Below are 56673 nucleotides of genomic sequence, written 5' to 3' on the forward strand. Positions count from 1 at the left end.
GGCCGATCACGGGATCGAGCTTGCCTTCTCTAGCGCCCTGGGTCAGGTTCCGGCCGAACTGGTCGAGCACAAGCGAGGTGGAGGGCGCCGTCCCGGACGGCGCGACCGCAGCGGCCGGCTCCTTGCCCTGGTCGCCGTGCAGCAGCTGGATCACCTGCTGGCGGACCCGGTTCAGGTCGGCGCCCAGCCTGACGAGCACCTGCGCGGCGATGCCCTCGCCCTCGCGGATCAGGCCGAGCAGGATGTGCTCGGTCCCGATGTAGTTGTGGCCAAGCTGCAGCGCCTCGCGCAGTGCGAGCTCGAGGACCTTCTTGGCGCGTGGAGTGAAGGGGATGTGGCCTGAGGGTGCCTGCTGGCCCTGGCCGATGATCTCCTCGACCTGCTGCCGAACTGCCTCAAGGGAGATGTTCAGCGATTCGAGGGCCTTGGCGGCTACGCCTTCGCCCTCGTGAATGAGGCCGAGCAGGATGTGCTCGGTGCCGATGTAGTTGTGGTTGAGCATCCTGGCCTCTTCTTGAGCCAGGACGACAACCCGCCTTGCGCGGTCGGTGAACCTCTCGAACATCTCTTCTCGCTCCCCGGAGTGGTCGGGAAGTACCGGGCCGACCCGGAACCACAACCCCGGCCTGTCCTACCGATGCTAGTCGCCAGGTCTCGACCCTAAGGGACAGTGCCCTCCGCTCGCTGGCGGATCACCCGCCCGAGCGGCTGCCCGGGCCCGTTACAGAGGGTCTTCCCGCAGATCAAGCCGGTACTCGTGCAGTGTGTACGCCTGAAGCGAACGAGGGTGCGAGAGGTGCCGGTGCACCCGCCCGGGGCAATACTTCGGCGTCTTGCCGCCACGTGCCACGAAGCTGCCCTAGATTGTCGCCATGCACGGCCCCACCCCCGCCGCGGACACCGCACGGCTGCCGCAGTGCGGCGTGGATTTCGATGTGCTGCGGGTGCCTGAACCGGCGGGCCGCTGGGCGCTGCGGCGGTTGATCGGCTACGACCAGCCCGCGCTGCGTCCCGGGCCGGTGGCGCTCGACGGCGACGCGGCCTGCCTGTTCTTCGTCGCGCCGGGGGCGAAGGAGGACCTGCCCGAGCTGCTGGAGTGGCTGGACTGGGGCGGCATCGATCTGGGCCTGCGCGCGTACGGCGCGGGTGAGTCCGTCCCCGAGCCGACCGACTGGCTGCACGACCCGAAGGCCCCCGCGCCCGAGGTGATCGCGCTGCTCGCCACGATCGCCGAATGCTGTTCCCGGCGACTGCTGCGCCGGCCGCCGCAGCAGAAGCGGACAAGCTGACTGAATGGCGATGGCGGCACCCTAAAGGGCACCGCCGTTTCCGCCGCCGTTTGCATCCGACTTCGCGCAAGCTCGCCGTCAGTGAGCCGTACGGCCAGTGCGTCGATGACTCCGACGAACGCCGCTCACTAGTGTGCGGTGAGGCCCACTGTGCGTCGATGACTTCGACGAACGCCGCTCGCTAGTGTGCGGCGAGGTACGCGTCGATGACTTCCTGCTGCAGCCGGCCGCGGTCGCTGACCTCGTGGCCGTTCTTCTTCGCCCACTCGCGCATTTCCGCGGTGCTCGGACCCTCGGCCGCGGCGCGGCGGCGGGCCGACGGGCGCTGCGGGGTGGCCCGGTACACCTTGCCCAGCGGCGTCGCGACCTCGATGTACTTCGCGAGCACGGCCTTGAGCGCCTCGAAGTTCTTGTCGTTCAGGTCGACGACGTACTCGTAGTTGTCGAGCATGAAATGGACCTCGCGCGCTCCCGGGGTCTGATCGAGGTCATCGATGGTCACTGTCTGCTTTGCCATTGTTTTTCCTTTCGCACACGGCGACGAAGACCCTTTTGCGCGTGCCTGTCACGGCCCAGGCTTCGCGTACAGTCTAAGAAAACCGTAGTTTAGCGATTCTTTCAACTCTCCCGCCCCACTTTCCCGGGTCCGGGCCGCAGGAGTCTCAAAGAAGCTTAAGCATCCGGGTGTTGCCCAGCGTATTCGGCTTGACGCGCTCCAGATCCAAGAACTCGGCGATACCCTCGTCCGCTGATCGCAACAGCTCCGCCTCCACCGTCGGATCCACGGCGGCCTCGACGAGCTCCGTGAAACCGTGCGCCGCGAAGAACGGCGTCTCAAAGGTCAGACAGAAGACCCGCCGGATGCCGAGCCAGCCCGCGGTCGCCAATAGTTTTTCCAGAATGGCGTGGCCGACGCCCCGGCCGCGAAACTCCGGGCCCACCGCGATGGTCCTGACCTCGGCGAGGTCGCGCCAGATCACGTGCAGCGCGCCGCAGCCGGCCAAACTCCCGTCGACGTCCCGCTCGGCCACCCAGAATTCCTGAATGTCCTCAAAGAGCGTTACCGTGGGTTTGTCGAGAAGAATCCGTTCGGCGGCGTAGTGGTCGATCAGCCGCCGGATGCCGGGCACGTCGCCCGTCCTGGCCCGTCGTACCGTCAGGTCGTTCACGGAAGCAGGGTATCCTCGGCCGCCGCGCAGGCCGCCACGCGGGCGGCGATCCTGGCCATCCGGCGCTCCAGCGGCGGGTGCGTCGGACGCGGCACCCGGACCGCCGCGTGCCTGGCCCGGCGCGGTCCCGGCACCAGCGGCTGCGCCGCGGCGGGCGGGGCGCAGGCCTCGAACCAACGCAGCGCGCTGAGCAGTTCCGCACCGAAGCCCAGGTCCACCGCGTAGGCGTCGACCTGGTACTCGGCCCGGCGGCTCGCGGCGTTCTTGACGGCGAAGGCGAGCATCCCTGGTGCCGCGAAACCGGCCCGCACCGCGGTCTCCAGCCGGCTGAGCGCCAGCAGCGCCGCCCGTTTGATCCCGGGCGCGAATTCGAACCCGGACAGCCAGCCGGCGAACGCGGCGAGCGGCACCCCGAATCCGGTGCCGATCAACGCGACGGCCTGCAGCGGCAGCAGCACCCAGACGAGGAACGCGGCGGCCGCGGTGTGCATCCGCAGGTGGTGGCCGAGTTCGTGGGCGAGCACCCCGGCCAGTTCCCGGTCGCCGAGCTCGGCCAGCGCGCCGGTGGTCACGCAGATCAGGTCGCGGCCGACGCAGTGCGCGTTGACGTCGGCGAGGTCCACCACCCAGATCCGGAAGCGGCGCTCGGAGACCGCGGCGCGGCCGAGCACCTCGGCCCAGACCACGTCGAGCCGCTGCTGCTCGGCGGGGAAGGGGTGGCGCACCGGCCAGAGCAGCCGGGCCAGCGCGAGCTGCACGGGTCGAAGGCCGTAGAGGCAGGCGCTCAGGGCCCAGACGCCGTAGCCCAGCCAGAGCGGTACGCCGGTGCAGGACAGCAGCAGCAGCACGGGGAGCAGGCAGAGCGCGGCCAGCGGCGAGAAGAGCAGCACCATGCCGAGGCAGAGCAGCGCCGTCTTGTCCGGCCGCGGCCCATGACCGCTGCCAGTACTTTCACGCTGCGCCACAAGCGGCACTCTGGCAGCTGGGCGGCACGGTGCCCATCCACCACGCGGGTGAACAGACGCAGATTCAGCCGAACCAGGGGAAACCGGACGGACCCGGCGGCGGCAGCTGCGGGAGCCGTATCGGCGCCGGCAGCGCCAGCGGTCGGCGCGCGGCGAACCAGGGGCTTGCCACGGGTACCAGGCGGGACGCCATCGGCCGCGGGAAGTAGCGCTCGATGAGTTCGTCGAACCACTCGAGCTCCGCGACGGTCGGGGCGGTGCGGCCCGGCCCGTGCCCGCGGGCCCGGCGGTGCCTTCAATCGAACTGATCGGTGGCGATCGCCTCGGCGGGCGTGCCCGCGGCCAGCAGCTCGGCCCGGCAGTGGTCGATCAGCACGCTCGGGCCGACCAGCACCGCCCCCTGCCACGGCCGTTCCGGGGCCAGCACGGCTCGCGCCGTCCGCGCGAGCGAGCTCTCGCCGACGACCAGGACCTCCAGCGCGCCGTGCCGGGCCGCCTGCTCCTCGAAGTGCTTCGCCAGGTAGTGCTCGGCGGCCGATCCCGGGCCGTGGTCCGGCGTGACCAGGAGCACGGTCAGCGGACGCCGGTCGCCGCCCGCGATCAGCGCCTCGACCAGCCCGGAGACGGGGGCCGCGCCGGTGCCGTGCGCCACCGCGACCAGGGTGTCCGCCGTACCGGCGAAGCCGAGCTCGCCCTCGGCTCCGGCGATGCGCAGCCGGTCGCCCTCGGCCGTCTCGCGCACCAGCAGGTCGCTCACGCCGCCGGAGCGTCCGGCCTGGATGTGCAGGACGATCCGGTTCTCGCCGGTGTCCATGCTGGCGAAGGAGAAATCGCGCCAGACCCGCGGCTGGTTGGCCGCCTCGAGCGACGCGTACTGCCCGGCGTGGTAGCGGTACGGTCCGGGCCGATCCGGGTCCTGCAGCACCCGGACCTCGATCCGCGCGACGTCCTCGGCGAGCAGTTCGTGCGCGACGACCTCGGCCTCCCAGTACGGCGGCGCCTGCGCCTCCGCCTCGGCCGCTGCCTCCTGCATCACACTGGCGACGAGCCCGTAGCCCGCCTCCCAGGCCTGTCGGGTCAGATCGGTCCAGGCCGGTCCGGTGAAGCGGCTGATGGTGGCGAGCATCGACTCGCCGAAGGCCTGGTAGTGAGCCGGTCGCAGGCCGAACTTGCGGTGCCGCAGCGCGAGCCGGCGCAGGTAGGGCAGGAAGTCGTCGAGGTCGTCGAAATCGGCGATGATCCGGGACACGGCCTGGAAGAGCCGGCGTTGCTGGGCGGCCGGGTCGCCGGTGAACAGCTTGCGGTAGCGCGGGTTCTGCGTGAAGAAGTGCTCGTAGAAGTACGCGCTGGCCTCGGGGGCCCGCGGTTCGATCAGCGCCCAGCTTGACCGGATCTCGTTCAGCAGCTCGGGCTGTCCGTACTCTGGCGCGCCGTCCGGGCCGCCTACTGCCGTCTTCTGTGCATCCATCGCAACCGCGTCACTCACCCGGGTGAGCTTACCGGTATTCAAAATGCGGCCGGACGGGGGTCTCAATGGTCCTCTTCAGTCTTCAGTGCTCCTCGATGACCGGAGCCGTGAACACCTTCAGCAGATAGAGGAACGACGGGACCACGACGAGCATTCCGATGAACATGGCGACCAGCATCGTGTCCAGGCTGGACGGCGCCGCCGCGGCCTGCCGGGCGGTGTAGACGCCGACGAGCAGGTCCGGGTACTGCGCGGCCGCCCAGCCGCCGAGCACGCCGATGATCGCGGTCGCCGCCGTGACCCGGGCCAGCAGGTACTTCTCCTTCCACAGCACCCACAGGCTGCCGAAGCCGCACAGCGCGGAGACCGCGGCGAACGGGATCGAGCGGTCGGTGAAGCGCGCGGCGACCACCGGCGCGTCCCGGTAGAAGAAGGGCAGCATGACCAGCACGATGACGCCGGAGGCCACGGCCGCGTAGATCGCCTTGCGCCGGAACACCGCGACCAGGCGGGCGGTATCAGGGTGCAGCGACGCGTCGAAGCACAGGTAGACCGCGGCCAGGAACGCCGTGACCACGACCGCGAGCAGGCCGGCCAGGATGGTGAACGGCGCCTCGAAGGGGGCGGCCGGCGAACTTCCCGGGCGCAGCTTCCCGGTGGCGAGCGCGGCGCCGCTGACGCCGAGCATGAACGGCGTGAGCACCGAGGCGCAGGCGAAGATGCGGCTCCACCAGCGGTCCGGCAGCGAAGCGCCCTCGCCGTACGCGCGGTACACGTACGCCGCGCCGCGCAGCACGATGCCGACGAGCGCCAGGGCGAGCGGCAATTCGAGCGAGGTGGCGATGTCGCCGAAGGCGGAGGGGAAGCCGGAGAACGTGCAGACGATCACGAAGATCAGCCACACGTGGTTGGCCTCCCAGACCGGGCCCAGCGAGGCGGAGATCAGCTTGCGCTGGTCCTCGGCGCTGGACCGGTCGCGTCCGAGGCCGGCCAGCATGTCCCAGCCGCCCCCGCCGAAGTCGGCGCCCGCCAGCAGCGCGTAGGCCAGCAGCGAGAGCACGATGATGACCAGCATCAGGTTCACGGCGGTCATGCGATCGCCTCCTCGGCGGCCGACGGGCTCGGGCTCGGGACATCGGGGTCTGATTCAGCGTCGAGTCCGGGCGGCGCGCCGGTGGCCAGCTTGCGCAGGATGAGCAGCAGCGCCGCGGCCAGGCCGACGTAGATCACGATCGTGGCGACGACGCTCCAGCCGAGGCCGCCGGTCTTGGTCGCCGCGTTGGTCACGGTCATCAGGTTGTAGACGATCCACGGCTGCCGCCCGCCCTCGGTGACCTCCCAGCCGCCGAGCATCGCGATCACCGATGCCGGACCGGTCGCGATCGCGGCCCACAGCCACAGCTTCGTGTGCGGAATCCGCGGCGTCAGGCCCTTGCGACGACGCAGGAGCCAGGTCAGGACGGCGAGTCCGGCGACGGCGAACACCAGCACGCCGCAGCCGACCATGGAGTCGAATGCGAGATGGATCACGGCGGAGTTCGGGGTGTCGGCCGGCGTCGTGGTATCCATACCCCGGATCACCGTGCTGGCCTTGAAGCCCATCAGCAGGGACAGGCCGTCGGGAATCGGAATTCCGCCGATGATCTTGTGGGTGTTCTGGTCGTAGTAGCCGAGTATGGTCAGCGGCACGTGCGAGCCGGTCGTGTACACGCCCTCCATCGCCGCCAGCTTCAGCGGCTGGGTCGCGCCGACCACGCGCGCCGACCAGTCGCCGAGGAACATCTGGATCGGCACCATCCCGAGCACCGTCCACAGCCCCACGTTCAGGCCCAGCCTGTGGTATCGGTCACGTCGGCCGCGCAGCATGCCCCACGCGTAGACCGCGGCGACCGCGCCGCCGGTGCACATCATCGCGGCGACGAACATGTGCGTCACCTCGGACCAGCCCACCGAACTGCCGAAGACGGCCCACGGATCCGCGGTGACCTTCCCGTCCGTCATGCCGATGCCGACCGGGTCGTTCATCCAGGCGTTGGCGAAGACGATGAACAGCGTGGAGAGCGTGCCGGATATGGCGATCGGCCACAGCGTCAACCAGTGGACGCGCGGGGTCAGCCGCTTCCAGCCGTAGAGGTAGAGGCCCATGAAGATCGCCTCGAGGAAGAAGGCGAAGGCCTCCAGCGTGAACAGCAGGCCGATGGCGCCGCCGTACGTGGCCATGAACGTGGGCCACAGCAGGCCGAACTCGAAGGAGAGCACGGTGCCGGAGACCGCGCCGATGGCGAAGAGCACCGCTGTGACCCGCGCCCACTTGCGGGTGAGGGCGTACCAGTTCTGATCTCCAGTCTTCAGCCAACGACCCTCGGTGTAGAGCAGCACCCAGGGCATTCCGACGCCGAAGACGGCGAACAGGATGTGGAAGGAGAGCGAAAAAGCGGTCTCGATGCGCGCCGCGTCCACTCCGGACATGCAGGCCTCACTCCCGTCGACCAACTTCTACTTACCGTAGAAACTCTTTCATCGGTAGAGTAGACCTCATGGCACGGCTTGGCGAACTTGAACGCGCGGTCATGGACGTGCTCTGGAACACACCGGAGCCGGTACCCGCGACCCATATCGTCGACGTCCTGCCGCGCGAGCACGCGCCGGCGGTGACGACGATCCTGACTGTCCTGGACCGGCTCGGCGCGAAGGGCTTCGTGACCCGGGTGCGGCACGGCCGCGCCTACCGGTACTCGGCGACCACGACGAAGGCGGAGCTCATCGCGAACACGATGCTCGAGGCCCTCGGCACCACCTCGGACCGGCGTTCCGCCCTGGTGCACTTCGCCGGCGCGGTCTCCGAGGAGGAGAAGGCCGTGCTACGCGAACTTCTCGCCAGCGGCTGAGACCGCGGACGATGATGTCCCTTCTCGCGGCGCTCTGCGCGCTGCTCGCCGTCGTTCTGGCCTGGCCGGTGCCGACCCGGCTGGCCGTGGCGGCCTGGCCGAGTCGCAATCCGCGCCGCGGGATCGCGCTGTGGCAGGTGATCGGCCTGTCCGGCGGCATCTCGGCGGTCGGCTCGCTGCTGCTGCTCGGCTTCGACCCGCTCGGTCCGCGCTGGACGCTGCTGAACCTGGCCGCGCTCGCGGGCGCGGCGATCCTGCTGACCTGGCTGCTCGGCGTGCTGGCGACGAACACGATCCGGATCGAGCGGCAACTGGCCAAGCAGCGGGACGCGGTGGACCTGCTGGCGTGGATCGACCTGAACGGTGTCCGGGTGCTGGATCACCCCGAGCCCGCCGCGTACTGCCTGCCGGGACCGCGTCCGCGGATCGTGGTGACGCACGGCGCGATCGCGTCGCTGGGCCCTGAGGAACTGGCGGCTGTCCTCGCGCACGAGCGGGCGCACGCCGTCGGCCGGCACGAACTGATCATCCAGCCCTTCGTGGCCTGGGAATCCGCGCTGCCCTTCCTGCCCCCGGCACGCCGCGCGACGGCGGCCGTGGCCGAACTCGTGGAGATGCTGGCGGACGATCACGCCGCCCGGGAGACCAGCCCGCGCGCGCTCGCCCGCGCGCTCGCCCAGGTCGGCTCGGATCGCCTGCCGTCCACGAACGGCGACGCGGCCTCGGCCTCCGTGCTGCCGCGCGTCCGCCGCCTCGTTCAGTAGGTCTTGGCAGCGCTACCGATCCGCCGTCTTCCTGGCCTTCTTCGGACGCAGCTCGGACGGCGTCCGCTGCTCCTGCATGATCCGTGGATCGGACGCCTCGGCCGCCGCCTCGCGCGCCTTCGCCGCGGCCCGGCGCTGCGGGTTCTGCTGCTTGAGGATCGTCTTGACCAGCAGCACGAACCCGACCGCCAGGCACACGGACGGAATAAGCGATTCCAGGTCAGCCAGCATGGCTGCCACTGTACGCCGGGCGCTCCGGGCGCTCGGCGTCAGCTCCCCGTGTTCGGCTTGACCAGCGGGAACAGGATCGTCTCCCGGATGTTCTTGCCGGTGAGCAGCATGATCAGCCGGTCCATGCCCATGCCGAGGCCACCGGTCGGCGGCATCGCGTACTCGAGCGCGGTGAGGAAGTCCTCGTCGACCTCCATCGCCTCCTCGTCCCCGCCCGCCGCGAGCCGCGACTGTTCGGTCAGCCGCTCGCGCTGGTCGATCGGGTCGATCAGCTCGGAGAACGCGGTGCCGATCTCGCGGCCGAGGATGACCAGGTCCCACTTCTCGGCCACGCCCTCGATCGAGCGGTGCTTGCGGGAGAGCGGGGAGACCTCGGTCGGGTAGTCCATGATGAAGGTCGGGGCGACGATGTTCTCCTCGAGCAGCCGCTCGATCATCTCCAGCACGATCTGGCCGTGGCCCCACTTCTTCTCGTAGGGCACGCCCGCCGCGTCGGCCAGCTTGCGCAGCTCCTCGACGGAGGTCCGCGGCGTGATCTCGCTGCCCAGCTTCTCCGAGACGCCCTCGTAGACCGAGACCTCGGCCCACGGCTCGGCGAGGTCGATCTCGTGCTCCACGCCGTGCGCGTCGGGGCCGGTGACCTTCGTGTGCCCGTTGACCGCCAGCGCGGCGGCGAGGACCACCTTGCGCGCGAGTTCGGCCTCGGTGCGGTAGTCGCCGTACGCGCGGTACCACTCGATGGTGGTGAACTCCGGGTTGTGCGTGGCGTCCGCGCCCTCGTTGCGGAACAGCCGGCCGATCTCGAAGACCCGCTCGGCGCCGCCGACGATCAGCTTCTTGAGCGGCAGCTCGGTCGCGATGCGCAGCAGCAGCCGCATGTTGTACGCGTTGATATGCGTCTCGAACGGACGCGCGTTGGCGCCGCCGTTCGTCTTCTGCAGCACCGGCGTCTCGACCTCGATGAAGCCCTCGCCGTGCATGGTGTCGCGGATCGAGCGGATCATCGCGGAGCGCTTGCGCATCATCTCGCGCGCGTCGGCGTTGACGATCAGGTCCACGTAACGCTGCCGCACCCGCGCCTCCGGGTCCGACAGGCCCTTGTGCTTGTCCGGCAGCGGCCGCAGGCACTTCGAGGTCAGCGCCCAGGAATCGGCGAGGATGGACAGCTCGCCGCGCCGCGAGGTGATCACCTCTCCGGTGACGCCGACCTGGTCGCCGAGGTCGAGGTCGGCCTTCCAGTCGGCCAGCGACTGCTCGCCGAGCTTGTCCAGCGAGGCCATCACCTGCACCTCGGCCTCGCCCTCGCGAATCGTCGCGAAGCAGAGCTTCCCGCCGGTGCGGGACAACAGGATGCGGCCGGTGACCGACGCCCGCTCCCCGGTCGCCGCGTCCGCGGGAAGGTCCGCGTACTTCTCCCGCAGTTCGGCGATGGTCGTCGTGCGCGGGTACCCCACCGGGTAGGGCTCGACGCCCTTCGCCTTGAGCCGGTCCAGCTTCTCTTTGCGAACCCGGATCTGCTCGGGTTCGTCGGAGATCGCGCTGCTGGGGGCATTCGGCTCGGAAGTCATGGACCAAGGATAAGGGGCGCGGCCGACCGTCCCCGAACCCTTTGTCCGCCCCGTCGGGCTCACCCCGAGGCGACCCCCATGTTGCGCTCGTAGACCAGGCGAAGGCCGATGAGGGTGAGCCAGGGCTCGTGCTCGTCGATGACCTCGGCCTCCTCGAGGACGAGGGGGGCGAGGCCGCCGGTGGCGACGACGGTGACGTCGTTGGGGTCGTCCGCGAGCTCGTCGGCCATCCGATTGACCACGCCGTCGATCTGGCCGGCGAAGCCGTAGAGGATGCCGGCCTGCATGCATTCGACGGTGTTCTTGCCGATGATGGAGCGCGGGCGGGCGAGCTCGATCTTGCGCAGCTGCGCGCCGCGCGCGCCGAGGGCCTCGACGGAGATCTCGATGCCCGGGGCGATGGCGCCGCCGATCCATTCGCCCTTGCGGGAGACGGCGTCGAAGGACGTGGCGGTGCCGAGGTCGACGACGATGCAGGGGGCGCCGTAGAGGTGCACGGCCGCCAGCGCGTTGATGATCCGGTCGGTGCCCACCTCCTTCGGGTTGTCCACCAGCACCGGCATGCCGGTCTTCACGCCGGGCTCGACGACGAGGGCCGGGATGTCGCCGTAGTACCTGCGGATCATGTCGCGCATCTCGTGCAGCACGGAGGGGACCGTGGAGCAGATCGCGATCCCGTCCACGCCCGTGTCGCCGACCAGCGGGTGATTGTTCATCAGGCCCTGGAACAGCACGGCGTGCTCGTCGGCGGTGCGCCGCGGGTCGGTGGAGATCCGCCAGTGCTCGACGATCTCGGCGCCCTCGAACAGTCCGAGCACCGTATGGGTGTTGCCGATGTCGATGGTCAACAGCATGGTCAGGAGTCTTCTCTGCAGCGGGTGGGGTCGGGGCGGTGCGGGCTCAGCGGAAGTCGCAGCCGACGTCGAGGATCGCGGCGGAGTGCGTCAGGCCGCCGACCGAGATGTAGTCCACGCCGGTCTCGGCCACGGCCCTGGCCTGATCCAGCGTCAGGCCGCCGCTGGCCTCCAGCCTGGTCCGGCCGTAGGGCTCGTTGCGGCCGACGAGCATCACGGCGGCGCGCATCCGCTCCGGCGTGAAGTTGTCCAGCAGGATGAGCTCGGCGCCGGCCTCGACCACCGGCAGCAGCTGGTCGAGCGTGTCCACCTCGACCTCGACCGGCAGGTCCGGGTACTTCGCGCGGACGGACTCGAAGGCCTCGACGACGCCGCCGGCCGCCAGGACGTGGTTGTCCTTGACCAGCCCGGCGTCCGAAAGGAACATCCGGTGATTGACACCGCCGCCGCAGCGCACGGCGTACTTCTCGATCAGCCGCAGGCCCGGCGTGGTCTTGCGGGTGTCCCGGATCTTGGCGCCGGTGCCCTCGACCGCGTCCACCCACTGCCGCGTGATGCCGGCGATGCCGGACATGTGGCACAGCAGGTTCAGCGCGGAGCGCTCGGCGGTGAGCAGGTCCCGGGTGTGCGCGCTCGCGGTGAACAGCACGGTGCCCGGCTCGACCCGCGCGCCGTCCTCGAGCGGGAACTCGAACTCGGCGTCGCCGCCGGACACCAGGTCGATGACGGCCGCGGCGACGTAGATGCCCGCGGCCACACCGGGCTTGCGCGCCACGTAGTCGGCCACCGCGCGCGCGTCCGCCGAGACCGTCGCCTCGCTGGTCACGTCCACGCCGCCGCCGAGGTCCTCCTCGACGGTGGCCCTGGCCAGCCGCGCGACGTGGTCCGGGTCGAGCCCGGCGGCACGCAGCTCGTCGGCGATGCGCTCGTCGTGCAGCTTTTCCGCGAAGGTGGTCATCGGGCGATCCGCTCGTCGCGCAACCGCCGCGCCTTCTTTTCCGCAAGCGTGACCATCAGGACACCGCCTCCTCTGTGACCGTGCATCCGTTCGCATCCACCGACAGCACCTGACGCACCCGCCAGCGGGTGTCGTCCTGTTTCGGGTAGTCCTCGCGCCAGTGCGAGCCGCGGGTCTCCTCGCGGCGCGCGGCGACCGCGGCCATCGCCGAGGCGATCTGGTGCAGGTTCGTCGCCTCCCACGCCTCGGTGCGCGGCTGCTCGTCGGTGTGCTCGCCAAGCTCCTCGAGCACACGCGCCGTGCTGGTCAACGACGTGGCGCTGCGCAGCACTCCGGCGCCCGCGCTCATCGCCTGCTGGGTCGCGCTGCGCACGGTCGGGGCCAGCAGCACCGGATCCCGCTCGTCCGCGACCGGCTCTCCGGTGACCGGCTCGCCGGGGGCGAAGCAGCGGGCCAGGTCGCGGCCGATCCGCTCGGCGAAGACCAGGCCCTCCAGCAGCGAGTTCGAGGCCAGCCGGTTCGCGCCGTGCACCCCGGTGCAGGCCGTCTCGCCGCACGCGTACAGCCCGGGGATGGAGGTGTGCCCCCAGCGGTCCGTCAGCACGCCGCCCGAGGAGTAGTGCGCGGCCGGGGCGACCGGGATCAGGTCGCGGACCGGGTCGATGGCGTGCTCGTGCAGCGACTCCCAGATGGTCGGGAAGCGCCCGCGCCACTTGTCCTCGCCGAAGTGCCGCGCGTCCAGCCAGAGGTGGTCGAGCCCGGACTCCATGGCGCGCCGCATGATGCCCTTGGCCACGATGTCGCGCGGTGCCAGGTCGCCCATCGGGTGCATCGCGGGCATGAAGCGCTCGCCCTTGGCGTCCACCAGGAACGCGCCCTCGCCGCGCACCGCCTCGGAGATCAGCGGCTGCTGTCCGCGCGCGCCGTCGCCGAGCCAGAGCACCGTCGGGTGGAACTGGACGAACTCGAGGTCGGCGACGCGGGCTCCGGCGCGCAGGGCCAGGGCCACCCCGTCCCCGGTGGCCACGGAGGGGTTCGTGGTGGCGCGGAAGACCTGGCCGAGGCCGCCGGTCGCGAGCACGACGGCCCGGGAGCGGATCGCGCCCACGCCGTCGCGCGCGCCCTCGCCCATCACGTGCAGGGTGATCCCGGCGGCGCGGCCCTCGGCGTCGCGCAGCAGGTCGAGCACCAGCGCGCGCTCGATGACCTCGATCTTGTCGAGCAGCTGGTCGAGGCGGGCGAGCAGCGCGCGGGAGACCTCGGCGCCGGTCGCGTCGCCGCCCGCGTGCAGGATCCGGTCGGCATGGTGGCCGCCCTCGCGGGTCAGCGCGATCGCTCCGTCCTCCGCGGTGTCGAACTGGAAGCCGCGGTCGATCAGCCGGCGGACGGCGGCCGGACCGCCGTTCACCAGCGTGCGCACGGCCTCGGTGTCGCACAGCCCGGCGCCCGCGGTGAGCGTGTCGGCCAGGTGCGCCTCGGGGGTGTCGCCGACACCGAGCGCCGCGGCGATGCCGCCCTGGGCCCAGCGGGTGGAGCCGTCGGCGAGCTGGGCCTTCGTCACCAGCAGGACGGAACCGGCGTGCCGGGCGGCGAGCGCGGCGGTCAGCCCGGCTATGCCGGAGCCGACCACGACCGTGTCCGCGTACGCGGTCCAGCCGGGCTCGGGGGCGAGCAGCCGGGAGCGGCGGGCGGGTATCGCCGAGCGAGCAGCCATCGTTCAGCCCTCGATTCCGAGCGGGAGATTGTCGATCAGCCGGGTTCCGCCGACGTTCGCGGCCAGGGCGAGGACGGCCGGACCACGATAGGCCTCGTCGATTTCGGCGAAGGTGGCGGGATCGAACAGCGCCAGATAATCGAGCTCGACCGGCGGCTCGGCCCGCGCGGCGCGGTCGAGCACGGCCCGTGCGGCGGCCCGGATCGCCCCCGGCGTACGCTGCTCGGCCCCGGCGAACAGCGCCCGGCTCAGGTTCACGGCGCTGACCCGCGCCTGCGGGCCGAGGTAGCGGTTCCGGCTGGCGCGCGCGAGGCCGTCCGGCTCGCGGACGGTGGGCACCGGGACGATCTCCACCGGCAGGTTCAGATCCAGCGCCATCCGCCGGATCAGGGCCAGCTGCTGCGCGTCCTTCTCGCCGAAGAAGGCGTAGTCGGGCTCGGTCAGGTTGATCAGCTTGTTGACGACGGTGAGCATCCCGGAGAAGTGTCCAGGCCGGTGCGCGCCCTCCAGCACGTCGCCCATCGGTCCCGGCGTGATGCGCACCATCGGCTCGCCGCCCGGGTAGACGTCCTCCACCGCGGGAGCGAACACGATGTCCACCTCGGCCTGCTCGCACAGCTTCAGGTCCGCGTCGATGGTCCGCGGGTAGCGGGCGAAGTCCTCGCTCGGACCGAACTGCAGCGGGTTGACGAAGACGGTGACGACGACGGTCTTCGCCCGGCGCCGCGCGGCCCGGATCAGGGCGAGGTGCCCCTCGTGCAGCGCGCCCATCGTCATCACGACGGCCACGTCGCCGACGCGGCCCGCGCGTGCGGCCTCGAGCTCCGCGCGAGTGTGCACCAGCAGCGTCTCGCCGGGGTTCGCCAACGTCATCGTCCACCGTCCTCGTTGAGCACCTCGAGCAGTTCGCCGGCGCGTTCCGGCGCGAGCAGACCGGACTCCAGCGCGCGGTCCGCGGTCAGCCGGGCCAGCGCGAGGTACGCGTTGACCAGCGGGTCCGTCGCGCTCGGACCGTGCGCGAGCTTCGCCAGCCGGCTCAGGTGCGCGGCCACCGTGCCCGCGTCGCCGCGCGCCACCGGCCCGGTCAACGCGGCGTCACCCGATCGCAGGGAATTGTCGAGAGTGGCGCCGAGCAGCGGCCCGAGCATCCGGCCGGGCTCACTCACCCCGGCCCGCGCGAGCAGATCGGCCGACTGCGCGACGAGCGTGGTCAGGTAGTTGGCGCCGAAGGCGAGGGCCGCGTGGTAGAGCGGGCGGTCCCCCTCGGCGATCCACTCCGGCTCCCCGCCCATCTCCACGACCAGGGCCTCGGCCATCGGCCGGAAGGCCTCGGGGGCGGTCACGCCGAAGCTGCAGCCGGTCAGCCTGGCCAGGTCTACGTCCGTGCCGGTGAAGCTCATCACCGGGTGCAGCGCCAGCGGCAGCACGCCGCGGATCCTGGCCGACTCCAGCACGCCGATCCCGTGCCGTCCCGAGGGGTGCAGCACGGTCTGCCCGGCCCGGAAGAGCCCGGCCTCGGCGAGCCCGACCACCAGCTCGGCCAGCACGTCGTCCGGCACCGCGAGAACCAGCAGCTCGGCCTGCTGCGCGACCTCGGGCGGCGGCAGCAACGGGGTGTCCGGCAGCAGCTCGGCCGCCCGGCGGCGGGAGCGGTCGGAGACGGCGCTCGCCGCGACCACCCGGTGCCCGGCCCTGGCCAGCGCCGCGCCGAGCACCGAGCCCACCCGGCCGGTGCCGATCACGCCCACGGCGAAGCGGCCCGGCCGGTCCCGCACAGCGGGTACGTCCATCTGCGGTGCGCCGCTCACCGGGCGCCACCTCACCTTCACAGCTTGACTTTCCGTTCCAGTCCCCGCAGTAAGAGGTACCGTTCGGATCTCGGACCCAAGCGTACGCGCTGGCTGAAACTTCCGCTGCGCTGATCACCGTCAATGTGCGCGGGATAACCTTAGACTTCGGCCATGAGTTCGGAGGACCGGGGAGAGGGCCGTTACGTAGAGGCGCTCCTCGACCGGTTCCGGCTGGGCGAGGCGGGCGAGGGCGGGGCGCTCGCGCAGGCGCGGCGCTCGATCCACCTGCACGGCTTCCGGCACTGGTTCGTGCGGGAGCGCGACGCGTTCGTGCAGACGGCGAAGGCCGCGGTGGCCTCGGCCGCCGCGTGGGCCATCGCCGCCGGGGTCTTCCACGTGGACAAGCCGGTGCTCGCCTCGGTCGCGGCGCTGATCACGGTGCAGGTGACGGTCTACCAGTCGATCTGGCGCGCGGTGCAGTACTCGGCGGGGATCGTGGCGGGCATGGTCGGCGCGATCGCGATCGGCGCTGGCCTGGGCATCAACATCCTCACCATCTCGCTGATCGTGGTCCTAGGCCTGGTACTCGGCCGCACGCTGCGACTCGGCACGCAGGTCAACCAGGTGGCGATCACCGGCCTGCTGGTGCTCAGCTTCGGCAACAGCTACGGCTTCATCCGGGTGTTCGACAGCGTGATCGGCGCGGTGGTCGGCGTGACCGTCAACGCCGTGATCGCCCCGCCCGCGTTCTCCCGTACCGCGGCGAAGGAGCTCGCGGACCTCGCCGACGACCTGGCCACGCACACCGCCCGCGTGGCCAAGGGCGTACGCGGCGAGTGGACGCACGCTCAGGCCCAGTCCTGGCTCAAGCGCTCGCGAGAGCTGTCGACCAACGCGCGGGCCGCCCGGAAGATCGCCCAACAGGCCGAGGAAGCGGTGAAGTTCCACCCGCGCCGCAACGTGCACATGACTGAGGTGCACCGCGTCGACGAGGCCGCGATCGCGCTCGACCACGTCGCCACACAGCTCAATAGCCTGATGCGGGGCCTAGCCGACATGAGCGCGGAGTTCTCGCCGGTGCCCGAGAAGCTGCGCGAGATGCCCGAGGAAATGGCGCTGCTGCTCGACGACACGTCAAAGGCGCTGTCGGCCTTCGGCCGATTGCAGGTCCCTGACAAGGCGAGCACGCGCGTATACGACGAGCTCAGCGGCCTGATCAAGCGCTCCAAGCCGCACGCCCGCGAGGCCGCGCAAGCGATGTACCCCGACGACGACGCCCCCACCCTGGTCTGGTCCGTCTACGGCGCCCTCCTCGACGACGCCCGCCGAATGCTGCGCGAACTCGACCCCGACGACGGCCCCCACCGCGAAGGCATCCCCGCCATGCTCCGCGCCTACTCGGTGCATCCGGCGAGGTGAGGCGCGGCAGGCGGGCCGACCGAAGCCGAGCCCGTCACCTCGCGGGCCTGACCAGCCCTGTCTCGTAGGCCAGGACGACGGCCTGGACTCGGTCGCGGAGCTCCAGTTTCATCAGGATTCTGCCGACGTGCGTCTTGACGGTCGCTTCGGAGAGCACGAGGCGGCCGGCGATCTCCGCGTTGGACAGGCCTTGGGCGATCAGGATCAGCACCTCGCGCTCGCGGTCCGTGAGGCCGGCCAGGCTCGGCGGGGGCGGCGCGTCGGAGGCGGGCAGCATCGGGGCGAAGCGGTCGAGCAGGCGGCGGGTGGTGGAGGGCGCTACGACCGCGTCGCCCGAGTGCACGGCGCGGATCGCGGTGAGCAGTTCGGCGGGCGGGACGTCCTTGAGCAGGAAGCCGCTGGCGCCCGCCTTGATCGCGGCGAAGGCGTATTCGTCGAGGTCGAACGTGGTCAGTATCAGCACCCGAGGCCCCCCGTCCCCGCCGGCCCCGCCGCCGCCCCCGCTCCTACCCCTGCCCTCGCCGCCGCTGAGCAGCCGGCGGGTCGCCTCGACACCGTCCAGCTTGGGCATGCGCACGTCCATCAGCACGACGTCGGCCACGCACTTGTCCAGCAGTTCGAGCGCGGCGAGGCCGTCGGCCGCCTCCCCGACGACGGTCATGTCCTGCTGCGCGTCGAGGATCATCCGGAATCCGGTGCGCAACAGCTCCTGATCGTCCACCAGCACGATGCGTATCACTGGAGCACCCTAGCCGACTCGTACGGCAATACGGCCTCGACCTGGAAACCGCCCTCGACGAGCGGACCGGCGTTGAGTTGGCCGCCGAACAGCGCGACGCGCTCGCGCATCCCGGCCAGGCCGTTGCCCTGGCCGTCGGTCGGCGCCTTCGCTCCACGGCCGTTGTCCTGCACCCGCAACCGCAGCTCCTGGTCGTTGTAGTGCATGCCGACGCACGCGCTGACCGACGGGCCGCCGTGCTTGCGCGCGTTCGTCAGCGACTCCTGCACGATCCGGTACGCCGCCAGCGCGACGCCCTGCGGCAGCTCCACCGGCACGCCCTCGATCTTGAACTCCACGGTCACGCCCGTCGTGCGCACCTGCTCCAGCAGGTCCTCGAGCTGGTCGATGCCGGGCTGCGGCGCGCGTTCGGCCTCGACGTCCTGGGCGCGCAGCACGCCGAGCAGCCGCCGCATCTCGACCAGCGCGGAACGGCCGGTGTCCGCGATCGCGCCGAGCGCCTTGCGCGTGTTCTCCGGGGCGGAGTCCATGGCGTACGCCGCGCCCTCCGCCTGAACGACCATCACCGAGACGTTGTGCGCCACGACGTCATGCAGCTCACGCGCGATCCGCGCCCGCTCGGTGGCCGCCGCGATCTGCGCCTGCTGGTCGCGCTCCCGCTCGAGACGCAGTGCCTTCTCCTCGAGCTCCACGTAGTACGACCTCCGGTACTGCATGGAGTCTCCGGCGACCCACGCGATGACCATCGGCGAGGCCAGCACCGCGTAGGCGAAGCCCCAGAGCGCGATGCTGGCACTGGCGTGCTCTCCGGTCGGGTGGATCCGGGCGATCGCCACTCCGGCACCGAACAGGCAGACCGTCAGGCCGATGAGTGAATGCTTGCGCGGCCGGTAGGCGGCCAGACTGTACAGGGCGACCGGAACCGCGAAGTCCGAGATGCTGATGTAGGCCGGGCTGAGCACCTGGAACGCGCCGATGGCGATGATCGTCCAGAACACCGCGACCGGGTACTTGCGGCGGACCACGATCGGCGCGGCGATCAGCAGCGGGGCGAAGGACCACCAGCCGGGGGCGTGCCCGATCATGAGCAGGCCGAACAGCACGAACGCCCCCGCCACCACGCCGTCCACGTGGGTGGGGTGCCGCTGCAGCCAGACATAGATCCGGGTCACGCTTCGAGAGTACGGAACGGTGGCCCGGCCTGGCCATACGCCGCGAGGCGGTACCGTCTCATCCCGTGGAACGACCTGTGGACCATACCGACGCCGACCCGGACGGCGGCTTCCTGCCGTGGGCGGCCGCGATGGATCGCGCGCTGTACGGCCCGGAGGGCTTCTTCCGGCGGCCGACGGGCCCGGGCGCGCACTTCCGCACGTCGGTGCACGCCTCGCCGTTGTTCGGTACCGCGGTACTACGACTGCTCCGTGAGGTGGACGCGGCGCTCGGGCATCCGGACCGGCTGAGCCTGGTGGACATCGGCGCCGGACACGCGGAACTGCTGACCGGAGTGCTCGGACAGCTCGGCGACGACCCGCTCAGCCGGCGGCTGCGGCCGATCGCCGTCGAACTCGCGGACCGGCCGGCCGGGCTGCCGGACGCGATCGAGTGGCTGCCGCGGCCGCCGAAGGGCGTGAGCGGGCTGATCATCGCGAACGAGTGGCTGGACAACGTGCCGTGCGACGTCGTCGAGCTCGGCCGGAACGGTCCGCGGCTGGTCGAGGTGGCGCCGGACGGCTCCGAGCGGCTCGCCGACGAGCCGAACGACTCGCAGCAGGCCTGGTTGGAGCACTGGTGGCCGACGTGGCGGATGGGAAGGATCGGCGATCGCGCGGAGATCGGCCTGCTGCGGGACGCGGCGTGGGCCCGAGCCGTGGAGGCGCTGGACGAGGGCGTGGCCGTCGCCATCGACTACGCACACGCTGTGGACAGCCGCCCGCCCCTCGGCTCGCTCACCGGCTACGCCGAGGGCCGCCAGGTGCCGCCGATCCCGGACGGCCGCCGCGACCTGACCGCGCACGTGGCGCTCGACGCCTGCGCGGCCGCCGCCGAGCACGTGGCCGACTGGTCCAGGCGGCTCGACCAGCGCACGGCCCTGCGCCGGCTGGGGATCACCGGCGCGCGGCCCGACCTCGCGACGGCCGCCGCCGACCCGATCGGCTACGTCCGCGCCCTGTCCCGCGCGTCCGCGGCCGCCGAGCTCACCGACCCGGCCGGCCTCGGGCGCTTCACGTGGCTGGTCCAGGGGGTGGCTGTGCCCACCGTCTCCAGTCTGGAAGACTGAACAGTTATGGGACAGGGACTCGTCGAGCGGACCGCGGGAGTCGGCACCGGCCTCGCCACCGAGGACATGGTGCTCAACGTCGGCCCGCAGCATCCGGCCACGCACGGCGTGCTGCGGCTGCGCCTCGTGCTGGACGGCGAGAAGATCGTCAAGGCCGAGCCGATCATCGGCTACATGCACCGGGGCGCGGAGAAGCTCTTCGAGGTGCGCGACTACCGGCAGATCATCATGCTGGCGAACCGGCACGACTGGCTCTCCGCCTTCGCCAACGAACTCGGCGTCGTGCTGGCCGCGGAGCGGATGCTCGGCATGGAGGTGCCGGTGCGCGCGGTCTGGGCGCGCACCCTGCTGGCCGAGCTCAACCGCGTGCTGAACCACCTGATGTTCCTCGGGTCCTATCCGCTGGAACTCGGCGCGATCACCCCGATCTTCTACGCGTTCCGCGAGCGCGAGGAGATCCAGAAGGTGATGGAGGAGATCTCCGGCGGCCGGATGCACTTCATGTTCAACCGGGTCGGCGGCCTGAAGGAGGACCTGCCCGCGGGCTGGCTGGACCGGGCTCGGGCCGCGATCCACGCCGTGCGCGGCCGGATGAGCGACATCGACTCGATCATCCACGGCAACGAGATCTTCCACGCGCGCACCAAGGGCGTCGGCGTGCTGACGGCCGAGCAGATCAGCGCGTACGGCGTGTCCGGGCCCATCGCGCGCGCCTCCGGAGTCGACTTCGACCTGCGCCGGGACGATCCGTACCTGGCGTACGGCGAACTCGGCGACGTGCTCAAGGTCGTCACCCGCACCGGCGGCGACTGCTTCTCGCGCTTCGAGTGCCTGCTGGAGCAGACGTACGCCGCGCTCGACCTGGCCGAGGCCTGCGCGGACCGGCTGGCCGCGCTGCCGGCCGGGCCGATCAACCTGCGGCTGCCGAAGGTGCTCAAGGTGCCCGAGGGCGAGACGTACGCCTGGACCGAGAACCCGCTCGGCATCAACGGCTACTACCTGGTCTCGCGCGGCGACAAGACGCCCTGGCGGCTCAAGCTGCGCTCTGCCTCGTTCAACAACATCCAGGTGCTCGAGGAAGTGCTGCCGGGCAACCTCGTGGCCGACATGGTCGCGATCCTCGGCTCGATGTTCTTCGTCGTCGGGGACATCGACAAGTAGGCGGGTAGCGCGGCGGGTGACGCGGCGTCAGGCGCGCGGCGTGGCCAGCTTGTTGTCGCCGGAGGTCGGCGGCGAGCTCGGCTGCTCCGGCGGGACGCGCAGCACCCGTTCGAGGAACAGCGCCGCCGCCATCAGGGCGATTCCGGCGAGCAGCGCGAAGAGGCAGCGCAGCGCCTCGTCCCGGTACGTCTCGATGTTCAGGTGTCCGAGCAGGGTCAGGCCGTAGCCGCCGTAGATGCCGCCGAAGATCGCGCCGACCAGCCCGCAGGCCTTGCCGAGCACCAGCGCGCGGGCGGCCTGCAGCGGGTCGAGCGGCTTGGGCTCGCGGCCGTGCTTGTCCACCCGGGGCTCGCCGCGCATGGCGCGCAGCCGGGCCTCGCGGTAGGCGTTCAGCCGCGCGCGCAGCCCGAGGGCCACGCCGAATACCGCGGCTGCGAGCACCGCGAGGGTGATCGGGGCGGAGAGCGGTACCGGCGGCGGGGAGCCGAGATGCTGCCAGAACCGCAAAGCCGTGAACGCCAGGACCGCGCACACTGCGGTCAGTCCGGCGAGCACTCCGGGCCTGGTCGGTTTCACAGGGTCAGTCTGACAGGAAAGCCGGTTCCGAGTCACACGTCCCCGGGCGAACAGTGTCGGATCACCACTGGAATAGTCACGGACAAGCGGTCCGGGCGCGGTCCGAGCGCCTCAGTTCACCATTGCAGCAAAAGGTCGGGCCGCGGCTCGACCCCGTCCTTCGGCAACTCCTCCAGCAGTTCCGCGATCGGTCCGTGGCCCGGGATCACGGCGTCCGGCTCGACGTCGTACCAGGGCCGCAGCACGAAGGCCCGCTCGTGCGCGCGCGAGTGCGGCACGGTCAGATCATCGTCGCGCAGCTCCAGGTTGTCGTACACGATGATGTCCACGTCGATCGTGCGCGCTGCCCACCGATCGCCGCGCACCCGGTGCAGCGCCTCCTCGATGGCCTGCGTGCGGATCAGCAGCTGATGCGGCGTCAGGTCGGTACCGACGACGGCGACGGCGTTGAGGTACGACGGCTGGTCGCTCAGGTCGAGCGAGTCCGGCTCGCCCGCCGGTCCGCCGAAGGGCTCGGTCTCGTAGACCGGGGAGATCGAAATGGGTTGGATGCCCGGCGCGTCGCCGAGCGCGTCCAGGGCTGATTGCAGCGACTCGAGCCGGTCGCCGAGGTTTCCCCCGAGGGCGAGCACGGCGTGATGCGCGGCATGGGTGGTGGTCATAGAGCAGCCTCCGTCCGGCCGACCGGATGAGTGGTGGTCATCGAGCCGGCCGCATCCCCTTTTGTCCGCTCGCGTCGGATGGTCACGCTCACGTCGTCGAACGGCACCGTGATCGGCGCGTCCGGCTTGTGCACGGTGATCTGCGCGGCGCCCACCGCCGGATCGGCCAGGCAGATCTCGGCGAGCCGGGCGGCGAGGGTCTCGATGAGGTTCACCGGCTCGCCCTCGATCACCGCGACCAGCTTCTCCGCGATGCTGCCGTAGTCCGCGGTGCAGGCCAGGTCGTCCCCGGCGGCAGCGGCCCGGGTGTCCAGCTCGAGCACGGCGTCGACCACGAACGTCTGCCCCTCGGCCCGCTCGCGCGGGTATACGCCGTGCCGTCCGCGGCCGCGCAGGCCGTTCAGCACTATTCGATCGGATCCGACGTGCATGCTGCAGTGACTCCCCGGCTGGTTCTCGGCGCTATCGCTCTGAGAACGTACCCAATCCGGGGAGGCCTGATCACCCCGGGCGGCCATCCGTGTCCGCCCGATCCGACGCCGGGAAGACCGGCGCCGAGCAATGTGTCAGCAACCGCCACACGCCGGTGACGTTTTCCCGCTTGAACACGTTGATCGCCTCGTAGTGGCTGCCGCCGAAGCCCGCCGAGGGCGACTCCTGCCCGGGCAGCTCGGACAGCACGTTCTCCACGCAGGTGACGATCGCGATGTAGCCGATCTGCCGAACCTGCACGTCGGTGATGAAGAACTGCAGGTAGTTGATCCGCGAGCAGACCACGGCCCAGGACCGCAGCACCCGTTCGAGCCCGTGCACGGCGGGCTGGCCGGGGTGGATGCAGGTGACCGACTTCTCTTCCTCGGAACCGGCCCAGACCGCGCGCATCAGGTCCATGTCGGCGTTCTCGATGGCCTCGTAGAACTGCTCGTTCGCCTTGATGATGTGCGCCGCGGCGTTCGTCGGCGGCGGCATGTACGGATCGGCCGTCATCGCGCGCCACCCTCGCTCATCGCGGCCACCGCGCGCACGGCGTCGGCCGCCGCGGCCGGGGCGTGCACCCGGACCGCCCAGGCGCCGCGCGAGGCGGCCACCGCGGCCACCGCGAGCGTCGCCGCGTCCCTGGCGGCCGCCGGGCGCGGGATGCCCTGCTCGTCGGCCAGCAGCGCGCCGAGGAAGCGCTTGCGCGAGTGCCCGATCAGCAGCGGACGGCCGAGCTCCCGCTGCAGCCGTTCCTGCCCGCGCAGCAGCGCCCAGTCGTGTTCGGCGTTCTTCGCGAATCCCAGACCGGGATCGAGCACGATCCGTTCCCGGTCGATTCCCGCGTCCGTAGCCGCGGCCAGCCGCACAGCCAACTCTTCTCCTACCTCCCGGACCACGTCTCCGTATCTCGCCATGGAGCCCATGTCCACACTGTGCCCACGCCAGTGCATGAGAATGTATGGCAGCCCGAGATCGGCGACGGTCCGGAACATTTCCGGGTCGGCGAGGCCTCCGCTCACGTCGTTCACGATCCGCGCCCCGGCCCGCGCGCACTGCCGCGCCACCTCGGCCCGCATCGTGTCGACCGAGACCAGCCCACCGGCCGCGACCAGGCCTTCGACGACCGGCAGCACGCGGCGAAGCTCCTCCTCGGTGCCCACCCGCAGGGCGCCCGGCCGGGTCGACTCGCCGCCGACGTCCAGCACGTCCACCCCGGCGCGCAGCGCCGCGATCCCGTTCTCGACCGCCGCGTCCGGGGGCAGGTTGACCCCGCCGTCCGAGAAGGAGTCCGGGGTCACGTTCAGGACGCCGAACACCGCGCAGCGCCCGTAGTCCGGCAGTCCCCTGATCTGCTGGTGCGTCATCTCAGCCCTCAAGCGGCGCCGCGCTCAGGTCCGCGTCCGCCGCGTTGCGTCCGCCGCGCTGCAGCAGCGAGGGCAGCACCAGGAAGGCCTCGGCCTCCAGCGCGGCCAGCGCGATCCGCGGTAGGTCCCGGGTCTGCCGGAAGACCACGAAGCGCGGCTCCCAGATCGGCCGGAACTTCACGTTGAACCGGTACAGCGACTCGATCTGGAACCAGCGGGACAGGAAGACCAGCAGCCCGCGCCAGCGCCGCAGCACCGGCCCGGCGCCGATCCGCTCGCCGCGCTCCAGGGCCGAGCGGAAGACCGCGAAGTTCAACGAGATCCGGCACACGCCGAGCCGGTCCGCCTCGCGCAGCGCCGCCACGATCATCAGCTCATTGAGCCCCGGGTCGGCGGTCCGGTCGCGGCGCATCAGGTCAAGCGAGAGCCCGTCCTTGCCCCAGGGCACGAAGTTGAGCACCGCGCGGATCTTCCCGTCCTTGCGCGCCGTGACGACCACGCAGTCGCCGTCGGACGGGTCGCCGAAGCGGCCGAGCGCCATCGAGAAGCCGCGCTCGGTCTCGGTGGACCGGCCGTCATTGGCCAGCCGCCGGATCGCCACGATCTCGGTCTCCGGGATCTCCCGCAGCCGCCGGGTCTCGCAGACGTAGCCCTTGCGCTCGATCTTGTTGACCATCTGCCGGACGTTGCGCATCGCCCGGCCGTCCAGGGTGAAGTCCGCGACCTCGACCACGGCCTCGTCGCCGAGCTCCAGCGCGTCCATCCCGGCCTCCCGGCACCAGATCTCGCCGCTGAGCTCGCTGCAGCCCATCACCGCCGGGATCCAGGCGTACTTGTCCGCCCGGTCGCAGAAGGCCTTGATCGCGCCGGGCCACGCTTCGGGATCGCCCACCGGATCGCCGCTGGCGAGCATCACGCCGGCGACCACGCGGTAGGCGACGCAGGCCTTGCCGCTCGGCGAGAAGAGCACAGCCTTGTCCCGGCGCAGCGCGAAGTAGCCGAGCGAGTCGCGCTTGCCGTGCTTGGCCAGCAGTTCGCGGACCTCGGTCTCCTGAGCCGGCGTCAGCAGCGCGTCCGGGATGGCGGGACGCATGAACAGGTACAGGGTGACCAGCAGCGTCAGCAGGCTGAGTCCGAGCAGCGAGAAGTACACGTAGTCGCCGTACCGGTCCGCCTGGAAGACCATCGGCCCGCTGACTCCGACCAGGCCCAGCCACACCTGTTCGAGCCGGCCGCCGAGGCTGCCGCCCACGATGATCTCGCTCGGCCGCAGCGAGACGATCAGCAGGCCGAGTCCGACGTCGATGATCAGCAGGCAGAAGAAGGCCCAGATCGCCCGCCAGCGCGAGCGCGGGTCGCTCAGCGCGTAGAACTCGTTGCGGTAGACGATCAGCAGCGCCAGCAGCACGGCCTGCAGGATCACCCCGTTGCCGGTGGCCCGCGGGATGAAGTGCCCGGCGAACGCGACCAGGTGGCCGATGATGGTCAGCACGAGCAGCACGACCGCGCCCATCCAGGCCCGGTGCTTGCGCCGCCGCAGCCCGTGCGCGAGCAGTACCAGCAGCACGCCGAGGATCAGGCTCGCGGCGACGCCGTACGGATTGTTGATCTCCAGGCCCGGGACGAAGTGGCTCACCTTCTGCGCGGACTCGGACTTTATCGGCCCGGTCTTGCGGAAGGCCGGGAACAGCGCGTAGATGATGTCCAGCAGGCCGATCAGATAGCACACGAGACCGGCCACCCGCGGGATCCACGGCCGTCGCTTCGGCCGCACCAGCGGCTGGACCAGCGGCTGCACGGCGCTGAGGACGGCGCCGGTGAGATCCGACTCGGCCTCGTCGGCTTCCGGTTCGGCCGCCTCGTCGACCGGCGGCGGCGTCTGGGCGGGCAGCGGCTTGCCGCCGGTGCCCCGATCCCGATCCGCCTTCGGCTGCGTCCCCGCGGCCGATCTTCGCCGCGGTTCGGCCTTCACCGACCGAGAATGAGGCTCATCGCCTCGGCCCGGGTCGCGGGGGCGCGTAGCATTCCCCGCACCGCGGACGTCACCGTCCTCGCCCCCGGCTTCCTGATCCCTCGCATCGACATGCACAGGTGTTCGCACTCCACTACGACGATGACCCCACGCGGTTGCAGGATGCGGACGAGCGCGTCCGCTACCTGAGTAGTGAGACGCTCCTGAACCTGCGGACGTTTCGCGTACACGTCCACCAGCCGTGCGAGTTTCGAAAGGCCGGTGATACGTCCGTCCACCGAAGGAATGTAGCCGACATGGGCCACTCCGTGGAACGGCACGAGGTGGTGTTCGCAGCACGAATAGAGCTCGATGTCGCGCACCAGCACCATCTCGTCGTGTCCGAGGTCGAAGGTGGTGGTGAGAACCTCCTCGGGCGCCTGCTGCAGTCCCGCGAACATCTCCTGATACGCCCGGGCCACCCGGCGCGGCGTGTCCCGCAGGCCGTCGCGCCCGGGGTCCTCCCCGACCGCGATCAGCAGTTCGCGTATCGCGCTCTCGGCGCGCTTCTCGTCGAAGGGGGCGATCGCCCGGCCGGCGTCCACCGTCTCTTCCTCGCGGAGCGAAATCGGGTTAATCACGCTGGCCTGCCTACCGTCGTTGCTTGTGCGGCGCCCCGCGGCCGCATGCGAACGGCCCCGTGAACGCCGGTGAGGCGGCCCAGTCTAGTACCTGGGACCGCCTCCCGATCATCCGATTGATTGTCGGCTGCCGACCTAGTCGCTGCCGTTCGCCGCGGTCAGCTCCTTGGGCGAGCGGACCGGGGGCACGTCCGAGGGCACCCGGCGGGAGGACCCGGTCCAGGCCGGACGCGGCGGGCGCATCCGGACGTCCGCGAAGACCGTCGCGATCTGGCTCTTGTCCAGGGTCTCCTTCTCCAGCAGCTCGAGCACGAGGCGGTCGAGGATCGCGCGGTTGTCGGCCAGGATCTCCCAGGCCTCGTCGTGCGCGTTCTCGATCAGCTTCTTGACCTCCTCGTCCACCAGGGCGGCGACGTCCTCGGAGTAGTCGCGCTGGTGGCCCATGTCGCGGCCGAGGAAGACCTCGCCGCTGTCCTGGCCGAGCTTGATCGCGCCGAGCCGCTCGGTCATGCCGAACTGGGTGACCATCGCGCGGGCCACCTTGGTGGCCTTCTCGATGTCGTTGCTGGCTCCGGTGGTCGGGTCGTGGAAGACCATCTCCTCCGCGGCGCGCCCGCCCATCGCGTAGGCCAGCTGGTCGAGCAGCTCGTTGCGGGTGGTGGAGTACTTGTCCTCGTCCGGCAGCACCATCGTGTAGCCGAGGGCCCGGCCGCGCGGCAGGATGGTGACCTTGTGCACCGGGTCGGTGTCCGGCAGCGCGTGCGCCACCAGGGCGTGGCCGCCCTCGTGGTAGGCGGTGATCTTCTTCTCGCGCTCGCTCATCAGGCGGGTCTTCTTCTGCGGCCCGGCCACCACGCGGTCGATCGCCTCGTCCAGCGCGTAGTTGTCGATGAGCTTCTTGTCGGTGCGGGCCGTCAGCAGCGCCGCCTCGTTGAGCACGTTCGCCAGGTCCGCGCCGGTGAAGCCGGGGGTGCGCCGGGCGACCGCCATCAGGTCGACGTCCGGGGTGATCGGCTTGCCCTTGGCGTGCACCTCGAGGATCTGCCGGCGCCCGTTGAGGTCCGGGGCGTCGACGGCGATCTGCCGGTCGAAGCGGCCGGGACGCAGCAGCGCCGGGTCCAGGATGTCCGGCCGGTTGGTGGCCGCGATCAGGATGACCCCGCCCTTGACGTCGAAGCCGTCCATCTCGACGAGCAGCTGGTTCAGCGTCTGCTCGCGCTCGTCGTGGCCGCCGCCGAGACCGGCGCCGCGGTGCCGGCCGACCGCGTCGATCTCGTCCACGAACACGATCGCCGGGGCGTTCGCCTTGGCCTGCTCGAACAGGTCGCGCACCCGGGAGGCGCCGACGCCGACGAACATCTCGACGAAGTCGGAGCCGGAGATGGAGAAGAACGGCACGCCCGCCTCGCCGGCCACCGCGCGGGCCAGCAGCGTCTTACCGGTACCGGGCTGGCCGTACAGCAGCACGCCCTTCGGGATCTTCGCGCCGATCGCCTGGAACTTGGCCGGGGCCTGCAGGAAGTCCTTGATCTCCTGCAGCTCCTCGATCGCCTCGTCCACGCCGGCCACGTCCGCGAAGGTGGTCTTCGGGGTGTCCTTCGTGAGCATCTTGGCCCGGGACTTGCCGAAGTTCATCACCCGGGAGCCGCCGCCCTGCATCTGGTTCAGCAGGAAGATGAACACGACCACGAGCAGCAGGAAGGGCAGCAGGGTGACCAGCGCGGAGACGATCCACGAGGTCTTGGTCACGTTCACGTTGTAGCCGCCGGTCAGCTGGCCCTTCGTCCCGGCGGTGTCCAGGTCGCCGGCGAGCGTGGCACCCTGCTGGTCGTTCAGGTAGGTGGCCTGCTCCTTGGTGCCGTCCTTCAGCGTGACCTGGATGGTCTGGCTGGAGCCGGTGTTCAGCTGGGCCGAGTTCACCTGGCCGGCTTCGATCTGGGTGATGATCTTGGAGGTGTCCACGGAGGTATAGCCGTTGCCCGAGGACATGATGTTCATCACAGCGAGCACGGCGAGCACGACGAGCACGACCCAGATCACGGGGCCACGGAAAATTCGCTTCACGTCCATCGTTGCGAGGCGCTGACGGCCCCGTCCCTCCTGCCGGCTCTTCGTCCCCGGACCACTGCCCGGAAACCTTTATTCTGCCCGGTCAACCCGCGGGCCCACGCTGCGCGTCGCCCAGGACCATGCCCCGGCGACGGCGGCGCTACCCGCCCGTCGCCCGAAGCAACCGGGTGACCCGGCTCTAACGGAGTACCGGGTCATTACATGGTGGCAACGATCCTACGGGGTCCGCGCGTTCCCGGACCACGCATCTGTTTTCGGTCAGGAGTAGACGTGCGGGGCGAGCAGCCCGATGAACGGCAGGTTCCGGAAGCGCTGGTCGTAGTCGAGGCCGTAGCCGACGACGAAGTCGTTGGGGATGTCGAAGCCGACGTACTTGACGTCGATCTGCACCTTCGCGGCGTCCGGCTTGCGCAGCAGGGCGCACACCTCGAGCGTCGCGGGCTGACGCTGCTTCAGGTTCGACAGCAGCCAGGAGAGGGTCAGCCCGGAGTCGATGATGTCCTCGACGACGAGCACGTGCTTGCCCTTGATGTCGGTGTCCAGGTCCTTCAGGATCCGCACCACGCCCGAGGACTTGGTCCCCGCGCCGTACGACGAGATCGCCATCCAGTCCAGCGTGATCGGGTTGTGCAGGGCCCTGGCCAGGTCCGCCATCACCATGAGCGCGCCGTTGAGCACGCCCACCAGCAGCAGCTCCTCGCCCTCGTAGTCGGCGTCGACGTCGGCGGCCAGTCGGGCGATCCCGGCCCTTATGTCCTCCTCGCTGAGAAGGATCTTCTCGAGCTTGTCGCCCATGTCCTTGTCGTCCACGTCGCTTTTCTCTCCCTCGTTACTTGGACGCCGCTCCGGTGAGTTGTTGGCTGCGTCCGGCGCCGTCGTCAGGTGCGGGCGCGGTCTCGCCGAAGGCCAGTCTGCCATTCGTCCTGCGCACCTCGACCGCCCCGGGTAGCTGCAGCGGGCCCTGACCGCGCCAACCGGTGACCAAGGCGTCGACGGCCTCGATGTGCGCGGCGGCGAGGGTGCCGGCCGGGGCGCCGCTGCGCAGCGCGGCGAGCCTTATCACCCGGCGGCGCACGGCGGTGGGCAGTTCGGCCAGCCGGCGCGCGTCGAGACCGCCCTCGGGGTGCTGGCAGGCGACGTATTCGCGGCCCGCCCACTCGTCGAGCGCCTCGGTGTCCTCGCGCAGCATCCGCGCGGTACGGGCCAGCGCCTCGGGCATGCCGGGGCCGAGCACCTCGGCGAGCTCGGGGATCAGCCGGTGCCGGACCCGGGAGCGGGTGTAGGCCGGGTCGGCGTTGTGCGGGTCCTGCCAGGGATCGAGGCCCTCCGCCGCGCACGCGGCCGCGGTGGACGAGCGCGGCAGCGCGAGCAGCGGGCGGCGGTAGCGGTCCTCGGGGCCGAAGACGGCGGGCATTCCGGCGAGGGAGCGGGCGCCGGAGCCGCGGGCGAGGCCGAGCAGCACGGTCTCCGCCTGGTCGTCCCTGGTGTGGCCGAGCAGCACGCTGCGCGCCCCGTAGCGCTCGGCGAAGTGGTCGAGTGCCTCGTAGCGCGCGGCCCGGGCGGCGGCCTCGGGTCCTCCCGTGCGGCCGACGGTGACCGCGACCGATTCGACCGGGTCGAGTCCGCGCCGCCGCAGCAGCTCGACGACCTCGCGCGCGCGTTCCGGAGAGCCGTCCTGCAGGCCGTGGTCCACGCTGACCCCGCCGCAGCGCAGCCCGAGGCGGGGGGCGACGAATGCGGCGGCGCAGGCCAGGGCGAGCGAATCCGCGCCGCCCGAGCAGGCGACGAGGACGAGGTCGCCGGGCTGGTGGTCGGCGAGCGCCGTGCGGACGGCGAGTCGTATCGCCGCTACGGCAGGTACAGGTCCCATGGTGTGGCTCCTCGCTTCGGTGGCTCGAGTCCGACGGGCCGTACCTCAGCCGCGGCGCAGCGGGACCCGCCGCACCCACGCGGCGGGCTCCGCGATCTCCGCCATGGTCGGGAGGGTGTTCGGGGAGGTCCAGATCCGGTTGAAGCCGTCCATGCCGACCTCGCCGACGACGGCGCGCACGAAGCGCTCCCCGTCCCGGTACTGCCGCATCTTCGCGTCCAACCCGAGCACCTTGCGCAGCAGGGCGTCCGGCCGGATCCGGTGCGTGTTCCGGCGGCGGGCGAACTCCCGGCTGATCTCCGCGACCGACGGCACGACCAGCGGGCCGACTCCGTCCATCACGTACGTGGCGTGGCCTTCGAGCAGCGTCATCACGGCGGTCAGGCGGTCCATCGCGGCGCGCTGCTCGGGGGTCCGCACCAGATCGAGCAACGAGCGAGGAGCCATCCGGGTGCGGGCATACGCTTCCGTCTCCACTCGTTCGGCGGGTACGTCGGCGTGTCCCCGTTGCTCCGGACGGGCGTAATTCCGTATTCCTTCACGCAGTCGGCCGATCAACTGGGTGGGTTCCAGGTCGAGTTCGGCGACCAGCGCGGCGAGCCCGTCGAGCAGGTGGTCGCGCAGCCAGGGCACGGCGCCGAACTGGGCCCGGTGCGCCTCCTCGTGCAGGCAGACCCAGAGCCGGAAGTCGGGCGGGTGCACGCCGAGCTCCCGCTCCACCCGGACGATGTTGGGCGCGACCAGCAGCAGCCGTCCGCCGCCCGCGCCGCCGAAGGGGTCGTACTGGCCGAGCACCCGGGTGGAGAAGAAGGCCAGCACCGAGCCGACCTCCGCGCCGGTGACCTTGGCGCCGAGCGTGTTGGCGAGGGAGCGCAGGTCGCCGGACGGCACGCCCTCGCGGTACTGCCGGACCTTCTCGACCAGCGGTGACGACAGTGTGCGCATCACGTCCAGGTTGGCGGTGACCCAGCCGCGCGAGTCGACCACCAGCACCGGCCGCTCCGCCGCCGGCACCTCGAGCCCGGAGAACGTGCGCACGTGCTCCTCGGCCGCGACCGCGCAGGCCCGCAGGTCGGCCACCGCCCGGTCCGCCCCGGCGCGGGAGACCGCGGGTCCCGGCCTGGCCAGGCCGCGCGCCGTGGCCCCGGCCACCTGCCAGTCGATGAGCTCGTCGTTCTCCACACTGTTCAAGGTATCCCGTTCCGGGGTGAAGAATGTCTGTGAGCACGTCCGGAATGTTGCGTTGATCACGTCCACCGGCCGGGTGCGGCGACCGGTATCCCGCGTAGGGGACACTTGTGCGTGACATTACGCGGGCACGCGTCCGGTGCGGCTGGATGCGGCTCGACGGAAGCCGCAATGGAGGAATTGGACCGATGGAGTTCGACGTCCTGATCGAGATCCCCAAGGGGCAGCGGAACAAGTACGAGGTGGATCACAAGACCGGTCGGATAAGGCTGGACCGGATGCTGTTCACCTCCACCCGCTACCCGTCGGACTACGGCTACATCGAGGACACCCTCGGCGAGGACGGCGACCCGCTGGACGCCCTCGTGCTGCTGGACGAGCCGACCTTCCCCGGCTGCCTCGTGCTGTGCCGTGCCATCGGCATGTTCCGGATGACGGACGAGAAGGGCGGCGACGACAAGGTCCTGTGCGTCCCCGCGAACGACCCGCGGCAGGAGCACATCCGCGATATCCACCACGTCTCCGAGTTCGACCGGCTGGAGATCCAGCACTTCTTCGAGGTCTACAAGGACCTCGAGCCCGGCAAGTCCGTCGAGGGCGCCAACTGGGTCGGCCGCACCGAGGCCGAGGAGGAGATCCGCCGCTCCCGGCTGCGTTTCGCCGAGTCCCCCGAGGCGCACGGCCACTGATTCCTTGACGCCTCTGCTCTGGCGAGCAACCCTCCCCGCGCCGCTCCCGGAAAACCATCCTCCATTCCGGTGAGCGGCGCGGCGCGCGTTCCGCGTCCGTCAGATCGGTCCGGCGGCCGCGGCGTCATCGAGCGGCTCGGCCGCGACGAGGCACTCGGCCCCCGCTGCCCGGAACGTGCGCCAGACGGCGGCGAGGTTCGCGGCCTGCAGACGGCGGTTGCCCGGGTCGGCGGCGTCGAAGGGGCGCAGGAAACCCAGTTGGTCGAGATCGACGTACGCGGCGTTCGTGCCGGACAGCCGCATCTGGCGGTAGATCTGCCAGCCGACCATGGACCTGGCCCCCTCGCGCGGGCCGCGGATCCGCAGGACCCGGCCGGGGAGTTCGGGCGTGCGGACTGCGCTGATTGCCGTAGCCGGGCGGACTGCCTTCGCGGCTGCCGTCGAGTCCGACCCCGGCCAGTCCTCAGCCACCTTCGAGATCCCCCCGATCACCTCGTCCACCGACAGCCCGGTCGTGTCGACGTACGAGCCCGGGAATCGGTCCATCAACACGGCCTCGAGCATGACCTCGTCCATCGGCTCTCCCGGCCGATCGCGCACACTGAGTCGATACCGCAACTCATCTGCATCGACGCGCAGCCGGATCGCGGTCAGCGCGACGTTCGGCAGCAGCCTTTCATCGATACCGTGCTCCGGATCGACGACGCCTGAGACGACCAGACACGCGGCACCGGAATCACGTGCGTTCGCGGCCACGGCGTCGAGGTTGGCGGTCTGCATGCGGTGCCGTCCCGGGTCCTGCGCCGGCTCGGGCCACCACTTTTCCGGTGTCGGCGGGCCGTAACACATGCCCAGCTGGTCGACGTCGACGTATGCGGCACGTACCCCGTCGCGCCACAACCGCGTGGAGAGCTCCCACGCCACGGTGCTCTTGCCGACCCCTGACGGTCCGTACAGCCACAGAACCGGCAACGCGCTCGTCATGACCGCGAGTATTGCCACAAACTCGCTGGGGCGGAAACGAATTAATGGAGTCAGTAGGGCCGGGCGTAGAACTGGATCGGGCCCCACATCCACATATCGGAGACCATCACGTTCCAACCGGTCTTCGGGGCCTGGACCATCTTGCCGCTGCCGAGATAGATCGCCTCGTGATAGATGGTGTTCGAATCGTTCGGATCGGTGGCCCAGAAAATCAGGTCGCCGGGTTGCAGCTGGCTGTACGTCAGCGGGTGGCTGGCCTGGTACTGGAACGCGGCGAAGTGCGGCAGATCGATGCCCGCGGACTCGTAGGCGCGCATGGCGAGGCCGGAGCAGTCGAAGGAGTCGGGTCCGGTGCCGCCCCACAGGTACGGCTTGCCGAGCTGGGCCAGCGCGTACTGGAGAGCCTGGGCGGCGATGCCGGAGGCGTACGGCGGCACCCCGACCCCGACGGACTGGGCCGGGCCCGACGGGCCGTTACCTGAGTCGGAGTCGGATCCGCCGCCGTTCGAAGCCTGCTGCGCGGCCCGCTGGGCCGCCTGTTGCGCGGCCTGTTGCGCCGCCTGCTCCTCCGCCTGCTGCTGGGCGATCCCGCTCTGCCGCTGCTGGGCCAGCTGCGCCGCCGTGTTCTGCGCCGCCTCCTCCTTGGCGAGCATCGCGTCGAGCTGCGCGCCAAGGTCGCTGACCTGGGCCTCAGCGGCACCGGCCGCCTGCTGGGCCTGCTGCGCCGACTGCGCGACGGCGACCTGCGCCGCCTTGAGCGCCGCCGCGCTCGCGTCGGCCTGGGCCTGCGCCGCCGCCGCGGTCTTACTGGCGTCCTCGGCCTGGGAGACGATCGAGGACTGACTCGCCAGGACGCGGCGGACCACGTGTACGCCGTCCATGTACTGCTGCGGGTCCCGCACGTCGAAGACGACCGTGAGGGAGCTGAGATCCGCCGCCGCACCCGAGCGGTACGCGGCCGCGACCAGCCTGCCGAGCTCGACCTTCGCGGCACCGGCGTACGCCGCGGCGTCGCGGGCCCGCTGCGTGGCCCGGACCGCTGCCTGCTGAGCGGCCTGCTCCGTGGCCGTCGCCTCGGCGTACCGCTGCTGGGCCTGCCGCGCCGCCGCCTCGAGCTGGGCGAGATGCTGCTGCGCCGCGACGAGCGCCGCCTGCGCCGGAGTCACCGCCGACTTCGCGTCGTTCGCCGCCTGATTCGCCTGATCGACCTGTCCCTGGCTCGGGTAGACGGGATCAGCCTGCGCGCCGCCGACCAGGCCGGTGACGATCGTGACACTCAGCAGCACGCAGCCGAACGGCACCGCCACGCGTGACCGCCGCCGCAACCGCCGTCCCTCGAGCCGCCGCATACCCGTGTCACCGCCCGTCGTCCGTGCGCTAGTCAGATAAGCATCGTGACTCGCTGATCCCCGAGATGGCCGCACGACACGCTCGCCATCACTCGTATGCGTGGAAAATGCGGATAATAACCCCCATTCGGACCCGAGCCGCGCCCGGACACACAGAAGCCCTGAACACACAGAAGCCCGGACCAATCGAGACTGGTCCGGGCCGCGCGGAGCCTCCTATCGGAATAGAACCGATGACCTACGCATTACGAGTGCGTCGCTCTGACCGACTGAGCTAAGGAGGCCTGGCCGGAGGTCGAAACACCCCGGCCGAGCCACCAGTGTAGCGGACCTAGCTGGTCTGCTGGCAAACGGTTCCGGATGTGGGCAGCGCACCGGTCAGGTAGTAGGCGTCCACCGCGCCGTCGATGCAGGTGGAGCCGCGCCGGTAGGCCGTGTGGCCGTCGCCGTTCATGGTCAGCAGGCGGCCGCTGGCGAGCTCCTTGGCAAGGCCCTGCGCCCAGGAGTACGGGGTGGCCGGGTCGTTGGTGGTGCCGACGACGATGATCGGCCCCGCGCCGCGGGCGGCGATGGTGTGCGGGGAGTCGGTCGCGCTCGCCTTCCAGTAGGCGCAGGGCAGGCTGGACCAGTCGACCATCGGGCCGAAGAACGGCGCGTCCTTCTCGAACGTGGGCAGGCTGGCCTGGATCTGCGCCACCGAGGTCGCCTCGTCCGGGTGGTCCACGCAGTTCACCGCGTAGTTGGCGGCGATCTCGTTGTCGACGAAGCGGCCGTTCTCCCGGTCGTTGTAGGCGTCGGCCATCGCCAGCAGGGTCGCGCCGCTGCCCTTGAAGGCGCTGGTCAGGGCCTGCCGCAGGGTCGGCCACCAGGTCTGGTCGTACATGGCGACGGAGATGCCGGTCAGCGCGTACGCCTGGTCCAGCATGCGTGTGCCGTCGCCGGTGATCGGATGCGCCTCCAGGCCGGTGACCCAGTTCTCGAGTTTGGTGAACGCGACGTTCGGGTCGGTGGTGCCCATCGGGCAGTTGCTCTGCTTCACGCAGTCGGCGAGGAACAGATGCAGTTCCTTGTCGAACGCCTCGGCCTGAGTCAGGTTCTCCTGTTCGGCCGTCAGGTTCGGGTCGATCGCGCCGTCGAGCACGAAGCGGCCGACGCGTTGCGGGAACTCCTGCGCGTACGTCGCGCCGAGCAGCGTGCCGTAGGACTTGCCGAGGTAGTTGAGCTGCTTGTCGCCGAGGGCCGCGCGCAGTATGTCCATGTCCCTGGCCGCGTCCACGGTGCCGATGTGCGGCAGCAGCGAGCCCGACTTCGCCTCGCACTGCTGCGCGAACAGCTGCGACTCCTGCTGCACCTTCACCAGTTCGGCCGGGGTGTCCGGGTTCGAGGGCGTGTCGACGAACTGGTCCATCTGGCTGTCCGTCAGGCACTGCACCGGGTTCGACTGGCCGACGCCGCGCGGATCGAAGCCGACCAGATCGTAGCGGGCCGTCAGGGACGAGTCGAGGACGTCGCCCGAGGTCGCGTACGAGATGCCGGATCCGCCGGGCCCGCCGGGGTTCACCACCAGCGAGCCGAGCCGCTGCGCCCGGTTCGTGGCGGGTTTGCGGACGACGGCGATCTGGATGGTCGCGCCGCTCGGCTCGGCGTAGTTCAGCGGCACGGACAGTCGGCTGCACTGGTAGCCCTTGTCGCAGGACTTCCAGACGAGCTGCTGGCCGTAGAACTTGGCCAGATCCGCGGACGTGCCCGCGGTCAGGCCCGGACTGCTCGTCGTCGCGGCCTGCGCACTGCTGAACGCGGTGCACGCGGCCAGTGGCAGGGCGAGCAGGAGCACGCCCAGGGCCAGCGGTCGCGACGCGAGACGAGGGGTCATCGGCGGGATCCTTTCCTTGGGAGACCCCTCAACCGTACTCCGGCGAAGCGGCGCGGACCGGGCATGTTGATCATGGACGCGCCGGACTTGCCGGAAAATACGCTAACCGAGCGATACCGCCATCGCCTCGACCGCGAGCAGCGGCGCGACGTTCGACGCGATGGCCTCCCGGGCGTGCAGCACGGCGTCGATCCGGCGCCGCGTGTCCTGCGGCCGGGAGCCCGCGGCGATCTGCGAGACCTGTGGCCGCAGGTCAGCGTGCACCGGCTCGGGCGGCTCGCCGCCGCCGGTCAGCTGGACCGCGAGCACGTCACGGTAGAACGCGATCAGGTCGTTGAGCGCACGGTCCAGCGCGTCCCGCTGATTGCGGGTCAGCCGGCGCTTCTGCTTGGTCTCCAGCTCCTTGAGAAGCCCGGCCGAGCCCGCCACGCCGCGTGCCGTGCCCGCGCCCTTGCCCTGGCCGAAGCCGAGGGCGAGCTTGAGCCCCTCGGTCTCGGCCGCGTCGAGGGCCTCGGTGGCCACCTTGGCCTCGGTCTCCGCGGCGTCGACGAGCGCCTGCGCGGCGTTCAGCGCACGCCCGATGTCCCGAGCCTCGATCGGCAGCCGCAGCACGGCGGACCGGCGCGCGGCGGCCTCCGGGTCGAGGACCAGCGTCCTGGCCCGCTCGTAGTCGCCCTGTGCGGCACGCGCTGCGTTCACGGCCTGCTCGTATTCGGCGCCGTCGCGCTGGACCAGGGCCTCGGCGACGGCGGGGACGGACGGCGTACGCAGGTTCAACTGGCGGCAGCGGGACAGGATCGTCGGCAGCAGGTCCTGGCTGGACGGCGCGCACAGCAGCCACACGGTCCGGGCCGCGGGCTCCTCGATCCCCTTGAGCAGCACGTTCGCGGCGGCCTCGGTGAGCCGGTCCGCGTCTTCGAACACGATGATCTGCCAGCGTCCGCCGGCCGGGGCCATGGCGCAGTCGCGGACCAGCTTGCGCGCGACGTCCACGCCGATGCTCAACTGGTCGCTGCGCACGACGGTGACGTCCGGGTGGGTGTCGCCCATCGTCGTGTGGCACTCCCGGCAGTGCCCGCAGCCGGGCAGTTCGCCGGTGCACTGGAGGGCGGCCGCGAACGAACGGGCCGTCAGACCGGTGCCGGATCCGGGCGGTCCGGTCAGCAACCAGGCGTGCGTCATCGCGTTCACGCTCGTTCCGCCGGCGCCCGCGTGGATCCGGCGGGCGGCCTCCGCGGCGCGCACCAGCCGCGCAGCGGCCGCACCCTGCCCGATCAGGTCGGTCCACACCCCATAGCCCACGCCGGATTCCGTCACGACGAACCCTCCCCAGGCTCGGGTTCCGGTTCCGGCTCGCGCGCCGCCGACGGCGCCTGCGACCGCGACCGCGCCTGCGCGGACCCCTTCAGCCGCTCAGCCTGCTCGGCCGCAGCCTTCACGGCCGCGGCCGAGAGCCTGGCCCGCTCCTTCGCCCGCGCCTCGGCCTGACGCATCGCCAGCTCGTGCTCGCGCCGACGCAGCGCGTCCCGCTGCATCTGCGTGCGCTGCTCGTGCTCGGTCCGCTCGGCTTCGTGCCGGGCCGATTCGGCCTTGCGCTCGGCCTCGGCCTGCGCCTTCTCCTGACGCTCGCGCGCCTCGGCCTCGGCGGACGCCGCCCACTCCGAGGCCTGCCGACGCCGCTCCTGCTCGGCGGCGTAGCGCTCCGCCAGCTCCTTCTCCTGCTGCCGCCTGCTGGCCTGCTCCTCGGCCTCGCGCTTCGCCCGCTCGGCTTCGGCCCGCGCCTCGCGGAACTCGCGCTCCTTGCTGAGCGCCGCCTCGATCTCCGCCGCACGCTCGGCGGCCTTGGCCGCCTCGTCGGCCGAGGGCGGCAACAACCGGTCAAGACGGTCCTGGATCGCGCCGGTCAGTATCCGCGGCGCCTGGCTCGCGTCGAGCACCAGGTAGCGCGCGGGTTCGGCCTTCGCCCTGGCCAGGAACGTCGCCCGCACCCGCTCGTGGAACTCCGCGGCCTCGGCCTCCAGCTTGTCCGCCTGGCCGGTCCGCTCCTCGCGCCGGGCCCGCGCCACGGCGGGATCGAGGTCGAGCAGCACGACCAGGTCCGGGCGCACGCCCTCGGTGGCGAACGCGGACAGCGCGGTCACCTCGTCCGCGGGCAGACCCCGGCCGCCGCTCTGGTAGGCGACCGACGAGTCCACGTGCCGGTCCGTGAGCACGACCGCGCCACGATCCAGCGCAGGACGGACGATCGTCTCCAGGTGATCGGCCCGGTCCGCGGCGAACAGCAGCGCCTCCGCCCGCGCGCCGAGCTTGTGCTCCTCCGCGTGCAGCACGAGATTGCGCAGCACCGAGCCGAGCGGCGTCGCCCCCGGCTCGCGCGTCGTCACCACCGTGAAGCCGCGTCCGCGCAGCCAATCGGCGACCGCGGCGATCTGCGTGCTCTTGCCCGCGCCGTCGCCGCCCTCCATCGCGATGAACCAGCCGGGGTACGGCCGCCCCGACTCGCCCTCGGCCCGCGCCGAGCCGGCGGCCCGCCAAGACCGCAACGCGCGCAACTTCCCGACCATGCCGCTAAGGCTACTGGGCCCCGGCGACAGGTAGTGAACGCCGCCGTCACTCCGGCTACTCAGCCGCCGACTTCTTCGCGGCGGTCTTCTTGGCGGCCGCGGTCTTCTTCGCCGTCGTCGTCTTCTTCGCGGCCGTCTTCTTGACCGCGGTCTTCTTGACGGCCTTCTTCGCCGCCGGGCCCTTGGCGCGCTTCTCCGCGAGCAGGTTGTGCGCCTGCTCCACGGTCAGCTCCTCGACCGTCGTGCCGCGCGGCACCGTCACGTTCGTCTCGCCGTCGGTGATGTACGGCCCGAAGCGGCCCTCCTTGGCCACCACCGGCTTGCCGTTCGTCGGGTCGGCGGCGAACTCGCGCAGCGGCGGCTTGGCCGAACCGCGCCGGCCGAACTGCTTGGGCTGCGCGTAGACGGCCAGCGCCTCGTCCAGCGTGATGTCGAAGATCTGGTCCTCGCCGGTGAGCGAGCGCGAGTCGGTGCCCTTCTTCAGGTACGGCCCGTAGCGCCCGTTCTGCGCGGTGATCTCCTCGCCGGACTCCGGGTCCTTGCCCACGACGCGCGGCAGCGAGAGCAGCTTGAGCGCCGTCTCCAGGTTCACCTCGTCCACGGACATCGTCTTGAACAGCGAGGCGATCCGCGGCTTGACGGCGTTCTTGCCGGTCTTCGGCAGGTCGTCCGGCAGCACCTCGGTCACGTACGGGCCGTAGCGCCCGTCCTTCGCGATGATCTGGTAGCCGGTCTCCGGGTCCACGCCGACCTCGAAGTCGCCGCTCGGCCGGGCCAGCAGCTCCTCGGCCATCTCGACCGTCAGCTCGTCCGGCAGCGTCCCGTCCGGCACGTTCGTCCGGGCCAGCGAGTTGCCCTCGCCGTCGTACTTCTCGATGTAGGGCCCGTACTTGCCGACCCGCAGCGCGATGTTGTCGCCGATCGCGAAGGTGTTGGTCTCGCGCGCGTCGATCTCGTTGAGCTTGCTGGAGATCTGCTCCTTGAGCCCGTCGTCGCCCAGATAGAAGTTCGCCAGGTACGGCACCCGCTCGGCCTCGCCGCGGGCGATCCGGTCCAGGTCCTCCTCCATGTGCGCGGTGAACTCGTAGTCCACCAGATCGCCGAAGTGCTTCTCCAGCAGCCCGACGACCGAGAAGGCCAGGAACGAGGGCACCAGCGCGGTGCCCTTCTTGAACACGTAGCCGCGGTCCTGGATGGTCGAGATGAAGGTCGCGTACGTGGACGGACGCCCGATCTCGCGCTTCTCCAGGTCCTCGATCAGGCTCGCCTCGGTGTAGCGCGCCGGGGCCTTGGTGGTGTGGTCCTCGGCGGCCAGCTCGGCGGCGCGCAGGGACTGGCCCTCGGCCACGTCCGGCAGCCGGCGGTCCTGGTCGTCGAGCTGCGCGTCCGGGTCGTCCGAGCCCTCGACGTACGCCTTCATGAAGCCGTGGAAGGTGATCACCTTGCCGGACGCGGAGAACTCGGCCCGCCGGCCGTCCGTCGAGGTGCCCGCCACCTTGATCGAGACCGAGCTGCCGGTCGCGTCCTTCATCTGCGAGGCGACGGTGCGCTTCCAGATCAGCTCGTAGAGCCGGAACTCGTCGCCGCTCAGGCGGGCGTTCGCCGGGGTGCGGAAGGTGTTGCCGGAGGGCCGGATCGCCTCGTGCGCCTCCTGGGCGTTCTTCACCTTGGAGGCGTACGTGCGGGCCTTGTCCGGCAGGAAGTCGTTGCCGTACAGCTCGCGGACCTGCGCCCGGGCCGCCGTGATCGCGGTCTCCGAGAGGGTCGCCGAGTCGGTGCGCATATAGGTGATGAAACCGTTCTCGTACAGCTTCTGCGCCACCGACATCGTGCGCTGCGTGCTGAAGCCGAGCTTGCGGCTCGCCTCCTGCTGCAACGTCGTCGTGCGGAACGGCGCGGAGGGAGAGCGGCGGTACGGCTTGCGGTCGATCGAGGTGACCGTGAACGCCGCGCCGCTCAGCCCCGCGGCCAGGGCGGCGGCGGACTCGGCGTCCAGGTGCAGCACGCCGTCCCGGTTCAGCTGGCCGTCCGAGCCGAAGTCGCGGCCCTGCGCCACCCGCGAGCCGTCCACCGCGAACAGCCGGGCACCCATCGTGCGCGGGTCGTCGGTCGGCTTGTCCGTGTCGAAGACGGCGGTCAGGTCCCAGTACGCGGCGGGCTTGAACGCGATCCGCTCGCGCTCGCGCTCCACCACGAGCCGCGTGGTCACGGACTGCACCCGGCCCGCCGACGTGCCGCCGGCGATCTTGCGCCAGAGCACCGGCGAGACCTCGAAGCCGTAGAGCCGGTCCAGCACGCGGCGCGCCTCCTGCGCCTCGACCAGCTCGCCGTTGATGTCGCGCAGATCGTGCAGCGCGCTCTGGATCGCGTCCTTGGTGATCTCGTGGAAGACCATCCGGCGGTACGGGATCTTCGGCTTGAGCGCCGCGACCAGGTGCTGCGCGATGGCCTCGCCCTCGCGGTCCTCGTCGGTGGCGAGCAGGAGTTCGTCGGACTCGCGCACCAGCTTGCGCAGCTTGGCGATGTGCGCGTCCTTGCCCTCGGAGATGACGTAGAACGGCTCGAAGTCGTGGTCCACGTCCACGCCCAGGTTGGCCCACGGCGAGGAGCGCTGCGCCTCGGTGAGCTTCTCCCGGGTCTCCTTGCTCGGCAGGTCCCGGATGTGGCCGATGCTGGCCTCGACGGTGTAGCCGGGGCCGAGATAGCCCGCGATCGTCTTCGCCTTGGCCGGCGACTCGACGATCACGAGGCGGCGCAGATCACTCCCGCTCTTGCTGCTCGGCGGCACGGTCGTTGCGTCCTTCCGGTTCCTTCTGCCTGGTGGGTGTTTCCTTCGGGCCTCGATACCCCGGAGGCTGCCGAGGAAATCACCCGCCGCGTCGCTGGTCCACCCCGTCTCTTTCCGGGGCGTCCCCGGCGCGACACGCCCACCAGGCTACGCCCTGTTGAGCATAAGTATCGCCAAGCGATGGTACGACGGGCCGACCGGGCACTCCCGCCGAGGTGTCGAGAAGGCCTGGCAGCCGGGCTCCGGGACGCTCAGACCGTGCTGAGGAACCCCTCCTCGACCAGTGCGCGCACGGCGTCCAGCGCGCCGGAGCGCAGCGCCGCCGGCTCGATGCCGAACTGCCCGGCGATCCGGTCGAGCAGCTCTCCGACCGGCCGCTCGCCGTCCGCCGCGCCGACCACGGCGATGCCCACGGGGTCGATCTCGCCGGTCGCGCGCAGCCCGCCGGTCTGCCGCAGCCGGGTGTCGGTCGGGCTCCAGCCGCCGTCGCCGGTCTCGGCCGTCTGCTCCAGCACGACCCCGGGCGCCACCTGCAGGATCGTGCCGAGCAGCTGCTCGTCGTCGGTGTCGGCCAGGAACGCGTGCCGGGCGAACCAGTCGGGCACGTAGGCCCCGAGCGGCTGCTCGATCTGCCTGGTCAACTCCTCCAAACGGATGCTCGGCTGATCCGTTCCGGTGTTTCGTAGGATGATCCACCCGAAGGCCACGCCCTCGATCCGGTTCGCCGCGAAGTAGTCGAGGTAGGCCTGATAGCGCTCGACGTAGCGCGGCGAGTTGTGGTCGCCGGAGTCCCGCAGCCACAGCTCGGCGTACTCGGCCGGGTCCTGGAGCTCGCGCTGCACGACCCACGCGTCGCAGCCGGTACCGCGCACCCACGGCGCGAGCCGTTCCCGCCAGTCCTGGCCGTCGACGTGCAGCCAGTTGGCGAGCACGTGGCAGTAGCCGTCCTCGGCCAGATGCGCCGGGGCCCGCTCCAGGAACCGGCGGCACAGCTCGTCGCCCGGCAGCCCGGCGTCGCGGTAGGTGAAGCGCCCCTGCCCGGCGGCCGACTCGGGGGAGATCACGAACGGCGGGTTCGAGACGATCAGGTCGTAACGCTCGTCCGCGACCGGCTCGAACATGCTGCCGCCGCGCAGTTCGATCCGCTCCGCCTCGGTCCCGAGGGACAGCGCGGCGGTCAGGCGGGCGAAGTCGAGCGCCCGCAGGTTGAGGTCGGTGGCGGTGACGTGCTGCGCGTGCCGGGCGAGGTGCAGCGCCTGCACCCCGCATCCCGTGCCGACATCGAGCGCGCGGGCGACGTTCTGGCGCACCGTCAGCTGAGCGAGGGTGGTGGACGCCCCGCCGACCCCGAGCACGTAGTCCGGCCGCATCGGCGCGTTCCGCCCGGTCACCAGCCCCGAGCCGAGGTCAGAGACGAGCCACCAGTCGACGTCTGACTCGCCATAAGGTCTGATATCCACCAGGGCCCGTACGGTGCCGTCGGTCCCGTCCTCCGCGAGCAGCCCGCCCGAAATCGCCTCCGCGAGCGGCACCGCGGCTTCTGCGGAGCCCTGATCCACGTTCTCCTGCAGTACGAAAAGCTTCGTCAGCGTCGCCACCGGCGAGTCGTCCCCCGCCACCGCGCGCGAAGCCGCCACCGACTCGTTGCGCGCCAACGCCGCGTACGCCGTGGCCCCCATCGCCTCCAGGCACCCGTCCACCGTGTACTGCGCCTTCTCCAGCGCCGTACGCAGCCGCTCGATCGCCGCCGGGTCGCTCATCAGCTCGCTCATGCGAGCCAGCCTAACGAAGGAAGGCCCGGCACCTCGGGTGCCGGGCCACCTTCTATAACCGCCGATAACTGCCTGTCGCCGCGCTACGCGGGCGTCGCCGCGTTGTCGGCGCCGTCGTGCTCCAGCGCCGTGCCGCCCTGGCTGGGCAGCTCGGTCTCGGCCGAAACGGCGATGGACCTGCGCTTGGAGTTCCACACCGCGACGACGATGACGGCGATCGCGGCGGCGGAGATCAGGCCGCGCACCGTCGGGTTGCTCCCGGTGCCCAGGGACAGCGCCACGATCGCCGGGGCGATCAGCAGCGAGACCAGGTTCATCACCTTGATCAGCGGGTTGATGGCCGGGCCCGCGGTGTCCTTGAACGGGTCGCCGACGGTGTCGCCGATGATGGTCGCCTCGTGCGCGGACGAGCCCTTGCCGCCGTGGTTGCCCTCCTCGACCAGCTTCTTCGCGTTGTCCCAGGCGCCGCCCGAGTTGGCCAGGTAGACGGCCATCAGGGTGCCGGTGCCGATCGCGCCCGCGAGGTAGGAGCCGAGCGCGCCGACGCCGAGCGAGAAGCCGACCGCGATCGGTGCCATCACCGCGAGCAGACCCGGGGTGACCAGCTCGCGCAGCGAGTCGGTGGTGACGATGTCCACGACCTTGCCGTACTCGGGGCGGCCGGTGCCCTCCATGATCCCGGGGATCTCGGCGAACTGCCGCCGCACCTCGAAGACCACCGCACCCGCCGCGCGGGAGACCGCGTTGATCGCCAGGCCGGAGAACAGGAAGACCACCGCGGCGCCGACGATCAGGCCGACCAGGTTGCGCGGGTCCGCGATGTTGAGGATGCCCGCGTACTGGAAGTTCGAGGCGGTCGGGGCCAGGCTCAGGCCCTGTTTCTTGGCGACTGCGTCGGTGATCGCGCTCTGGAAGGAGCCGAACAGCGCGGTGGCCGCCAGCACGGCCGTGGCGATCGCGATCCCCTTGGTGATCGCCTTCGTGGTGTTGCCGACCGCGTCCAGCGAGGTCAGCACCTGGGCCGCCTCGCCCTGCACGTCGCCGGACATCTCCGCGATGCCCTGCGCGTTGTCCGAGACCGGCCCGAAGGTGTCCATCGCCACGATGACGCCGACCGTGGTCAGCAGCCCGGTGCCCGCCATAGCCACGCAGAACAGCGAGAGCACGATCGAGCCGCCGCCGAGCAGGTAGGCGCCGAACACGGCCGCCGCGATCAGCAGTGCCGAGTAGACCGCGGACTCCAGGCCGAGCGAGATGCCGGAGAGGATGACCGTGGCCGGGCCGGTCAGCGAGGTCTTGGCGACGTCCTTGACCGGGCGGAACGCGGTGTCCGTGAAGTAGCCGGTGAGCTGCTGGATCGCCACCGCGAGCACGATGCCGATGACCACCGAGACCAGCGCGATCACCTGCGGGTTGCCGGTGCCTCCGGCCGTGGCGTTGGTCAGCTTGGCCATGCTGCTCGGCAGGTAGCTGAACGCCGCGATGGCGACCAGGACCACCGACGCGATCGCGGAGATGAAGAAGCCGCGGTTGATCGACTGCATGCCGGAGCGGTCACCCGGCCGTGGCGAGACGGCGAAGATGCCGATGACGGCCGTGACCACGCCGATCATCGGGACCAGCAGCGGGAAGACCAGGCCCTGGTTGCCGAACGCGGCCGAACCCAGGATGAGCGCGGCGACCAGCATCACCGCGTAGGACTCGAACAGGTCGGCGGCCATGCCCGCGCAGTCGCCGACGTTGTCGCCGACGTTGTCCGCGATGGTCGCCGCGTTGCGCGGGTCGTCCTCCGGGATGCCCTGCTCGATCTTGCCGACCAGGTCGGCGCCGACGTCCGCGGCCTTGGTGAAGATACCGCCGCCGACGCGCATGAACATGGCGAGCAGCGCGGCGCCGAAGCCGAAGCCCTCGAGCACCTTCGGGGCCTCGCCCTGGTAGGCGAGCACTACGATCGCGGCGCCGAACAGGCCGAGGCCGACGGTGAACATGCCGACCACGCCGCCGGTGCGGAAGGCGATCCGGGTGGCCCGGTTGGCCCCCGACTCGCGCGCCGCCGCGGCCACCCGCACGTTCGCGCGCACCGCCAGCTGCATGCCGATCGTCCCGGTGGTCGCCGAGAACCCGGCGCCGAGCAGGAAGAAGATCGACCGGCCGATCCGCTCGTTCCAGTTGTCCGCGGGCAGCGCGAGCAGCACCAGGAAGGCGATCCCGGCGAACAGCGACAGCGTGCGGAACTGCCGGGCCAGGTACGCCGTGGCGCCCTCCTGGACCGCGGCCGCGATCTCCTTCATCTTCTCGGTGCCCTCGCTGGCCGCTCTGACCTCGCGCACGAGGTAGGCGGCAACTCCGAGGGCGGCCAGCGCGACGATCGCGACCACGATGACCAATGTGATGTTTCCGCCCGTGAGACTCGGGGCGGAGTCCGCCATAGACAACTCGGCGGGCCTGGGCATCTCGTCCTCCTTGACGTAGTCGCCCCGGGCCTTGCGTCAAGAGAACGTGGGTGAGACTCCTGACAGTGCGGAGCGTTCAGTGGATCCGGAGTTTACGCACGAGCAATGGATTGGACCAGCGTCGAGTTAGGCGATGATCACGTAAAGACATGTGATCCACGTCTCAACGAGCGTGGATTCCGCGGCACGCCACCCGCCGTCACGGCGAAGTTCACTCGTGGGGGTGCCAAGATTCCTCACCGGTCGTCGGTCCATCCGGAAATGCGTATATCCCCTTCGCCCCTTTCCGCACGGAAGCGGATCGGGCGAAGGGGATATCCGGGTTCTTCATCCTCCGGGTCGTTCCCGACGCGGCGTTGGTTCACGCCTGCGAATTCACGCCGTGCGGGATCCGCCCGGAGACAGCCGATTGAGTTGTGCGCGCGGGACGGTCAGCTGTAGTCGGGGTGCTGGACCGGCCAGCCCATCCGAATGACGCCGCCGGCCGGCACGGTCTCCACCTCGAGGTCGTCGACCAGCCCGCGGAGCACCGCGAGGCCCATGTCGGCGTCCACGCCGCTCGCCTCGAACAGCCCGCCCTCACCCTCGCCGTCGTCCGGCTTGGGCACCGGGCCGCCGGTGACCAGGTCGGCCACCTCGACCCGGAAGCGGTCGCCGGGCGGGGCGAAGCGAACCAGCACCGGCTCGCCGCGCGCCGCGGACCGGTGCAGGCCCACGGCCCGCGAGCAGGCCTCGCCGACCGCCAGCCGCACCTCGTCGAGCAGCCCGTCCTCCACGCCGGCCCGGCGGGCCAGCGCCACGGCCACGAGCCGCGCCGTGCGCACGTGCTCGGGCAGCGGGGCGAAGCGCAGCGAGACGCCCTCCTGCTCGTCGCGACCCTCGGCCGCGTCGGGCTCGGCGGCCTGAACACCCGTCATCTGATCCTCCGCACAGTCGCGATCCGGTCTTCCACGTGGGCGTCAGTCGGTCGCCGAGACGGCTTCCTCGACGCTCTGGTGGATCGGGAAGACCTTGGTGAGTCCGGTGATCCGGAAGATCTTCAGGATGCGCTCCTGGGTGCACACCAGGCGGAGCGAGCCGTCGTGCGCGCGCACCCGCTTGAGGCCGCCGACCAGCACGCCGAGCCCGGTGGAGTCGAGGAAGTCCACCGCCTCCATGTCCACTACAAGGTGGTAACGCCCCTGGTTCACCAGGTCTACCAGCTGCTCACGCAGCTTGGGGGCGGTGTAGACGTCGATTTCGCCGCCGACTTCGATGATCGTGCGATCACCTTCGTGCCGGGTCGACAGGTACAGATCCACGGGTCCTCCAGCACAGCTTCTATGCGTTGTCCGCAACCGTCTCGCCGAGCGCGCGAGCCGGGCCCGGTTCCATCGGTACCCTGCATTCAATCACTCTCCGGGGAGGCCTGGTGACGGAATGGCCCAGCTTCGGGTCAATCCGTCGGGGGTCTTCACCACGAAGAGTGGCTTGGTGCGTACCACGACGGCCAGGAGCGCCTAACCTCTTACTACCATGCCACGTTCGCGGACCGCTGAGGAGATCCTTCGCCGACTTGTGTTTCTCGGCGGGCCGACACGCGCCGAAGCGGCCGTGCACGTGGAGCAGATCGAGGCGCGCGAGGCGAGCTACGCGGACTGGCCGCGGTGGGCGGATCCGCTGCTCGTCGAGCGCCTGCGCGCGGCCGGCGTCGAACGTCCCTGGTCGCACCAGACCGAGGCGGCCGAGTTGCTGCACGCGGGGACGCACACGGTGCTGGCGACCGGCACGGCCTCGGGAAAGTCGGCGGGCTACCTGCTGCCCGCGCTCAGCGGCCTGCTCGCGGACGCCGCGGGCGGAAAGCGAAGCGGCACGGTTCTCTACCTCGCCCCCACCAAGGCTTTGGCAGCGGATCAGGCGCGCCGCCTGCGCGAACTCGACCTCCCGATACCCCCGGCCGTCTGCCTGGACGGCGACACCAGCGGCGAGGAGCGGCGCTGGATCCGGGAGAACGGCGCGTTCGTACTGAGCAATCCTGACATGCTCCATTACTCAGTACTTCCGGACCACCGGCGCTGGTCGTCGTTTCTGCGAAGGCTGACGTACGTGGTCATCGACGAGTGCCACGGATACCGGGGGGTGTTCGGCGCGCATGTGGCCAGCGTCATCAGGAGACTGCGGCGCCTGTGCGCGCACTACGGCGCGGAGCCGGTGTTCGCTCTCGCTTCCGCCACCACAGCCGACCCAGAGGCCACAGCGGCCCGCCTGACAGGCCTTCAGGTCGCCGCGGTCACGGAGGACGGGTCGCCGCATGGAAGGCTCTTGTTCGCCCTCTGGGAGCCGCCGCTGACCGATGCCCGGGGCGAGCGCGGCGCGCCGACCCGGCGGACGGCCGTGGCCGAGACGGCGACGCTGCTCGCGGACCTGGCCGGGGAGCAGGTGCGGACGGTCGCGTTCGTGCGATCGCGGCGCGGCGCGGAACTGGTGTCGGTGATGGCCCGCGAGGACCTGGCCCGCAGCGGCGGACGCGGCGAGCAGATCGCGGCGTACCGCGCGGGCTACCTGCGCGAGGACCGGCGAGCGCTGGAGGCCGCGCTGCAGAGCGGACGGCTGACGGCGGTGGCCGCGACGAACGCGCTGGAGCTCGGCATGGACATCGCGGGCCTCGACGCCGTGGTGCTGGCGGGCTATCCGGGCACCCGCGCGTCGCTCTGGCAGCAGGCCGGCCGGGCCGGGCGCGGCGGCCAGGAGGCGCTCGCCGTACTGGTCGCCCGGGACGACCCGCTGGACACGTACCTGGTCCACCATCCCGAGGCGCTGTTCGGCAAGCCGGTCGAGGCGACGGTTTTCGACCCCGGCAACCCGTACGTGCTGTGGGGCCACCTGTGCGCCGCGGCGTCGGAACTGCCGCTGCGCGAGAAGGACATGGACCTGTTCGGCCCGGGTGCGTCCGCACTCGTGGAGGAGCTCGCCAAGTCCGGCTGGCTGCGCAAGCGCGCCGACGGCTGGTTCTGGACGCGCCCGGAGCGCGCGGCGGACCTGAGCGACCTGCGCGGCATGGGCGGCGAGCCGATCCGCATCATCGAGGCGGACACCGGCAGGCTGCTGGGCATGGCCGACGGAGGCTCGGCGGCCGGAGCCGTCCACCCCGGAGCCGTCTACCTGCACCAGGGCGAGACCTACCTCGTGAGAGAACTGGACCTGGACGGGGCGATAGCGCTCGTCGAGGCCAAGGACCCGGGCTACGCGACGTACGCCAGGGAGGTCGCCCAGGTCCGGATCGAGCGCGAGGACCGCTCCGAGCAGTGGAACTCGCACTGCCGGGTGGCGTACGGCACGGTCGCCGTGACGAGCCAGGTCGTCGGCTACCTGAAGCGCGACTCGAGGACGGGCCAGGTGCTCGGCGAGGAGCCGCTGGACCTGCCCGAACACACACTGACGACCAAGGCAGTCTGGTGGACGGTGACCCCCGCGGGCCTGGAGGACGCGCTGCTCGCGGCCCCCGACGTCCCCGGAGCCGCCCACGCCGCCGAACACGCCTCGATCGGCTTACTCCCGCTGTTCGCCGACTGCGACCGATGGGACCTCGGCGGCCTCTCCGCGGCCGAGCACCCCGACACCGCCCTGGCCACCGTCTTCGTGCACGACGGCCTGCCCGGCGGAGCGGGCTTCGCCGAGCGCGGCTTCGCCAAGGCCAGGGACTGGCTCACGGCCACCCTGGACGCCATCCGCGCCTGCGAGTGCCGCACCGGCTGCCCGTCCTGCGTGCAGTCCCCGAAGTGCGGCAACGGCAACGAACCCTTAGACAAGACGGGTGCGATCCGCCTGCTGGAGGTTTTGCTCAAGCCGAGCTAGCGGGTAAACAGCCGTCGTTGTCAGACCGAGAGAAAGCACGTGTTGACGATGGCGAGCACCAGCGCGGACATACCCACGGCCGACCCGGCACCCGAAGCCGCACGGACCATGGGCCGACGTGGCGAGTGCAGCCGGGCCGAGGACGAGCATGGCACGCGCGGCCGGACCGAGAGCACGCGTCGCGAGCGTGCCGGGCGCGGACAAGCAGAGTGCTGGCGTGGTGCGCATGCCGGGCGCAGGCGGGCCAAGGACGGGGGTCGCCAGCGCGGGCGGACCGAGGACGGGCATGGCACGCGCGGCCGGACCGAGAGCACGCGTCGCGAGCGTGCCGGGCGCGGACAAGCCGAGGACGGGCGCGACGAGTGCGGCCGAACCGAGGGCTGGCATGGCGAGGGTGTGGGGCGCGCGGGGGCCGAGGACAGGCGTCGCGGGCGCGGGCGGACCGAGGGCTGGCGTGGCGAGCGCGCCGGGCGCGGGCGGGGCGAGGACGGGTATCGCGGGCGCGGGCGGAGCGAGGACGGGTATCGCGGGCGGGGGCGGAGCGAGGACGGGCGTCGCAGGCGCGGGCGGGGCGAGGGCTGGCTTGGTGAGCGTGCGGGGCGCGCGGGGGCCGAGGACGGGCGTCGCGGGCGTGGATGGGCCGAGAGCACGCGTGGCGAGTGTGCTGGGCGCGGACGGGGTGAAGATGGGCGTCGCAGGTGGGGGCGGAGCGAGGGGTGGCGTGGTGAGGGTGTGGGGCGCGGGCGGGGCGGTACAGGGCGGGGGGCTGCATGATAGCCGTGGCCCTAGCCGTGATCATCGGCGTCGTTGCCGTGACCTGCGGAATCGTGGCGGACTCCAACCATGCCGACACGCTCACCTTCCTCGGCGTGATGGTGAAGACCACCGCCGCCCAGATCTTTCTCGCCGGCGCGATCTGTACGTGGGCTCTGTTCGCCTCCCTGTGGTTGTTGTCGGCTGGAATAAGACGGTCGAAGGAGCGCGGTATCGAACTTCGCGCGGTCAGGGCTCTTCGCGTACGCCGCCTCCCGAAGGCGTTCATCGCCGCGTCGGGAATTGCGACCGGACGCGACGCCGGTTACGAGGCGGACGTGAGCGCGACCTACGTGGCCGAAACTGCAGTTGAGGAGCGTCGCGCGGATGCCGTGGACCTGGCGGGCGGTAGGGATGCCGCGGACTGGGTGGAGTGCGCGGATGAGGTGGACGCGGAGCCGACCGTCACCCTTGACCTCGATCATCTGCGCGTGGTGATCGAGACTGAGTTCGGGCGGCGCGCCGAGGCCGGCCGCTTCTACCGCGCTGATTCATCCCAGTGATCAGGAGTCGTCCGCGCTGCCGGACTCGCCGACGGGGCCGGCTCGGCTGACGGCTCGCACTGGGCCGAGGCCCGGCACGTGGGCGGCGAACGAGCCGAGGAACGGCAGTTCGCGACGTACCGAGACCGTGCAGTCCAGCGGGGCGCATTCGCAGCCGGCGAGCTCGGCACCCGCCACGGCCGCCGCCTTGGTCGCGGCGACGCAGGGGTCTGAATCGTCGCGCATCGCGAGGCGGTGCAACGCGGCCGACGCGGCGGCCAGGGCCGCGGAGTCGGCGGCGCGCTCGGCTGCGTGGCGCGTGCCTTCCGCAGCGACCCAGACCAACGCCCAACCGACTGCGGCCGAGACGAGGAGCAGGACGCTCACACACCAGATCGTCGCGGATCCCCGTTCGTCGCAGGGAGATCGGGCGCGGGCGCGGTAGGAATCAGTCATGTGGCCTCCGAGTGGTGGGGGTGGTAGGGGTGTCGGCGGAGTCGGCGGAGTCGGTCGGTACTGCTTGGCACGACGCGACTCGTGGCTCGCAGGGGACGGTGGCTGTCGCGGATATGTGTATGGACGGCAGGAATCGGCTCACGATGCTCTGATCGCGCTCGACCTCGACTGTCAGCGAGCCGTCCTGGCTCCAGGACGATGCGCGTGCACCGGATGGGGCGTAGCGCGCGGCGATTCCCGGTAGCTGCGAGGCGGGCGCGCCACGGGCCAGGGCGCGGGCCGCTTCCCAGGCCGCGTCGGCACAGCGGATCTGCTGTGCGGCCAGAAGCACGACCAGGGCCAGGGCGTATCCGATCCCGAGGATGATCGGGAGGAGGAAGGCCGTTTCGGCGGTCACGTAGCCCCGCTCGTCCTTCGTGCATGGGGGCATCGGTCATCCGGCGAGGTTGAGCGCACGGTGAACGAGGCCGGAGAGGGCCGAGGCCACGGTGCCGCCGGTGAGGATCTTGTAGAGCACGACGGCGAAGGCGCAGGCCGCTAGCGTGCCGATGGCGTATTCGGCCGTGGTGGTGCCGCGTTCGTCGCGTTCTCTTCGAGTTCTTATTCGGCGGATGCCGCGTCGCAGGTTCATGGGTGGCTTGTTCCTTTCGGTTGGGGTCAGCCGCGCAGGCGCGGCAGCAGGCCGAGAGCGGTCGGGACCACTCCAAGGCAGACGAATGCGGGCAGGAAGCACAGCGTCAGTGGGGCTGTGGCGCGGACGCCGACGGTGCGGACCTCGGCGGAGAGCGCGTCGGCGGCTTCTTCGCGAAGTTGTCTGGCGGCTCGGCCCACGGTGGCCGCCGCGGGAGCACCGGTACGGTCCGCGCGGATGACTGCCGCGGCCAGCGGCGCCGTGGCCTCGTCTAGAGCGAGGGCGCTCCACGCGGCCTGCGGATCGGCGCCGGCGAGAACGGCGGTGGCCGCGTCGTGGAATCGGCAGGCCAGCAGGTCGATTCCGGTCAGCTTGCTCCGGTCGAGACGCTCGGACGGGTCCTTGCGCGACTTGCCGTTGCCGCCGCCGAAGGCCCGGGCCACCGTGACGGCGGCGTGGGCCGGTTGCAGCCCTGCGGCCAGGCCCGCGGCGAACAGATCGGCGAGGGGCGGAACCTGCGCGGCGAGGCGGGCCTTCTCACGCAACGCCGATTTGGCGCGTTGCCGGGAGAGCCAGACGTAGGTGCCGACAGCACCGATGAGTCCCGCGGGAAACGCGCCCGGGCCACCGATGAACAGGGCCACCGCGACGCCACCAAGCACTACCCATACGGCCTCGGGCACGTTCGGCCTGTGCAAGCGGACGGAGGTCCAGTCGATGGCCAGCGGGTCGGCCCGGGCCGGGCGCGGCAGGCTCGGGAACGACGGCCAGCGGCTGCCGCGGAGGATGAGCGCGCAGAATCCCAGCAGCATCGCCAGGGCGATCTCCAGCACTCGCAGTCCGGGATCCGGCCAACTCAGGGCACCGATATGCGAACTCATACGCCCACCCGGCCTTGATTTCCGGTCTCATCCGGACGGAGGCTCGCGACGAGACGATCCGTCCATAGCAGGCCGACCAGATCGAGTCCGACTCCGGCGAGCAGGCTGCACTGGCCGATCGGGTTGTGCAGCAGGGCGTCCAGCGGGTTCGCGCCGAGCGCCAGTCCCAGGGCTAAGCCGAAGATCGGCAGGGCGGCGAGCAGCAGGATCGTCGCGCGGATTCCGGCGAGCTCCACCTCGGTCGCCCGGAGACGGGCGCCTTCCGCGCGTAAGCCCTCTTCGATGCCGCTGACGGCGTCGGCGAGCGCGATGCCGTGACGGTCGGCGGCGTACCAGCACGCGGCGAGTGCACGCAGCGCGCGGCGCCCGGGTCGGGCCGCATGGGCGGTCAGCAGTCTCGGCAGGTCCACGTCCTTGCCGGGGCGGCAGGCTTCCTCCGCGAGATCGGCGAGTTCGGGCCGCGACCAGACGGCTGAGGTGAAGGCCGTGCGCGGTTGAAGCCCGGCCTCGAGCTCCGCGCGCAGTGCCGTGCACAGAGCGGTGACCGCCTCCCGCTGCGCGTCGTGCTCGGCCCACCGGCGTTGCCTGGATTTTCGGAACGCGAGTACCGCGACGACCGGCGGTAGGACGAAGAGCGGCATCAGCGAGCGGAATCCCACGGTGCAGAACACGCTAATCACCGTGACGGTCGTGACGATGAGACTCCGGCTGGGCCTGCGGAATTCCGCTGCCTTCACGGGCATGCGCCAGCGCTGCGGCGGGACGGTGGTGGCCAGTGCCTGCTGCGTCATTGCTGCGCTCCATCTCCGCCGTTGCGGGGCCTCGGGATCCACGGCACGCGGTCGCGGTACTCGTCGGCCACCATCCGCGCGTAGTCGGGCTTCGGCGCACGGCCTGCGCCGCGCTCGGCCTGCAGCCCGGCGTAACGTCCACGGCCGAGTTCCGCCTCGAGCAGATCGAAGCCGGGCCATTCGCGGGTCCTGCCGGAGCGGTCGAAGGTCATCGCGAGCGCCGCCTGCAGCGGCCCGCTGGCGGCTCTGCGGCGCAGCACCGCGACGGATTCGAGCCTGCGGCGACCGTCCTCGTCGCGCACGAGGTGCACGGCGACCCGGACCGCGGCAGCGGCCTGACTGTGCACGGCCTCCCGAGACACTCCGGCGAGCAGGCCGAGCGCCTCGATGCGCGCGGGCACGTCCTGCGGCCGATTGGCGTGCAGCGTTCCGCAGCCGCCCTCGTGGCCGGAGTTGAGCGCGGTGAACAGGTCGATGACCTCGCCGCCGCGAGCCTCGCCGAGGATGATCCGGCTCGGGCGCATCCGCAGCGCCTGACGGACGAGTTCGCGGATCGTGACTCGGCCGCGGCCCTCCTGGTTGGGCGGCCTGGCTTCGAGGCGCACGATGTGCGGGTGGTCCGGGACGAGTTCGGCGCAGTCCTCGACCAGGACGAGGCGCTCCCCCGGGTCAGCGAGGGAAAGAAGCGCCGAGAGAAGGGTCGTCTTGCCGGTGCCGGCTCCGCCGGTGACGAGGAAGGCGACTCGTTTCTGGACGAGTTCGCTCAGCAGGCCGACAGCGTCATCGGCCAGGGTGCCGAGGGAGTTGAGCTCGCCGAGCGTGTATGCCTGGCGGCGCGGAATACGAAGGCTGATCGTCGTCCCCTCGACCGCCAGCGGCGGGAGGATCGCGTGCATCCGGGTGCCGTCAGGAAGCCGCGCATCGACGAACGGACTGGCGTCGTCGACGCGACGGCCCGCGCGGATGGCGAGCCGCTGCGCGTAGGCGCGCACCGCCTCCTCGTCGGCGAATCCGTTCTCGACTCGTTCGAGCTTCCCCTCGCGTTCCAACCACATGGTCGACGAGCCGTTGATGAGCACGTCGGTCACGGCCGGATCCCGCAGATAAGCAACGACCGGGTCGCTGCCGAGGAACTCTTCGCAGATCACCTGGGAAAGCGCCTCGATGCCCTTGGGCCCGAGTAGGCACCGCTCCTCGGTCAACGCGGCGGCGACCGACGAGGGGTCAGGGCTGAGGCTGCCGGCGGCGAGGCGGTCTTTCATCTCGCGGATCAGGCCGCCGTGCGGATCAGACGACCGAATGTCCGGGGCGTTCATGCGGCCACCGCCCCGAAGAGCGAGTCCACGAAACGGCCGCAGAAGCGGTCGAGCGAGGCCCGCTGGATGCGAGAACGGTCGCGGCTCGCCCTGATCACGCCTTGGAGCGGCAGCCGGAGGTGCGCGGCGAGGCCTTGCGGGCTGAGCAGATCGCGGCTGGGCAGCCGGGCGACGAGGCTGGGACGCGGGCCGAGCGAGCCGAGTTGGTCGAGCAGTCGGCGCGCGGAGACGAGAACGCGTTCTGCGACCGGTGCGATGAGCAGCGTATGCGTGGCGCATGCCGCGGCGAGCCTGGTCGAGTCGCTGAGGCTGCGTGGTAGGTCGACGATCATCAGCTCGGCCTCTGGCGCGATCGCGGACAGCGCGTGCCCCATGGATTCGGGTGGGATCGGCGTGCCGTCCGGGCGCGCACAGGTGAGCAGCGACAAGCCGGAGCCTTCGGCGGCGCCCTCGGAGCGGTGGCGCCCGGGCGACAGGTCGTCGGCCAGAATGGTCTCGAGGCCTCCACCGAGCGGATCCGCGTCGACGAGGACGACGGCGCGTCCGCTGTGCAGGGCGCTGCGGGCGAGCCCTGCGGCGAGGGTGGACGCACCGGCTCCACCGCAGCCGCCGAACACGGCGACGCAGGGTGCTGAGCCTAGGCTGGTCGGGCTGGGCGACATGGTGACAGATCCCTTGGTAGACGGCCGCGGATGCATTCTGCGTCCGCATGATCACCATCGGCTACCGAGGTCGAGCAGCGCCAGCGCCGCTCTGAAATCTGTGGATAAGCCCGTCCTCAGCCTGTGGACAACGGCGGGACCTGGTGGGATGAAGGTGCCCAAGTTCCCGTCGGCGGGCCAGATCTTCCCCTCATCGGCGATGAAAACTGAGAGGCGCACGGGCGGCGGAAACGAGGGCGATCGAGGCATGCAAGGGCAGGAGAGACAAGCGCGGGAGA

At 71.0% G+C, this 56673-nt stretch carries 52 protein-coding genes, 1 tRNA gene and 1 pseudogene; 9 read left to right on the forward strand and 45 right to left on the reverse strand.

Features of this window, described 5'->3' with window-relative positions; translation table 11 throughout:
• Positions 1 to 565: Clp protease N-terminal domain-containing protein (locus VG296_RS06305; protein ID WP_325564043.1), on the reverse strand; the 565-nt coding region annotated here is incomplete at its 3' end.
• Between the two features lie 307 nt (positions 566 to 872).
• Between VG296_RS06305 and VG296_RS06310 the strand changes: the two genes are divergently transcribed.
• Positions 873 to 1289 (forward strand): hypothetical protein, encoded by a 417-nt coding sequence (locus tag VG296_RS06310; RefSeq protein WP_325564045.1) that lies wholly within the window; start codon positions 873 to 875, stop codon positions 1287 to 1289.
• 181 nt (positions 1290 to 1470) lie between these two features.
• Here VG296_RS06310 and VG296_RS06315 read toward each other — a convergent pair whose 3' ends face one another.
• The 6 genes from VG296_RS06315 to VG296_RS06340 all read right to left on the reverse strand — a co-directional run bounded on the left by VG296_RS06315 (position 1471) and on the right by VG296_RS06340 (position 7360).
• Positions 1471 to 1806 carry an Lsr2 family protein gene (locus tag VG296_RS06315; RefSeq protein ID WP_325564047.1) on the reverse strand — a complete coding sequence of 112 codons (336 nt, stop codon included), beginning with the start codon at positions 1804 to 1806 and terminating at the stop codon, positions 1471 to 1473.
• Between the two features lie 145 nt (positions 1807 to 1951).
• Positions 1952 to 2458, reverse strand: coding sequence for an amino-acid N-acetyltransferase (locus tag VG296_RS06320; RefSeq protein ID WP_325564049.1), 507 nt, complete (start codon positions 2456 to 2458; stop codon positions 1952 to 1954).
• Positions 2455 to 3423: a M48 family metalloprotease gene (locus VG296_RS06325; RefSeq protein WP_325564051.1), complete on the reverse strand. Its 969-nt coding sequence runs from the start codon at positions 3421 to 3423 to the stop codon at positions 2455 to 2457. The genes VG296_RS06320 and VG296_RS06325 overlap by 4 nt, the downstream gene beginning before the upstream one ends.
• 295 nt (positions 3424 to 3718) lie before the next feature.
• Complete coding sequence (locus tag VG296_RS06330; protein WP_325564052.1) at positions 3719 to 4909, reverse strand: globin domain-containing protein; 1191 nt, start codon at positions 4907 to 4909, stop codon at positions 3719 to 3721.
• A gap of 64 nt (positions 4910 to 4973) precedes the next feature.
• Complete coding sequence (locus VG296_RS06335; protein ID WP_325564054.1) at positions 4974 to 5984, reverse strand: cytochrome d ubiquinol oxidase subunit II; 1011 nt, start codon at positions 5982 to 5984, stop codon at positions 4974 to 4976.
• Positions 5981 to 7360 (reverse strand): cytochrome ubiquinol oxidase subunit I, encoded by a 1380-nt coding sequence (locus tag VG296_RS06340; protein WP_325564056.1) that lies wholly within the window; start codon positions 7358 to 7360, stop codon positions 5981 to 5983. The genes VG296_RS06335 and VG296_RS06340 overlap by 4 nt, the downstream gene beginning before the upstream one ends.
• Positions 7361 to 7428: 68 nt before the next feature.
• Between VG296_RS06340 and VG296_RS06345 the strand changes: the two genes are divergently transcribed.
• Positions 7429 to 7779, forward strand: coding sequence for a BlaI/MecI/CopY family transcriptional regulator (locus tag VG296_RS06345; RefSeq protein WP_325564058.1), 351 nt, complete (start codon positions 7429 to 7431; stop codon positions 7777 to 7779).
• Positions 7780 to 7790: 11 nt separating this feature from the next.
• Positions 7791 to 8543 carry a M56 family metallopeptidase gene (locus VG296_RS06350; protein ID WP_325564060.1) on the forward strand — a complete coding sequence of 251 codons (753 nt, stop codon included), beginning with the start codon at positions 7791 to 7793 and terminating at the stop codon, positions 8541 to 8543.
• A gap of 12 nt (positions 8544 to 8555) precedes the next feature.
• Here VG296_RS06350 and VG296_RS06355 read toward each other — a convergent pair whose 3' ends face one another.
• Genes VG296_RS06355 through VG296_RS06385 form a run of 7 tightly spaced genes read right to left on the reverse strand, consistent with a single transcriptional unit; the run spans position 8556 to position 15658 of the window.
• Positions 8556 to 8774 carry a hypothetical protein gene (locus VG296_RS06355; RefSeq protein WP_325564062.1) on the reverse strand — a complete coding sequence of 73 codons (219 nt, stop codon included), beginning with the start codon at positions 8772 to 8774 and terminating at the stop codon, positions 8556 to 8558.
• Between the two features lie 38 nt (positions 8775 to 8812).
• Positions 8813 to 10342 carry a bifunctional lysylphosphatidylglycerol synthetase/lysine--tRNA ligase LysX gene (gene lysX, locus VG296_RS06360; RefSeq protein ID WP_325564064.1) on the reverse strand — a complete coding sequence of 510 codons (1530 nt, stop codon included), beginning with the start codon at positions 10340 to 10342 and terminating at the stop codon, positions 8813 to 8815.
• A 59-nt stretch (positions 10343 to 10401) separates the two neighbouring features.
• Positions 10402 to 11196, reverse strand: coding sequence for a type III pantothenate kinase (locus VG296_RS06365; protein WP_325564066.1), 795 nt, complete (start codon positions 11194 to 11196; stop codon positions 10402 to 10404).
• A gap of 46 nt (positions 11197 to 11242) precedes the next feature.
• The gene (nadC, locus tag VG296_RS06370; protein WP_414641062.1) at positions 11243 to 12250 is read right to left on the reverse strand and encodes a carboxylating nicotinate-nucleotide diphosphorylase; all 1008 of its coding nucleotides are present in this window, start codon (positions 12248 to 12250) and stop codon (positions 11243 to 11245) included.
• A complete protein-coding gene (locus VG296_RS06375) occupies positions 12210 to 13868 on the reverse strand; it encodes an L-aspartate oxidase (protein WP_325564070.1) in 1659 nt (552 codons plus the stop codon). The genes nadC and VG296_RS06375 overlap by 41 nt, the downstream gene beginning before the upstream one ends.
• A gap of 3 nt (positions 13869 to 13871) precedes the next feature.
• The gene (gene panC / locus VG296_RS06380; protein ID WP_325564072.1) at positions 13872 to 14741 is read right to left on the reverse strand and encodes a pantoate--beta-alanine ligase; all 870 of its coding nucleotides are present in this window, start codon (positions 14739 to 14741) and stop codon (positions 13872 to 13874) included.
• Positions 14738 to 15658, reverse strand: a complete 921-nt coding sequence (locus VG296_RS06385; RefSeq protein ID WP_349259478.1) for a Rossmann-like and DUF2520 domain-containing protein — start codon at positions 15656 to 15658, stop codon at positions 14738 to 14740. The genes panC and VG296_RS06385 overlap by 4 nt, the downstream gene beginning before the upstream one ends.
• Before the next feature lie 171 nt (positions 15659 to 15829).
• Here VG296_RS06385 and VG296_RS06390 point away from each other — a divergent pair, with 171 nt between their 5' ends.
• Positions 15830 to 17077, forward strand: coding sequence for an FUSC family protein (locus tag VG296_RS06390; RefSeq protein WP_325564076.1), 1248 nt, complete (start codon positions 15830 to 15832; stop codon positions 17075 to 17077).
• Between the two features lie 34 nt (positions 17078 to 17111).
• Here VG296_RS06390 and VG296_RS06395 read toward each other — a convergent pair whose 3' ends face one another.
• The gene (locus VG296_RS06395; protein WP_325564078.1) at positions 17112 to 17816 is read right to left on the reverse strand and encodes a response regulator transcription factor; all 705 of its coding nucleotides are present in this window, start codon (positions 17814 to 17816) and stop codon (positions 17112 to 17114) included.
• Positions 17813 to 18988 (reverse strand): sensor histidine kinase, encoded by a 1176-nt coding sequence (locus VG296_RS06400; RefSeq protein WP_325564080.1) that lies wholly within the window; start codon positions 18986 to 18988, stop codon positions 17813 to 17815. The genes VG296_RS06395 and VG296_RS06400 overlap by 4 nt, the downstream gene beginning before the upstream one ends.
• A 65-nt stretch (positions 18989 to 19053) precedes the next feature.
• Here VG296_RS06400 and VG296_RS06405 point away from each other — a divergent pair, with 65 nt between their 5' ends.
• On the forward strand, positions 19054 to 20097 hold the full coding sequence (locus VG296_RS06405; RefSeq protein ID WP_325564082.1) for an SAM-dependent methyltransferase: 1044 nt from the start codon (positions 19054 to 19056) through the stop codon (positions 20095 to 20097).
• 6 nt (positions 20098 to 20103) lie between these two features.
• Positions 20104 to 21258, forward strand: coding sequence for an NADH-quinone oxidoreductase subunit D (locus tag VG296_RS06410; RefSeq protein ID WP_325564084.1), 1155 nt, complete (start codon positions 20104 to 20106; stop codon positions 21256 to 21258).
• 27 nt (positions 21259 to 21285) lie between these two features.
• Here VG296_RS06410 and VG296_RS06415 read toward each other — a convergent pair whose 3' ends face one another.
• The 11 genes and pseudogenes from VG296_RS06415 to VG296_RS06465 all read right to left on the reverse strand — a co-directional run bounded on the left by VG296_RS06415 (position 21286) and on the right by VG296_RS06465 (position 32060).
• Positions 21286 to 21834, reverse strand: a complete 549-nt coding sequence (locus tag VG296_RS06415) for a DUF3180 domain-containing protein (RefSeq protein WP_325564085.1) — start codon at positions 21832 to 21834, stop codon at positions 21286 to 21288.
• Positions 21835 to 21950: 116 nt separating this feature from the next.
• Positions 21951 to 22496: a 2-amino-4-hydroxy-6-hydroxymethyldihydropteridine diphosphokinase gene (gene folK / locus VG296_RS06420; protein ID WP_325564087.1), complete on the reverse strand. Its 546-nt coding sequence runs from the start codon at positions 22494 to 22496 to the stop codon at positions 21951 to 21953.
• Positions 22493 to 22927 (reverse strand): dihydroneopterin aldolase, encoded by a 435-nt coding sequence (gene folB / locus VG296_RS06425; protein ID WP_325564089.1) that lies wholly within the window; start codon positions 22925 to 22927, stop codon positions 22493 to 22495. The genes folK and folB overlap by 4 nt, the downstream gene beginning before the upstream one ends.
• Before the next feature lie 70 nt (positions 22928 to 22997).
• On the reverse strand, positions 22998 to 23483 hold the full coding sequence (locus VG296_RS06430) for a nuclear transport factor 2 family protein (RefSeq protein WP_325564091.1): 486 nt from the start codon (positions 23481 to 23483) through the stop codon (positions 22998 to 23000).
• A complete protein-coding gene (folP, locus tag VG296_RS06435) occupies positions 23480 to 24337 on the reverse strand; it encodes a dihydropteroate synthase (protein ID WP_325564092.1) in 858 nt (285 codons plus the stop codon). Before folP ends, VG296_RS06430 begins: the two co-directional genes overlap by 4 nt.
• Position 24338: 1 nt before the next feature.
• The gene (locus VG296_RS06440; RefSeq protein WP_414641064.1) at positions 24339 to 26135 is read right to left on the reverse strand and encodes a phosphatidylglycerol lysyltransferase domain-containing protein; all 1797 of its coding nucleotides are present in this window, start codon (positions 26133 to 26135) and stop codon (positions 24339 to 24341) included.
• 170 nt (positions 26136 to 26305) lie between these two features.
• Positions 26306 to 26893, reverse strand: a complete 588-nt coding sequence (gene folE / locus VG296_RS06445; RefSeq protein ID WP_325564096.1) for a GTP cyclohydrolase I FolE — start codon at positions 26891 to 26893, stop codon at positions 26306 to 26308.
• 174 nt (positions 26894 to 27067) lie between these two features.
• Positions 27068 to 28999 (reverse strand): annotated as a pseudogene (gene ftsH / locus VG296_RS06450) (ATP-dependent zinc metalloprotease FtsH); the annotation flags it as partial.
• A 258-nt stretch (positions 29000 to 29257) separates the two neighbouring features.
• The gene (hpt, locus tag VG296_RS06455) at positions 29258 to 29809 is read right to left on the reverse strand and encodes a hypoxanthine phosphoribosyltransferase (RefSeq protein WP_325564100.1); all 552 of its coding nucleotides are present in this window, start codon (positions 29807 to 29809) and stop codon (positions 29258 to 29260) included.
• Positions 29810 to 29828: 19 nt separating this feature from the next.
• Positions 29829 to 30869: a tRNA lysidine(34) synthetase TilS gene (gene tilS, locus VG296_RS06460; RefSeq protein WP_325564102.1), complete on the reverse strand. Its 1041-nt coding sequence runs from the start codon at positions 30867 to 30869 to the stop codon at positions 29829 to 29831.
• A gap of 45 nt (positions 30870 to 30914) precedes the next feature.
• Positions 30915 to 32060, reverse strand: a complete 1146-nt coding sequence (locus VG296_RS06465) for a zinc-dependent metalloprotease (protein ID WP_414641063.1) — start codon at positions 32058 to 32060, stop codon at positions 30915 to 30917.
• Between the two features lie 185 nt (positions 32061 to 32245).
• On the opposite strand from VG296_RS06465, the gene VG296_RS06470 reads away from it, so the two are divergent.
• Positions 32246 to 32746 carry an inorganic diphosphatase gene (locus VG296_RS06470; RefSeq protein ID WP_325564106.1) on the forward strand — a complete coding sequence of 167 codons (501 nt, stop codon included), beginning with the start codon at positions 32246 to 32248 and terminating at the stop codon, positions 32744 to 32746.
• Positions 32747 to 32845: 99 nt separating this feature from the next.
• On the opposite strand, the gene VG296_RS06475 is transcribed toward VG296_RS06470, so the two are convergent.
• From VG296_RS06475 to VG296_RS06525, 11 genes are all read right to left on the reverse strand, one after another.
• Positions 32846 to 33730: a hypothetical protein gene (locus tag VG296_RS06475; protein WP_325564108.1), complete on the reverse strand. Its 885-nt coding sequence runs from the start codon at positions 33728 to 33730 to the stop codon at positions 32846 to 32848.
• Positions 33731 to 33780: 50 nt separating this feature from the next.
• Positions 33781 to 35037, reverse strand: coding sequence for a C40 family peptidase (locus VG296_RS06480; RefSeq protein WP_325564110.1), 1257 nt, complete (start codon positions 35035 to 35037; stop codon positions 33781 to 33783).
• Between the two features lie 252 nt (positions 35038 to 35289).
• Positions 35290 to 35363 (reverse strand) — tRNA-Thr (locus VG296_RS06485).
• Between the two features lie 47 nt (positions 35364 to 35410).
• Positions 35411 to 36952, reverse strand: a complete 1542-nt coding sequence (locus VG296_RS06490) for an alpha/beta hydrolase (protein WP_325564111.1) — start codon at positions 36950 to 36952, stop codon at positions 35411 to 35413.
• Positions 36953 to 37054: 102 nt separating this feature from the next.
• Positions 37055 to 38269 carry a DNA polymerase III subunit delta' gene (locus VG296_RS06495; RefSeq protein ID WP_325564112.1) on the reverse strand — a complete coding sequence of 405 codons (1215 nt, stop codon included), beginning with the start codon at positions 38267 to 38269 and terminating at the stop codon, positions 37055 to 37057.
• The gene (gene tmk, locus VG296_RS06500) at positions 38266 to 39516 is read right to left on the reverse strand and encodes a dTMP kinase (RefSeq protein WP_325564113.1); all 1251 of its coding nucleotides are present in this window, start codon (positions 39514 to 39516) and stop codon (positions 38266 to 38268) included. Before tmk ends, VG296_RS06495 begins: the two co-directional genes overlap by 4 nt.
• 55 nt (positions 39517 to 39571) lie before the next feature.
• Positions 39572 to 42304 carry a type I DNA topoisomerase gene (gene topA, locus VG296_RS06505; RefSeq protein ID WP_325564114.1) on the reverse strand — a complete coding sequence of 911 codons (2733 nt, stop codon included), beginning with the start codon at positions 42302 to 42304 and terminating at the stop codon, positions 39572 to 39574.
• A gap of 251 nt (positions 42305 to 42555) precedes the next feature.
• Entirely contained in the window at positions 42556 to 44076 is a 1521-nt protein-coding gene (locus VG296_RS06510; RefSeq protein ID WP_325564116.1) for a class I SAM-dependent methyltransferase, read from the reverse strand.
• 83 nt (positions 44077 to 44159) lie between these two features.
• Complete coding sequence (locus VG296_RS06515) at positions 44160 to 46529, reverse strand: sodium-translocating pyrophosphatase (protein ID WP_325564118.1); 2370 nt, start codon at positions 46527 to 46529, stop codon at positions 44160 to 44162.
• Positions 46530 to 46960: 431 nt separating this feature from the next.
• The gene (locus VG296_RS06520; RefSeq protein ID WP_325564120.1) at positions 46961 to 47446 is read right to left on the reverse strand and encodes an ATP-binding protein; all 486 of its coding nucleotides are present in this window, start codon (positions 47444 to 47446) and stop codon (positions 46961 to 46963) included.
• 42 nt (positions 47447 to 47488) lie between these two features.
• Positions 47489 to 47830, reverse strand: coding sequence for an anti-sigma factor antagonist (locus VG296_RS06525; RefSeq protein WP_325564121.1), 342 nt, complete (start codon positions 47828 to 47830; stop codon positions 47489 to 47491).
• 214 nt (positions 47831 to 48044) lie between these two features.
• Between VG296_RS06525 and VG296_RS06530 the strand changes: the two genes are divergently transcribed.
• The gene (locus VG296_RS06530) at positions 48045 to 50363 is read left to right on the forward strand and encodes a DEAD/DEAH box helicase (protein ID WP_325564122.1); all 2319 of its coding nucleotides are present in this window, start codon (positions 48045 to 48047) and stop codon (positions 50361 to 50363) included.
• A gap of 770 nt (positions 50364 to 51133) precedes the next feature.
• Positions 51134 to 51679, forward strand: coding sequence for a hypothetical protein (locus VG296_RS06535; protein WP_325564124.1), 546 nt, complete (start codon positions 51134 to 51136; stop codon positions 51677 to 51679).
• Here VG296_RS06535 and VG296_RS06540 read toward each other — a convergent pair whose 3' ends face one another.
• Genes VG296_RS06540 through VG296_RS06570 form a run of 7 tightly spaced genes read right to left on the reverse strand, consistent with a single transcriptional unit; the run spans position 51680 to position 56395 of the window.
• Positions 51680 to 52114, reverse strand: coding sequence for an Rv3654c family TadE-like protein (locus VG296_RS06540; RefSeq protein WP_325564125.1), 435 nt, complete (start codon positions 52112 to 52114; stop codon positions 51680 to 51682).
• Entirely contained in the window at positions 52107 to 52544 is a 438-nt protein-coding gene (locus VG296_RS06545; RefSeq protein WP_325564127.1) for a TadE family type IV pilus minor pilin, read from the reverse strand. Before VG296_RS06545 ends, VG296_RS06540 begins: the two co-directional genes overlap by 8 nt.
• Before the next feature lie 3 nt (positions 52545 to 52547).
• Positions 52548 to 52745 (reverse strand): DUF4244 domain-containing protein, encoded by a 198-nt coding sequence (locus VG296_RS06550; RefSeq protein ID WP_325564129.1) that lies wholly within the window; start codon positions 52743 to 52745, stop codon positions 52548 to 52550.
• Positions 52746 to 52771: 26 nt separating this feature from the next.
• Entirely contained in the window at positions 52772 to 53626 is an 855-nt protein-coding gene (locus VG296_RS06555; protein WP_325564131.1) for a type II secretion system F family protein, read from the reverse strand.
• Positions 53623 to 54417, reverse strand: coding sequence for a hypothetical protein (locus VG296_RS06560; protein ID WP_325564132.1), 795 nt, complete (start codon positions 54415 to 54417; stop codon positions 53623 to 53625). Before VG296_RS06560 ends, VG296_RS06555 begins: the two co-directional genes overlap by 4 nt.
• Positions 54414 to 55679 (reverse strand): TadA family conjugal transfer-associated ATPase, encoded by a 1266-nt coding sequence (locus VG296_RS06565; protein ID WP_325564134.1) that lies wholly within the window; start codon positions 55677 to 55679, stop codon positions 54414 to 54416. Before VG296_RS06565 ends, VG296_RS06560 begins: the two co-directional genes overlap by 4 nt.
• A 50-nt stretch (positions 55680 to 55729) precedes the next feature.
• Positions 55730 to 56395: a hypothetical protein gene (locus tag VG296_RS06570; RefSeq protein ID WP_325564136.1), complete on the reverse strand. Its 666-nt coding sequence runs from the start codon at positions 56393 to 56395 to the stop codon at positions 55730 to 55732.
• Positions 56396 to 56673: the final 278 nt, after the last annotated feature.

This window comes from Actinospica sp. (assembly GCF_035552695.1).
In the GTDB taxonomy this organism is placed as follows: Bacteria; Actinomycetota; Actinomycetes; order Streptomycetales; family Catenulisporaceae; genus Actinospica.

Excerpts from the sequence above, each read along its gene's own strand:
- VG296_RS06310 (WP_325564045.1), top strand. The coding sequence starts at position 873 with ATGCACGGCCCCACCCCCGCCGCGGACACCGCACGGCTGCCGCAGTGC.
- VG296_RS06315 (WP_325564047.1), bottom strand. The coding sequence starts at position 1,806 with ATGGCAAAGCAGACAGTGACCATCGATGACCTCGATCAGACCCCGGGA.
- VG296_RS06335 (WP_325564054.1), bottom strand. The coding sequence starts at position 5,984 with ATGACCGCCGTGAACCTGATGCTGGTCATCATCGTGCTCTCGCTGCTG.
- VG296_RS06340 (WP_325564056.1), bottom strand. The coding sequence starts at position 7,360 with ATGTCCGGAGTGGACGCGGCGCGCATCGAGACCGCTTTTTCGCTCTCC.
- VG296_RS06345 (WP_325564058.1), top strand. The coding sequence starts at position 7,429 with ATGGCACGGCTTGGCGAACTTGAACGCGCGGTCATGGACGTGCTCTGG.
- VG296_RS06350 (WP_325564060.1), top strand. The coding sequence starts at position 7,791 with ATGATGTCCCTTCTCGCGGCGCTCTGCGCGCTGCTCGCCGTCGTTCTG.
- VG296_RS06355 (WP_325564062.1), bottom strand. The coding sequence starts at position 8,774 with ATGCTGGCTGACCTGGAATCGCTTATTCCGTCCGTGTGCCTGGCGGTC.
- lysX (WP_325564064.1), bottom strand. The coding sequence starts at position 10,342 with ATGACTTCCGAGCCGAATGCCCCCAGCAGCGCGATCTCCGACGAACCC.
- VG296_RS06365 (WP_325564066.1), bottom strand. The coding sequence starts at position 11,196 with ATGCTGTTGACCATCGACATCGGCAACACCCATACGGTGCTCGGACTG.
- nadC (WP_414641062.1), bottom strand. The coding sequence starts at position 12,250 with ATGCGAACGGATGCACGGTCACAGAGGAGGCGGTGTCCTGATGGTCAC.
- VG296_RS06375 (WP_325564070.1), bottom strand. The coding sequence starts at position 13,868 with ATGGCTGCTCGCTCGGCGATACCCGCCCGCCGCTCCCGGCTGCTCGCC.
- panC (WP_325564072.1), bottom strand. The coding sequence starts at position 14,741 with ATGACGTTGGCGAACCCCGGCGAGACGCTGCTGGTGCACACTCGCGCG.
- VG296_RS06385 (WP_349259478.1), bottom strand. The coding sequence starts at position 15,658 with ATGGACGTACCCGCTGTGCGGGACCGGCCGGGCCGCTTCGCCGTGGGC.
- VG296_RS06390 (WP_325564076.1), top strand. The coding sequence starts at position 15,830 with ATGAGTTCGGAGGACCGGGGAGAGGGCCGTTACGTAGAGGCGCTCCTC.
- VG296_RS06410 (WP_325564084.1), top strand. The coding sequence starts at position 20,104 with ATGGGACAGGGACTCGTCGAGCGGACCGCGGGAGTCGGCACCGGCCTC.
- folK (WP_325564087.1), bottom strand. The coding sequence starts at position 22,496 with ATGACCACCACCCATGCCGCGCATCACGCCGTGCTCGCCCTCGGGGGA.
- folB (WP_325564089.1), bottom strand. The coding sequence starts at position 22,927 with ATGCACGTCGGATCCGATCGAATAGTGCTGAACGGCCTGCGCGGCCGC.
- VG296_RS06430 (WP_325564091.1), bottom strand. The coding sequence starts at position 23,483 with ATGACGGCCGATCCGTACATGCCGCCGCCGACGAACGCCGCGGCGCAC.
- folP (WP_325564092.1), bottom strand. The coding sequence starts at position 24,337 with ATGACGCACCAGCAGATCAGGGGACTGCCGGACTACGGGCGCTGCGCG.
- tilS (WP_325564102.1), bottom strand. The coding sequence starts at position 30,869 with ATGGGACCTGTACCTGCCGTAGCGGCGATACGACTCGCCGTCCGCACG.
- VG296_RS06470 (WP_325564106.1), top strand. The coding sequence starts at position 32,246 with ATGGAGTTCGACGTCCTGATCGAGATCCCCAAGGGGCAGCGGAACAAG.
- VG296_RS06475 (WP_325564108.1), bottom strand. The coding sequence starts at position 33,730 with ATGACGAGCGCGTTGCCGGTTCTGTGGCTGTACGGACCGTCAGGGGTC.
- VG296_RS06490 (WP_325564111.1), bottom strand. The coding sequence starts at position 36,952 with ATGACCCCTCGTCTCGCGTCGCGACCGCTGGCCCTGGGCGTGCTCCTG.
- tmk (WP_325564113.1), bottom strand. The coding sequence starts at position 39,516 with ATGGTCGGGAAGTTGCGCGCGTTGCGGTCTTGGCGGGCCGCCGGCTCG.
- VG296_RS06510 (WP_325564116.1), bottom strand. The coding sequence starts at position 44,076 with ATGAGCGAGCTGATGAGCGACCCGGCGGCGATCGAGCGGCTGCGTACG.
- VG296_RS06515 (WP_325564118.1), bottom strand. The coding sequence starts at position 46,529 with ATGCCCAGGCCCGCCGAGTTGTCTATGGCGGACTCCGCCCCGAGTCTC.
- VG296_RS06520 (WP_325564120.1), bottom strand. The coding sequence starts at position 47,446 with ATGACGGGTGTTCAGGCCGCCGAGCCCGACGCGGCCGAGGGTCGCGAC.
- VG296_RS06530 (WP_325564122.1), top strand. The coding sequence starts at position 48,045 with ATGCCACGTTCGCGGACCGCTGAGGAGATCCTTCGCCGACTTGTGTTT.
- VG296_RS06535 (WP_325564124.1), top strand. The coding sequence starts at position 51,134 with ATGATAGCCGTGGCCCTAGCCGTGATCATCGGCGTCGTTGCCGTGACC.
- VG296_RS06540 (WP_325564125.1), bottom strand. The coding sequence starts at position 52,114 with ATGACTGATTCCTACCGCGCCCGCGCCCGATCTCCCTGCGACGAACGG.
- VG296_RS06545 (WP_325564127.1), bottom strand. The coding sequence starts at position 52,544 with ATGCCCCCATGCACGAAGGACGAGCGGGGCTACGTGACCGCCGAAACG.
- VG296_RS06550 (WP_325564129.1), bottom strand. The coding sequence starts at position 52,745 with ATGAACCTGCGACGCGGCATCCGCCGAATAAGAACTCGAAGAGAACGC.
- VG296_RS06555 (WP_325564131.1), bottom strand. The coding sequence starts at position 53,626 with ATGAGTTCGCATATCGGTGCCCTGAGTTGGCCGGATCCCGGACTGCGA.
- VG296_RS06560 (WP_325564132.1), bottom strand. The coding sequence starts at position 54,417 with ATGACGCAGCAGGCACTGGCCACCACCGTCCCGCCGCAGCGCTGGCGC.
- VG296_RS06565 (WP_325564134.1), bottom strand. The coding sequence starts at position 55,679 with ATGAAAGACCGCCTCGCCGCCGGCAGCCTCAGCCCTGACCCCTCGTCG.
- VG296_RS06570 (WP_325564136.1), bottom strand. The coding sequence starts at position 56,395 with ATGTCGCCCAGCCCGACCAGCCTAGGCTCAGCACCCTGCGTCGCCGTG.